We start from the raw sequence: 55901 nt of genomic DNA, 5'->3' as shown, positions 1-55901 counted from the left end.
CGTGACCGACTGCGTGCTGCCGTCGGCCCGGGTGATGACCATCGTGGCGTCGCCCTGCGGCCGGATGTCGTCGGCCAGTGTGATGTCGATGGTCTCGGTGCCCACCAGGCCCAACCCCTCCCAACTGGTGCCGGGTTTGAACTGCAGCGGCAGCACGCCCATGCCGATGAGGTTGCTGCGGTGGATGCGCTCGAAGCTGCGTGCGATGACGGCCTTGATGCCCAGCAGCTGCGTGCCCTTGGCCGCCCAGTCGCGGCTCGAGCCGGTGCCGTACTCCTCGCCCGCGAAGATGACGGTGGGCGTGCCCTCGGCGATGTAGGCCATGGCGGCCTCAAAAATGGTGGTCTGCTGGCCGTCCTTCAGCGTGAAGCCGCCCTCCACGCGGGAGCCGTCGTCGCGGAGCGGCAGCATCAGGTTCTTCACGCGCACATTGGCGAAGGTGCCGCGCATCATCACGTCGTGGTTGCCGCGGCGCGCGCCGTAGGAGTTGAAGTCGGCCTTGTGCACGCCGCGCTCGACGAGGAACCTGCCGGCCGGCGTCGTCTCCTTGAACGATCCGGCGGGGCTGATGTGGTCGGTCGTGATCGAGTCGCCGAACAGCGCCATCACGCGGGCGCCGCGCACGCCGGCCTCCAGCGCCTTGGGGCTCATCGTGAAGCCGTCGAAGAAGGGCGGGCGGGCGATGTAGGTGCTGCGCGGCCAGTTGTAGACCTGGCCCTGCACGCCCTGGATGGCGTCCCACAGCTTGCCGGGTTGGCGTGCCACCTGGTCGTAGTTGTCCTTGAAGGCCTTCGGGTCCATGGCGTACTTCATCAGCGCATGGATCTCGTCGCTCGTCGGCCAGATGTCGCCGAGATAGACGGGCTGGCCCTTCGCGCCCGTCCCCACCGGCTCGGTCATCAGGTCACGCGTGACGGTGCCGGCGATGGCATAGGCCACCACCAGCGGTGGGCTGGCCAGGAAGTTGGCTTTCAGGTTGGGGTGGATGCGCGCCTCGAAGTTGCGGTTGCCCGACAGCACGGCGGCGCAGACGAGGTCGTTGTCCTGGATGACGCGGTTCAACTCCGGCGTCAGGTCGCCGGCATTGCCGATGCAGGTCGTGCAGCCGTAGGCCGCCACGTTGAAGCCCAGCTTCTCGAGGTAGGGTAGCAGGCCGGCCTTCTGCAGGTACTCGGTGACGATGCGCGAGCCCGGTGCCAGCGAGGTCTTGATGTGCGGCGAGACCTTGAGGCCGGCCTCGACCGCCTTCTTCGCCAGCAGGCCGGCCGCCAGCAGCACGCCGGGGTTGCTGGTGTTGGTGCAGGAGGTGATGGCGGCGATCAGCACGTCGCCGTTCTTCACCGGGATGCCGGAGGTGGTCTGGAATTCCTGCGCCAGCTTGGCCGCAGGCTGGTTGAAGCCGTTCTCGGCCACCGGCTTGCTGAACAGTTCGGCGAAGCTGCGCGACAGGTGGGTGATCTCGATGCGGTCCTGCGGCCGCTTCGGCCCGGCCAGGCTGGGCACGACGGTGCCGAGGTCCAGCGTGACGACGGCGGTGTAGTCGATGTCGCCGCGCTGGGGGACGCCGAACATCGCCTGCGCGCGCCAGTAGGCCTCGAAGGCCTCGATCTCGGCCGGGCTGCGGCCGGTGCCCTTGAAGTAGTCGACCGTCTTCTCGTCAACGGGGAAGAAGCCCATCGTCGCGCCGTACTCGGGCGCCATGTTGGCGATGGTGGCGCGGTCGGGCAGGGCGAGGCTGGCCGTGCCTTCGCCGAAGAATTCGACGAACTTGCCGACCACCTTGTGCTTGCGCAGGATCTCGGTGACGGTGAGCACCAGGTCGGTGGCCGTGACGCCTTCGCGCAGCCGGCCGGTCAGCTCGAAGCCGACGACGTCAGGCGTCAGGAAGTAGACCGGCTGGCCCAGCATGCCGGCTTCGGCCTCGATGCCGCCCACACCCCAGCCCACCACGCCGATGCCGTTGATCATCGTCGTGTGGCTGTCGGTGCCGACCAGGCTGTCGGGGTAGTAGACGCTGTCAGCCGTCTTGTGCACGCCGCGGGCCAGGTACTCGAGGTTCACCTGGTGGACGATGCCGAAGCCCGGCGGCACGACGCCGAAGGTGTCGAAGGCCTGCATGCCCCACTTCATGAACTCGTAGCGCTCGCGGTTGCGCTCGAACTCCAGCTTCATGTTGAGGTCCAGTGCCTTCTTGCTGCCGTAGTGGTCGACCATGACTGAGTGGTCTACCACCAGGTCCACCGGCACCAGCGGCTCGATGGTCTTGGGGTCGTGGCCCAGGTCGGCGGCAACGTTGCGCATCGCGGCGAGGTCGGCCAGCAGCGGCACGCCGGTGAAGTCCTGCAGCACGACGCGTGCGACGACGAAGGGAATCTCGTCGACGCGGGCCGCCGTCGGCTGCCAGTTGGCGAGCTGCTCGACATGCTCGGCCGTGACCTTCTTGCCGTCGCAGTTGCGCAGCACGCTCTCCAGCACGATGCGCATCGAGATGGGCATGCGCGCGACGTTCGGGAAGCGCCGCGCCAGTTCGGGCAGCGAGTACAGCTGCCCGGACTTGCCGGAAGCTGTGCGGAATTTCGCCCGGGTGCTGGCAAATGCGTGGGCGGTCTCGGTGGCGGCGCTTTGAGGCATCGTGACTCCTATACGATTCCGCCCCATTCTGGCGAGCTTGTTGTGACTTGTGTGATTCCCGCCCCGAGGACTCGGCCATGACCGCCGTGTCCGCTCGCCCGCGCCTGTTTCCGCTAACCTGGCCACTGCTGCTGGAGCTGTTGCTGGGCATCGGCATCGGCATCATCGGCACCGCCTTGGCCGCCCGGCTGTCGGATGACAGCGGCGCGGCCTTCGGCCTGGCCAATCAGGTGTTCGCGGCCATCTTCGTGCTGTTCCGGGTTGTTGGGGCCGGCGTCAGCGTGGCCGTCACGCAGGCGCTGGGCGCCGGGCGGCGGGAGCAGGCCGACGCGGTGGCCCGCGCGACGGTGGGCGCTAGCAGCTGGCTGGGCTTCGGCGGCGCGCTGGCGGCGCTGGTGGCGGCCGGGCCGCTGCTGAGTCTCGTCAATGCCCCGCCTGAAGTCGCGCCGCTGGCCCGCGTGCTGTTGCAGGCGCTGGCGCCCGCGTTGTTCATCGACGCGCTGAACGCCACGATGTCCAGCGTCATGCGGGCGCACTTGCGCAGCCGTGAGGCGCTGCTGGTGGTCATCGTCATCCAGATCGTCACGTTGGCGGTAGCGCTGCTGGCCATGCCCCACCTGGGGCTGGTGGGTTACGCGCTGGCCTGCCTGTGCGGGCGTGGCACCGGCATGGCGCTGCACATCGTGCTGTGGCGGCACCGGCTCGGCCTGCGCCTGCGGGCGGCGGACTGGTGGCAATTGCGCCGTGCGCCGCTGGCGACCGTGCTGCACATCGGCGTGCCGGGGGCGGCCGAGAACATCTCGTGGCGCCTGGCCTTCATGACCAGCCTGGCCGCCGTCGCGCAGCTGGGCGCGCTGGCCCTGGCCACGCACGCCTACACGATGCAGTTCCTGCACGTCATCCTGATGTTCGGCCTGGCCATCGCGTTCGCCGTGGAAATCCTCGTCGGGCACATGATCGGTGCCGGTGAGCTGCACGCAGCGCACAAATTGGTGCGCAAATCGCTGGGGTTCGGCCTGGTCGTGGCGCTGGTCGTGTCGGGCTGCTTTGCGCTGGCGGGGCCCTGGCTGCTGGCCAGGTTCACCGCCGATCCTCAGATCATCCAGCTCGGCAGCACCTTGCTGTGGTGGACGGTGCTGGTGGAGCCGGGGCGCGTGTTCAACATGGTCGTCATCAACGCGCTGCGCGCGGCCGGCGATGCGCGCTACCCCGTCGTGGCGGGGGCGGCGTCCATGGCGCTGGTGCTGGCCGGCGGCAGCTGGCTGCTGGGCGTCTACATGGGCTGGGGGCTGGTTGGCGTGTGGATTGCTTATGCCGCTGACGAATGGATTCGAGGCCTCTTGATGTGGCGCCGCTGGGCGACACTGGGATGGTTACCCCATGCCCGTGAGGCCCACCGAAAGCTGCGCCGCGCCAAGGCAGGGTGAATCCGTATTTTTCAGGTCAGTAAAACTTGTGGGATGTTTTCTACAATGCCCCCCTTTCGCCTCGCCCAACGCCAGCTCATGACATTCACGCTGCCCCGACTTTCCCTGGCCCTGATGCTCGCCTGTGGTGCGGCGCAGGCTGCTCAGCAGCCCGCGGTGATCTTCGACATGGGCGGCAAGTTCGACAAGTCCTTCAACCAGGCCGGCTACCAGGGTGCCGAGCTGTGGAAGAAGGAAACCGGCAAGACCTATCTCGAGTTCGAGATCAGCAACGACACCCAGCGCGTGCAGGCCATCCGCCGCATGGCGGAGAAGGGTGCCAGCCCCATCATCAGCGTCGGCTTCGCCCAGGCTTCGGCGCTGCAGCAGGTGGCCAAGGACTTCCCCAAGACCCAGTTCGCCATCATCGACGCCAAGGTCGACCTGCCCAATGTGCAGTCCGTGCTGTTCAAGGAGCATGAGGGCAGCTATGTCGTGGGTGCCATGGCGGCGCTGGTCACCAAGACCAACAAGGTCGGCTTTGTCGGCGGCATGGACATTCCGCTGATCCGCAAGTTCCAGTGCGGCTATGAGCAGGGCGCCAAGGCGACCAACCCGAAGATCGAGGTGTTCTCGAACATGACGGGGACCACGTCGACGTCCTGGAACGACCCCACGCGCGGCGGCGAGCTGGCCAAGGCGCAGTTCACCAAGGGTTCGGACATCGTTTTCGCTGCTGCGGGCGGCACCGGCGTGGGCGTCTACCAGGCGGCCAAGGACGCTGGCAAGTTCGCCATCGGCGTCGACAGCAACCAGAACCATCTGCAGCCCGGCACCATGCTGACCTCCATGGTCAAGCGTGTGGACGTGGCCGTCTACAACGTGCTCAAGGGCTGGAAGCCCGGCGTGCAGATCATGGGCCTGAAGGAAGGTGGCGTGGATTACGCCGTCGACGAGAACAACGCCAAGCTGATCAACCCGGCGCTGAAGGCCAAGGTCGATGCCGTCAAGGCCGACATCATTGCCGGCAAGATCAAGGTGGCCGACTACATGGCCGACAACGCCTGCAAGTATTGAAGGCATCGCCGGGTCGGCCCGACGGCGCGCGCGCCGGACGCGGGCGCCAGCATTGATCACCGAGCGTTCATGCCCTGACATGCCAGAGCAAGTCCATCCAGCCGTCCGTCTGCGGGCGATCTCCAAGCGCTTCGGCGCGGTCCAGGCCAATCGCGAGGTGTCGTTCGACATCGCGGCGGGCCATGTGCACGGCCTCGTCGGCGAGAACGGTGCCGGCAAGAGCACCTTGATGGCCATCCTGTATGGCTACTACCACGCCGACGCGGGCAGCATCGAGATCGACGGCCGGGCCGTCCACATCGGCAACTCGCAGCAGGCGATCCAGCTCGGCATCGGCATGGTCCACCAGCATTTCATGCTGGTCGATACGCTGACCTGCCTGGAAAACATCATGCTGGGCGCGGAGGGCGGCTTTTTCCTGACGCCGTCCAAGGCCAAGGTGCGTGCCAAGCTGCAGGCGCTGATGGCCGAGACCGGCCTGCAGGTGCAGCTGGATGCACGCGTCGGCGACCTGCCGGTGGGCGAGCTGCAACGGCTGGAGATCCTCAAGGCGCTGTACCGCGGCGCCAAGATCCTCATCCTCGACGAGCCCACGGCGGTGCTGACGCCGCAGGAGACCGACCAGCTCTTCGTCACGCTGCGCCGGCTGCAGCAGCTGGGCACGACGCTCATCCTCATCACGCACAAGCTGCGCGAGGTGATGAGCTTGTGCAGCGCCGTGACGGTGATGCGGGCCGGGCAGGTGGTCGAGACGCGCGACATCAGCGGCTGGAGCGAGGAATCGCTGGCCGAGTCCATGGTGGGTCGCAAGGTCACGCTGGGCCGCCCCGAGGGCCTGCAGGTGAATGCCGGTGATGTGCGGCTGCAGGCCAGCGGCCTGAGCCTGAAGCACGCCAACGGCGTGCCGGCCCTGAAGGACGTGAGCCTGAGTTTGCGCGCCGGCGAGATCGTCGGCGTGGCGGGCGTGTCGGGCAACGGCCAGAGCGAGCTGCTGGAAGTGCTGTCCGGCCTGCGCGCGCCGGAGGGGGGGCGCATGGAGTTGGCCGGTCAGGCCTTCACGCCCGATGCCTGGCTGGACACGGCCCAGGCCCGGCCGCTGCGGCTGGCGCATGTGCCGGAGGACCGCCATGCGGTGGGCCTGGTCATGAATTTCCCGGCCTGGGAGTCGGCGGTGCTGGGCTACCAGAACCTGCCCAAGTACCGACGCGGGGCCGCCATGCACCACGCGGCGATGCGCGACGCCACGAAGCAGATGCAGGAGCGCTTTGACGTGCGCCCGCGCGACGAGAACCTCGGGTCGTCGAAGTTCTCGGGCGGCAACCAGCAAAAGCTCATCCTGGCGCGCGAGATCGGTGAGCAGCCGACCGTGCTGCTTGTCGGCCAGCCCACCCGCGGCGTCGACATCGGCGCCATCGAATTCATCCACCACCAGTTGCGCGCGCTGCGCGATGCCGGCTGCGCGGTGTTGCTGGTCAGCAGCGAGCTCGACGAGATCCTGGCGCTGGCCGATCGCGTCGTCGTCATGAACTGCGGTCGCATCACGGGCGAACTCGCCATCGAGGATTGCGACGAAAAACGCCTTGGCCTGTTGATGGCCGCACAAGAAGAACGAGCCGCTGCATGAGCCAGCCGATACAACTTCCCCGCTGGATCGACATCGGCCTGCTGCCGCTGTGGAACCTGGCCATTGCGCTGGTCGTGGCCGGCCTCGTCGTCATGGTCATCGGCCACAGCCCCTGGCAGGCGCTGACGGTGCTGCTGGACGGCGCGCTGGGCAGCGTGCGCGGTCTGGGCTATTCGCTGTACTACGCGACGACCTTCATCTTCACCGGCCTGGCCGTGGCGGTGGCCATCCATGCCGGCCTGTTCAACATCGGTGGCGAGGGCCAGGCCACGCTGGGCGGCGTGGGCGTTGCGCTGGTGGCGCTGTGGCTGGGCGCCAAGCTGCCGGCCATCGTCATGCTGCCGTTGCTGGTCGTCGCTGCGGCGGTCTTCGGCATGCTGTGGGCGGCGGTGCCGGCCTATCTGCAGGCCTGGCGCGGCAGCCACATCGTCATCACGACGATCATGTTCAATTTCCTGGCTGCCGGACTGAACGGCTATCTGCTCGTCAACTGGCTGCGCCCGGCCGGCAGCATGGCGGTGGAATCGGCCGAGTTCGCCGACTCGGCGCGCATGCCGGCGCTGCACCAGATCGCCGCGGCCATGGGCGTGGAGCTGCCATCGTCGCCGTTGAACCTCAGCCTGGTCATCGCGCTGCTGGCCTGTGTGGCGGTCGGCTGGTTCCTCTGGAAGAGTGCTGCCGGTTACGGCGTGCGGGCCGTCGGCAGCGCGCCGCGCGCCGCGCACTACGCCGGCATCCGGCCGCGCCTGCAGGTGTTGCTGGCCATGGCCATCTCCGGTGCGCTGGCGGGCATGGTGGGCATCAATGAGATCTCGGGCGTGCAGGGCAAGCTCACGCTGGACTTCGTCGCTGGCGCCGGCTTCACCGGCATCGCCGTGTCGCTGATGGGGCGCAACCATCCGATCGGCATCGTGCTGGCCTCGCTGCTGTTCGGCGTGCTCTACCAGGGTGGTGTGGAAGTGAGCTTCGAGCTGCAGGGCTTCAGCCGGGAGATGGTGGTCACGGCGCAAGGCCTGATCGTGTTGTTCTCCGGCGCGATGGCCACCGTCAGCGCGCCGCTGTTTGCCCGCGTCTATGCCAAGTTGAAGGGAGGCCGCTGATGGATGAAGTCCTGATCGCCTCGGTGCTGGCGTCCACGCTGCGCGTCAGTGCGCCGCTGCTGTTGTGCGCGATGGCGGGCGTGCTGTCCGAGCGCGCAGGCGTTGTCGACCTGGGCCTGGAAGGCAAGATGCTGTTGGCGGCGTTTGCTGCGGCGGCCACGGCGGCCGTCACGCACTCCACCGGCCTGGGCCTGCTGGCGGCCATCGTTGTCGCCTGCTTTGCTTCGCTGCTGCATGGCTTCGCCTGCGTCTCGAACCGGGGCGACCAGGTCGTCTCCGGCGTGGCCTTGAACATGATCGCCGCCGGCCTGACGGTCGTGCTGGGCATCGCCTGGTTCCAGCAAGGCGGGCAAACGCCGCCCATCGAGGCTGATGTACGCCTGACGGCGCTGGCGCCGGGTTTTGCGGAACCGCAGGCCGGGCAGTGGTGGGCCTCGGTGGTCGGCCACGGCCTGCTCAGCCATAACGTGCTGGTCTATGTGGCCTTCCTGATGGTCGCGGCCGTCTGGTTCTTCCTGGAGCGCACGCGCCCGGGCCTGCGCCTGCGCGCGGTGGGCGAGAACCCGGCGATGGTGGAGGCTGCCGGCATGTCCGTGCAGGGGCTGCGCTATCAGGCACTGTTGATGAACGGCGTGCTGTGCGGCCTGGCCGGCGCTTATCTGACGCTGGCGCAGAACGCCTCGTTCTCGCCCAACATGACCGCCGGCCGCGGTTTCATCGCGCTGGCCGCGATGATCTTCGGCAAGTGGAAGCCGCTGCCCACGCTGGGGGCCTGCCTGCTGTTCGGTTTCCTGGATGCCGTGGCCATCCGCATGCAGGGCGTGCAGCTGCCGGCCGCCTTGGGCGGAGGCGAAGTGCCGGTGCAACTGATCCAGGCGCTGCCCTACATCCTGACGGTGGTGCTGCTGGCGGGCTTCATCGGTTCTGCCATCGCCCCGAAGGCGCTGGGCCGGCCGTATGTCAAGGAACGGTAAGGGAGGGCTGATGGATCTGTCTCAAGACCTGTTGGATCGTCTGTTCGCCGAGGCCTTGCGAGCCCGCGCGTTCGCGCATGCGCCTTACTCCCGCTACCAGGTGGGCGTGGCCATCCTCGACGAGCAGGGCCGCATCCACATCGGCGCCAACATGGAGAACGCGGCCTACCCGCAAGGGTGGTGTGCCGAACCTTCGGCGCTGACGGCCATGATCATGGCCGGCGGCAAGCAGGCCAAGGTGGCGGTGGTCACCGGCCCGGGGCCGGACATCATCAGCCCCTGCGGCGGCTGCCGCCAGAAGCTCCGGGAGTTCTCCGTGCCCGAGGAGCTTGTCATCATTGCCGGCGATCCTGGCGGCATGCGCCAACGCTGGACCCTGGCCGAGCTGCTCCCGCACAGCTTCGGACCGTCTCACCTGAATTTCTGAGGTCTCCATGATCGATAACCAAAAGCTCGACGTCGCGATCACCGCGAGCGTCGAGAAGCTGCAATCCCTGTTCGGCGCTGCGCCGGAAGTCGCCGTCGTGCTGGGCTCCGGCTGGGCCGGTGCGGTCAGCCACGTGCAGGACGGCAAGAGCCTGTCCTATGCCGAGCTGCCGGCTTTCCCGCAGCCCAAGGTCGAGGGGCATGTCAACGAGGCCGTCGTCGGCCACATCGGCGGTCAGCGCGTGGTGTTCCTGCGTGGCCGGGCACACACGTACGAAAGCGGCGAGTGCACCGGCATGGCGGGTGCCATTCGCACACTCAAGCGCTGGGGCGTCAAGCTGCTGGTGCAGACGAACGCCTCCGGCTCGTTGCGCAGCCACATGCCGCCCGGCAGCCTGATGCTGATTGCCGACCACATCAACGCGCCCCAGCGCAGCCCGCTGGTGGGTGAACAGGGCAGCCATCGCTTCGTCGACATGGTCAATGCCTACGACGGCGAGCTGCGCAAGCACGCGCTGGCGCTGGCCAAGGCGGAGAACCTGATGCTGGGCGAGGGCGCCTATTGCTGGGCGCTGGGCCCGCAGTTCGAGACGCCGGCCGAGATCCGCATGTTCGCGGCCTGGGGCGCCGATGCCGTCGGCATGAGCACCGTGCCCGAGACCATCCTGGCCCGCCACGCCGGCCTCAAGGTGATGGGCATCGCGCTGATGACCAACATGGCCGCCGGCCTGTCCGCCGAAGCGCTCACGCATGACCTGACGCTGAAGCAGGCCCAGGCATCCGGCGAGCGTGCCGCTGGCTTCCTGGCCGCGCTGGTGGCCAGCTTCAAGGGCGTGACGCTGTGACCACGGAGCTGAAGGCGGCGGCCCGCACGGCGCTGGCCTGCCTGGACCTGACCAGCCTGAACGACAGCGACACCGCTGCCGACATCGACGCACTGTGCCGTCGCGCCCAGACGGCCCACGGCCCCGTGGCGGCGGTCTGCGTGTGGCCTCGCTTCGTGGCGCAGGCGCGTGCAGCGCTGCCGGCGGCCATCAAGGTGGCAGCCGTGGCGAACTTCCCGGCCGGTGCGCTGGACGTGCAGCGTGCGCTGGCCGATGTGGCCGAGATCGCGCAGGCCGGCGGCGACGAGGTCGACGTGGTGCTGCCCTACCGTGCGCTGCTGGCAGACCAGGTCACCGAGGTGGCCGAGTTCCTGTCCGAGGTGCGCTTCGCGTCGCGGCCGCTGACGCTGAAGGTCATCATCGAATCCGGCGAACTGGCCTCGGCCGAGCGCATCGCCCAGGCCACCCGCATGGCGCTGGTGGCTGGCGCCGATTTCGTCAAGACCAGCACCGGCAAGACGCCGGTTGGCGCCACACCCGCGGCCGCTGCCGTGATGCTGAAGGAAATCAAGGCCAGCGGCCTGTCGTCGGCCGGCTTCAAGGCGTCGGGTGGTGTGCGCTCGGTGGCGGACGCCGCCGGCTACATCGCCCAGGCCGAGGCCGCCCTCGGCGGCGCCATGCTGACCCCGCAACGCCTGCGCTTCGGCGCCAGCGGCCTGTTGACCGACATCGAGGCCGTGCTCGCCGGTGCTGCCTCCACCGCTTCCGACGCGGCTTACTGATCCGACCCCATGCTTGCCCAAGAAATCATCCGCGCCAAGCGCGACGGCCAGGCGCTCAACGCAGCGCAAATCCAGAACTTCGTCGACGGCCTGACGCACAACACCTGGAGCGAAGGCCAGGTCGCCGCGCTCGGCATGGCCGTGTTTCTGAAGGGCATGGGCCGTGACGAAGCCGTGCTGCTGACCCGCGCGATGATGAACTCCGGCCGCGTCATGCGCTGGCCCGACATGCCCGGCCCCGTGCTCGACAAGCACAGCAGTGGCGGCGTGGGCGACAAGGTCAGCCTGATGCTGGCGCCCATGGTCGCTGCCTGCGGTGGCTATGTGCCGATGATCGCCGGCCGCGGCCTCGGCCACACCGGCGGCACGGTCGACAAGCTCGAAGCCATCCCGGGCTACACGACGACGCCCGACCCGGCGAAGTTCGACCAGATCGTGCGCAGCTTGGGTTGCGCCATCATCGGGCAGACCGCCGACCTGGCGCCTGCCGACAAGCGCTTCTACGCGACGCGCGACGTGACGGCCACCGTCGAGAGCGTGCCGCTGATCACCGCCAGCATCCTGTCCAAGAAGCTGGCCGCCGGCCTCGAAGGCCTGGCCATGGACATCAAGTGTGGCAATGGCGCGTTCGCGTCCACGCCCGAGTTCGCGCAGGAACTGGCCGAGAGCATCGTTGCCGTGGCCGGCGGTGCAGGCCTGAAGACGCGTGCCTTGATCACCGACATGAACCAGATCCTGGGCACGGATGTCGGCAATGCGCTGGAGATCGTCGAGACCATTCGCTACCTGAAGGGCGAGGTGCGCGAGCCGCGCCTGCACGAAGTCACGCTGGCGCTGTGCGCCGAGATGCTGGTGCTGGGCGGCCTGGCTGCCGACACGGCCGCCGCGCGCGTGAAGCTGCAGGCCGCGCTGGATTCCGGCGCTGCGGCGGAGAAGTTCGCGAAGATGGTCGTGGCCCTGGGCGGCCCGGCCGATCTGCTGGAGCGCCACGCCGCCTATCTGCCCGTGGCTCCCGTCGTGAAGCCTGTGCCGGCACCGCGCGACGGCGTCGTCACGACGATGGCGACCCGTGACCTCGGCGTGGCCATCGTCGAACTGGGCGGCGGCCGCCGCAAGGCCGGTGACGCCATCGACATGCGCGTGGGCTTCTCCGACGTGAAGCCCATCGGCACCCGTGTCGCGGCCGGCGAGCCGCTGGCGCTGATCCACGCGGCCGACGAGGCAGCAGCCGAGCGCGCCATCGCGTCCTACCTCGCCGCCGTTTCGCTGGGCGAGGCCGATGTTGCCGCCACGCCGCTGGTCATGGCGACAATCGGGTGATGGACGAGCAGAACAACAACCCACCACAGGACGCCCCGCAGGATCCCCCCCGACGGGCCATCAAGAGCTTCGTCACGCGCGCAGGCCGCATGGGCACGGGCCAGATCAAGGCGCTGGCCGAGCTGGGCCCGAAGTTCGTGCTGCCCTACAAGGCTGAGCGCATCTCGGCCGAGCAGATCTTCGGCCGCAAGGCGCCGCTGGTGCTGGAGATCGGCTTCGGCATGGGCGGCGCGACCGCCCAGATCGCCAAGACACTGCCCGACCACGACTTCATCGGCTGCGAGGTGCACGAGCCCGGCGTCGGCGCGCTGCTCAAGCTCATCGACGAGCAGCAGATCGCCAACATCCGTATCGTCCAGCACGACGCGGTGGAAGTGCTGCGGGACATGGTCGGCCCCGATGTGCTGGCGGGCGTGCACATCTTCTTCCCCGACCCGTGGCACAAGAAGCGCCATAACAAGCGCCGGCTGATCCAGCCGGAGTTCGTCGCCAAGCTGGTGCAGCACATTGCGCCCGGCGGTTATCTGCACTGCGCGACCGACTGGCAGCCCTATGCCGAGCAGATGCTCGAAGTGCTGAGCGCCGAGCGGGCGCTTCAGAACACCGCTTCAGGCTATGCCGAGAAGCCCGCCTACCGCCCGCTGACCAAGTTCGAGAACCGTGGCATCAAGCTCGGGCACGGGGTCTGGGATCTGGTGTTCAGGAAACGCTGATGACAACGAGCTCCCTCCACGGCAAGCACATTCTGCTGGCGATGACCGGCGGCATCGCCGGCTACAAGATCGCCGAGCTGACGCGCCTTTTCGTGAAGGGAGGTGCCACCGTCCAGGTCATGATGACCGAGGGCGCTGAGGCTTTCATCACCGCGGTGACCATGCAGGCCTTGTCCGGCCGCCCCGTCTACACCAGCCAGTGGGACGCACGGCCCGACAACAACATGGCCCACATCAACCTCAGCCGCGCGGCCGATGTGATGCTGGTGGCGCCCGCCAGCGCCGACGCCATCGCGGCGCTGGCGCAGGGCAGGGCAGACGATCTCGTCAGTCTGACCGCGCTGGCGCGCCGGATCCACGAGTGCCCGCTGCTGGTCGTGCCGGCGATGAACCGCGAGATGTGGGCCCATCCGGCCACGCAGCGCAACGTGGCGCAGATCACCGCCGACGGCGCCACCGTCATCGGCCCGGCCAACGGCGACCAGGCCTGTGGCGAGATCGGTGACGGCCGCATGCTGGAGGCTCAGGAGATCTTCGACGACGTCGAGGCCTTTCTCGCGCCCAAGCTCTTGCGCGGCAAGAAGCTGCTCATCACGGCCGGCCCCACCTTCGAGCCTATCGACCCGGTGCGTGGCATCACGAACCACAGCAGCGGCAAGATGGGCTTCGCCATCGCGCGTGCCGCGGCCGAGGCGGGCGCTGACGTCACCTTGGTTGCCGGCCCGGTGCACCTGGCCACGCCGCGCGGCGTGCAGCGCATCGACGTGCAGTCGGCGCAGCAGATGTACGACGCCGTGCTGCCGCAGGCGCCGCATCACCATGCCTTCATCGCCGCCGCCGCCGTGGCCGACTGGCGGCCCGCGCAAACGCACGAGCACAAGCTGAAGAAGGTCGAGGGCGGCGCGAATTTGGCGGGTACGGCGCCGACCATCGCGATGGCGGAGAACCCCGACATCCTCGCGGCCGTCGCGAATCTGCCCCGGCCGCCTTATTGCGTCGGCTTCGCCGCCGAAAGCGAAAAGCTGGCCGAGTACGCCGAGGCCAAGCGTCGCCGCAAGGGCATCCCGCTCATCATCGCCAACCTCGGCCCGGCCACCTTCGGCCGCGACGACAACGCACTGCTGCTCATCGACGAGCACGGCCAGCGTGAGCTGCCCGAAGCGGGCGGGCGCGCCGACAAGCTCAGCCTCGCGCGTGCGCTGATCGCCGATCTCTCCAAACGTCTCTAGTCAATGCACCAGATCGACTTGCAAGTGCTCGATGCCCGCATGGCCGAGCAACTCCCCGCCTATGCCACCCCCGGCAGCGCCGGCCTGGACCTGCGCGCCTGCCTCGACGCCGCCATCACGCTGGCCCCCGGGCAGACGACGCTGATCCCCACGGGGCTTGCCATCCACATCGCTGACCCGGGGCTGGCGGCCATCATCCTGCCGCGCTCGGGCCTGGGGCACAAACACGGCATCGTGCTGGGCAACCTCGTGGGGTTGATCGACAGCGACTACCAGGGCCAACTGATGGTCAGCTGCTGGAACCGCAGTCAGGCGGAGTTCGTCATCCAGCCGATGGAGCGCATTGCACAGCTGGTCATCGTGCCGGTCGTGCAGGCGCAGTTCCGGCGGGTGGACAGCTTCGATGCCTCGTCGCGCGGCGCCGGCGGCTTCGGCTCCACCGGCAAGGCCTGACTTGAATCACTGAATCCGTTGGGGCCGAGCTCGCTTGGCTCAGCCTGGCCCACGATCAGTGAAGACTTTCGTCCGGCGGTGCGCCGGTCTGCACCATGAAGATGGGCTCGCCGACCGAGCCGGCCTGCACCTCGTCTTCAGTGGCCGGGCGCACGTCCAGCAGCGTCATGTGCATGCGCAGGCCGATGCCCGCCAGCGCGTGGTTGCCGTCCAGCACGACGTGCTCCGGGTAGACCTCGGTGACCGTGTAGACCACCTCCGTGGGCATGCCTTCCGTCGCGGCGCCTTCGGGCAGGCCTTCGAACTGCATGCCGGGCTCGACGTCCGACGGAAACAGGGCACGGGCCTCGAAGCAGACCAGGCCCGAGTCGTAGTCGCCGAACGCTTCTTCCGGCTGCAAGGCCAGTGAGGTCTGGAACCCGGCCTCCTGGCCCTCCAGCGCTTCCTCGACCTTCGCGAACAGATCGTCGCCGCCGAGCAGGAATTCCATCGGCTCCGCCAACTCGTCGATGAGTTGGCCTTGGGCATCTTCGAGTCTCCAGCGCAGGGAGACGACACAGGGGCGGGTCGCTTGCATGGGATCAATTTTCCCACACGGGCTCGGCACAATGCCCGCATGCATATCGATCTCCCGACTCCCATCTTCGCTGGCCTGAGCCCGGCGCAATTCATGCGCAAGCACTGGCAGAAGAAGCCCTTGCTGGTGCGCCAGGCTTTTGCCGGCATCCAGCCGCCTGCGTCGCTCAAGGAGCTGGCCGCGCTGGCGGCGCGGGATGACGTCGAATCCCGCGTCGTCAGTGCCTTCGATGGCGACTGGCAGCTCAAGCATGGGCCTGTTGCGCGGTTGCCCGCGATGAGCAAGCCGGGCTGGACGCTGCTCGTGCAGGGGCTGGACCAGCATGTGCCCGCAGCCCGTGCGCTGCTCGACCAGTTCCGCTTCGCACCCGATGCGCGCCTGGACGACCTGATGGTCTCCGTCGCCAGCGATGGCGGCGGCGTCGGCCCGCATTTCGATTCCTACGACGTGTTCCTCATCCAGCTGGCCGGTAAGCGCCGCTGGCGCATCGGTGCGCAGCGCGACGCCGTGCTGCGTGATGACGTGCCGCTGAAGATCATCTCGAACTTCAAGCCCGAACAAGAGTTCGAGCTGGAACCGGGTGACATGCTCTATCTCCCGCCTGGCTGGGCGCACGATGGCGTGGCCGTGGGCCCGGGCTGCATGACGGGCTCGGTGGGCTTTCGGGCCTCGACCGGGGAGGGCCTCGCGGCCGAATTGCTGCCGCGCCTGTTCGACGATGTCGACACGGCGGGCAAGTTGTACTCAGACCCTCGCCAGGAGGCGACGAGCGAGCCGGCCCGCGTGCCGGTGGCTTTGCTGGAGTTCGCCCGCCGCGCCGTCGAGGCTGCCGTGCATCGTCCGCAGGCGCTTGAGCGGGCGCTCGGCGAGGCGCTGACCGAACCCAAGCCCCAGGTCTGGTTCGAGCCCGGCGACGTGCTACCCGAGGGGCAGGGCGCCGCGCTCGATCGACGCAGCCGCATGCTCTACGACACGGCGCATGTGTTCCTCAACGGTGAGAGCTTCCGCGCCGGTGGTCGCGATGCCACGCTGATGCATCGGCTGGCGGATCGCCGTGTGCTGACCGCTGCCGAAGTGGCGCGACTGTCGCCCGAGGCGCGCGAACTGCTAGACCAGTGGACCGAGGATGGCTGGGTGCAGCCGCTCGACGCATGAATGCGCAGGCCTTCGGGGGGCGCGCCGAGTTTCAGCGACTCATCGTGCAGGCCTGGGTCTGGGCCGCCGAGCAGGGGTGCCGGGAGCTGCATGCCTGGGATGCCAGTTTCTCGGATTGGCCGTTGTCGGATGCGGAGCTGCTGACTGCGCTGACAGGCTGGGCGCGCCAGGGGCGGCGGTTACATCTGCTCGCGCAGCAGTATGACGAGGTGCTGCGCCGACACCCTCGTTTCGTGCGCTGGCGCCGGGACTTCGGTCATTGCATAACGGCGCATGCGGTGGAGCCGGACGTGCCACTCGATACGTCCCCCCAGAGTTTGTTGTTGGCAGTCGGCGCGGACGGTATGGCGCTGAGCCTGCGGCTGTTTGATCGGCATCGCTGGCGTGGCGAAGTCAGCCGGGATGCCGGCGAGCGCATGCGCGCACTTGAGTGGTTTGATGCCCTGGCGCAACGTTCAAGCGAATCATTTGCGTCGACAACGTTGGGCCTATGACATGTTGTGACAAGCGAAGCCCTATAATCGGCGGCTGAGGCGAGGGAAGCGCTCGAGGTTTTCCGCGTCTTCTTCTGAGGGGTCGGCGGATGGTTATTTGACTGCCGCGCGGCCCCAAAAATTTGGTGTGCACCGTCGTTAAACGTTTGAGGACAAGTATGACTAAGTCGATCCTGTTGGCTTCCCTGCTGGCTGCTGCTGCGCTGACCGCTTGCGGCAAGAAGCCGGAAGAGCCCAAGGTTGAAGCTCCTGTGGCCGCTCCTGTGGCCGCTCCTGTGGCTGCCCCGGCCGCTTCGGAAGCCGCTTCGGCTGCCGCTAGCGCTGTTGACGCTGGCGCTTCGGCTGTTGCCGACGCTGCCGCTTCGGCCGCCTCGAAGTAATCACTTCGTCCCAGCAAAAAGCCGCCGCTGCGCAAGCAGGGGCGGCTTTTTCTATTCCGCTGTGCTGGCGCCGTTATTCAGTGGGGCGTCGCCAAATACAAAACTTTTCGCTGGCGTTTTAGAGAGCTCAGTCCAGTTCGACCCAGCCGAAACCCAATGCCGGATCGGCGACGCGAATATCGGCAACGGCGCAATTCAGCACCGGTGCGAGCGCGGCTCTGGCCAGGTCTGGTGAGTTGTTTTTCTCGCTGAGGTGTGCGGCGACGACGGCGCCAAGTGCGGGGTGCAGGCAGCGCCCCAGCAACTCGGCGGCGGCGACATTGGACAGGTGGCCATGGCTGCCCAGGATGCGGCGTTGTAGTGCCGGCGGATACGGCCCGGCGCGAAGCATGGCCTCGTCGTGGTTGCATTCCAGCAGCAGGCCCCTGCAGCCCGCCAGTGCGTTGGCGACGGCCTGTGGGGCGCTGCCCAGGTCCGTGACGATGCCCAGGCGCACGGCGCCATCGCTGACGCACAGTTGCAGCGGCTCCAGGGCGTCGTGTGGCACGGCGAAGGGTTGCAGTTCGAGATCGCCCAGCGCGATGGTTTCGCCGCTGCGGGCGAGGCGCAGCAAGCTGGCGTCGAAGTCGTCGCAACCCATGGCACGCCAGGTGCCGCGGCTGGTGATCAGCGGGATGCGGTGGCGGCGTGCGAATGCCAACGAGCGGCCGACATGATCGCCGTGCTCGTGCGTGATGAAGATGGCGTCGATGTCTGCGGCGCCGTGCCCGGCGATTGCCAGCCGGCGCAGCAGTTCGCGCTCGCTGAAGCCTGCATCGACGAGGATGCGGGTGGTCGTGATGCCCTGGCTGGCCTCCACCAGCGTGGCATTGCCACCGCTGCCGCTGCCCAGATTGCGAAAGCGCATGGGCTCAGTCAGCTGCTGGCCCTGGCCGGGCGCCTCAGCACGGGTCCGGCAAGTGGCGCTGTGCGCCAAGGCGGGGGCTGAGGCGCCTGATGTTCACTTCAGATCGTCCATCAGCAGTCCGAGGATGCGCTTGGCGTTGTCATCGGTGATGGCCTGGCCGCGTTCGTCGAGCACGCGCACGACGCTCTTGTCGCCCTCGGTCTTGACCGACACGCGGTAGCGCACCGGTGCAGTAGTCTTCGCGCCGAACAGGCGCTGGAAGAAGTTGGGTTCTTCCTCGCCGGCCTTCTCGGGGTCTGCATAGCGCAGGAAGAACAGGCCGGCAGCGCGGTCGCGGTCTTCGATGGTGAAGCCATGGCGATCCAGCGACAGGCCGACGCGGCGCCAGGCGCGGTCGAAGCCGTCGGCCACGGTCAGGCTGCTCGGGATTTCGCTCAGCGGGCGGCGTGCGCGGGGCGCTTCGCCACCGGTGGCGGCCGGCGAGGGCTGGGCGCCAGGTGCCGATGCCTGGGCCACGACGGCCTTGGCTGCGGCTTCCTGGCCGCCGAGTTTGAGCATCAGGCGCGACAGCATTTCGGCTTCCAGCGTCGGGTCGCTGGGGCGGTTCTGCCACGTCGTCGAGTCCTTGGCGGAGGTGGTGTAGACCTCCTGCATGCCGCGGTGGCTGATGAAGATGTCGGTGCCGTTGGTGCCGCGCTCCACGCGGGTGCGGTACATGTCGCGCTCGCCGGTGGACCAGAAGCTGTCGAACACCTTGCCGATGGTGGCGCGGACGATGTCGTTAGGCAGCTTGGCGCGGTTCTCGGCCCAGTTGGTCTCCATGATGCCGACTTCGGGTTGCTCCTTCGTCAGCTCCAGGCCGCGCTCCTGCCAGAACGCGCGCAGCTGGGGCCAGACCTGCTCCGGCGTGGCGGAGGTGTGCAGCCAACGGTCGGTGCCGCTGCGTTCCAGACGAATCTCGCCGGCGCTGTTGGGGGCGACGGAGTTGGCCGCGGCCACCGAGCTGTTGTTGGCCGGGCGTGCCGCCGACAGCGCGGAGGCGGTGATCGAGCCACCTTGCACCTGGGCGCGGTTGTCCTTGGCGAGCTGGGTCAGGTCGGGCGGGACGTCCAGGCCCTGCGTCTGCTTCGCCGCAGTCTTGTAGTCGACCTTCTCGGACGAGAACATGCCGTCGAGGGTGCTGCAGCCTGCGAGAGACAGGACAAAGGCCGTGCAGGCCAGGCGGGTCGCCGTGGGGCGATGCGAGGAAAGGGACGTCACGCTGGAAATCTCCGAGGGAACAGGTTGCCCAGCCAGGGGCAGCGGCGCATTAGACCAGAGGACTCAGAGCAGTCCGGCTTCGATCAGCGCCTGCCCGACGCTGGCCTGACCGGCTGCTGTCAGCGGCGTGATGGGCAGCCGCAGCGCGGCGCCGCAGCGGCCCAGGCGTGACAGTGCCCACTTCGTCGGGCAGGGGCTGGGTTCGCAGAAGAGTTGCTTGTGCAGGCCCAGCAGCTTCAGGTGGATCTTGCGGGCCTCGATGGCATTGCCTTCGATGGCCAGGCGGCACATCTCGGCCATCTGGCGCGGCGCGACGTTGGCCGTCACGCTGACGTTGCCGTGGCCGCCCAGCAGCATGAGGGCGACGGCCGTGCCGTCGTCGCCGGAGTAGACGTGAAAGCCCTCGGGCGCATGCTTGATCAGGAACGCGGCGCGCTCGATGTTGCCGGTGGCTTCCTTGATGCCGAACACGCCGGGCAGCGTGGCACAGCGCAGCGTCGTCTCGGGCGCCATGTCTGCCATCGTGCGACCGGGCACGTTGTAGAGCATCATGGGGATGTCTACGGCCTCGGCGACGGCCTTGAAGTGCTGGTAGATGCCTTCCTGCGACGGCTTGTTGTAGTAGGGCACCACGGACAGCGTGCAGTCAGCGCCAACCTGCTTGGCGTAACGGCTCAGCTCGATGGCCTCGGCGGTGGAGTTGGCGCCGGTGCCGGCCAGCACGGGGATGCGGCCCTTGGCGTGCTCGACGGCCACGCGGATGATTTCGCGGTTCTCCTCCATGCTCACCGTGGGCGACTCGCCGGTGGTGCCGACGACGCCGATGCAGGCGGTGCCTTCCTCGACATGCCAGTCGATGAGGCGGCGCAGGGCGAGGTAGTCGATGCTGCCGTCCTCGTTCATGGGCGTGACGAGGGCGACGATGCTGCCGAGGATGGGCTTCATGGTGGAAATGTCAGAAGGAATCGGGGGATTTTAGGCTGCGGCAACCATGGGCGTGGCCGGCCGAATGGCCGCAACGCGCTGCACGAAGCGCGGGTTGACGCCGCCTTCGAACACGTCTTCGTACGCGACGATGCGCCAACCCTCGCAGACGCGCAGCAGCTCGCCCCGCTGCAGCAGGAAATCGGGCCGCGCGGGGCGGCCGATGGTTTGCTGGCCGTCGGCAAAGGTTTCCCAGATGAGCCAGCCGCCCGGCTTGACGGCGGACTTGATGTCGTCGATCAGCGGGCGCCACAGGTAGTTGCAGACGACGACGAGATCGAAGGCCTGCGGTGCGATGGGCCACGGGGCGTTCTCGATGTCGGCGTCGACGATCTTTGCAAGGCTTTGCAATGGGGCCGTGGCGGCGGTGTCACGGTCCACGCCCGTCACCTGCCAGCCGGCCTCGGCCAGCCATCGCAGGTTGCGGCCCGAGCCGCAAGCGACGTCCAGCGCGCGCGCCGGTGGTTGGGGCGCGAAGCGTTGCAGCCAGGCGGAGGGGGAGGTGTTCATCCGAAGCAGGCCCAGATTTGTTCGCTCAGTTGGATCATGACTGCCGGATGGCGGTAGGCCAGGATCGTCAACGCCAGCACGGTGACGGCCAGCGATGGCAGGACCCACCGGCGCGGCTTCATGCGGGCAGGGCGCGCGCAGACCGGTCGATCGGCGTCTCGCGCACGGGCAGGTTGGCCAGCATGGCGACGATGCCCAGCGCAATCGCCAGCATCCAGACGATGTCGTAGCTGCCGGTGGCGTCGTACAGCTTGCCGCCCAGCCAGACGCCCAGGAAGCTGCCGATCTGGTGGCTGAAGAAGACGAAGCCGCCGAGCATGGACAGGTGCTGCGCGCCGAAGATCTGCGCGACGACGGCATTGGTCGGCGGCACGGTGGACAGCCACAGGAAGCCGATGACCGCCGCGAAGACGTAGACGCTCAGTGGCGTGAGCGGCACGCTGAGGAAGATGACGATGGCCACCGCGCGCAGGCCGTAGATGGCCGCCAGCAGGTGGCGCTTCGGGAAACGCTGGCCCAGCGAGCCGGCGGTGTAGGTGCCGAAGACGTTGAACAGCCCGATCAGCATCAGCGCGCCGGTGGAGACCTCCAGCCCCAGGCCGTGGTCCTTCAGATAACTGGGCAGGTGCACGCCAATGAACACGACCTGGAAGCCGCAGACGAAATAACCCAGCATCAGCAACTGAAAGCTGCGGTAGCCGAAGGCTTCGCGCAGCGCCTGGCCGACGCTCTGGTGGCCCGCCGCGCCACTCGCCGCCTGGCGTTCGCGCAGGCCCAGCGCCAGCGGCAGGATCAGCAGCGCGGCGGTGGCCAGCAGGAACAGGGCGGTCTGCCAGCCGGCGTGGCTGATGAGCCAGGTTTCCAGCGGGATCATCGCGAACTGGCCGAACGAGCCGGCGGCGGCGGCCACGCCGAAGGCCCAGGAGCGCTTCTCGGGCGAGACGGTGCGGCCCAGCACGCCGTAGATGATGGCGTAGGTCGAGCCCGATTGGGCGACGCCGATGAGCACGCCGGCCCCCAGCGTGAAGCTCAGCGGGTGGCTGGTGATCGCCATCATGACCAGGCCCAGCGCATAGGCCAGTCCGCCGCCGATGAGCACCTTCCAGCTGCCGAAACGGTCGGCCAGCATGCCGGCGATGGGGCCGGCAGCGCCCCACGACAGGTTCTGCACCGCCATGGCGAAGGAGAAGGTCTCGCGCGTCCAGCCGCGCTCCGTGATGATGGGTTGCAGCCAGAAGCCGAAGCCATGGCGTATGCCCATCGACAGCGTGACGATGAGCGCGCCGCACAGCAGCACCTGCTGGACGGTTAGCCCGGGAGCGGGAGGGCGGGGCGTGTTCATCGCGCGACTGTAATCAGCGCGGCTTGGCCTTGCTGGACGTCTTGGCTTTGGCGGGCGCAGCGGGCGATTTGTTCGACGATTTGGTGGCCGGCTTGGCCTTGCCGCCCTTCTTCTTGGCGGCGGTTTTGGGGGCGTCGGCCGTCGAGGCGCTGGCCTGGGAGCTGGACGCGGCGACGTCGGCCAGCCGGGTCAACAGCCGCCCCTGCTTGACGCGCAGCATGGGCACGTCAAGCACGCCGAGGTCGGCGATCGGGTCGCCGCTGAGCAGCAGGAAGCTGGCCTCGCACCCGGGCTCGAAACAGCCGATCTTGCGACCAGGGAAGAGCGCGCGCGGTGTGTCGATGGTGGCCAGCCGCAGCAGTGTGGCGCGGTCCATGCCGAGTTCGTCGAGCGCATGCAGCTCGGTACGCGCCGTGCCGATGAAGACGTCCGAGCCCACCAGCAGAGGCACGCCGGCGGCCTGCAACCGGGCGAGGTTGGTGCGCTGGATCTCGCGCAAGGCGGCCGCCGGGCCGTCGTCCAGGCGGAACAGCGCGGTGGCGGCCGTGGTCGTGATGACCGCGGTGTGCTGCTGCGCGGCGCGCGCGGCCGACGCCTCGGCAATGAGGAACTGCTCCGGCGGTTCATCCAGCAGGTTGGCGTAGCCAGGCACATGGGCGATGGTGTCCACGCCGGCGGCCAGCGCGGCATCGAAGTCGGCGGCGGTCTCGACGTGGGCGACGACGTGCAGCCCGTCGGCATGGGCCAGCCGGGTCAGCTCGGCGGCGGTCTCGGGCGTCAGGCCCAGGCGGCCGAAATGCTCGGTCTGCTGGCGCAGCTCCGGCCGTTCGCTGTGCGCCAGCACCAGGCGCAGCCACTGGCTGCCGCGTGCGCGGATGGCGGTCCATTGCTCGATGGCCTGCTCCGGGCTGTCGACGATGACGATCTTGTGCTGCGCCGCCGCGGCCTCGGGCGTCGGTTCGGGCAGCACGGCCGCCAGCGGGTAGCCGTTGCTGGACGTGATGCAGGCGGTGACGAAGCTCACGTCCGGCGCCGCGCGCGAGTCGGTCAGCGGGCGGACCTCGGCAACGCCTTCAGGGTCGCCACACAGCATGGCGGCGTAGAAGACGCCTTCATCGATGTACTTGTCCGCGAACTGGCCCCATCCCCAGGCGGTCTGCAGGTTGTGGTTGTGGGCCTCGGCCAGCGGTGGGATGAGCACCTGGCCGTGCATGTCCATCTTGCGGTTGACCTTGGGCGGCCTCCTGCCGACGAACTGGCCGTTCTCCACATAGAGGTTGCCGCGCTGGATGGCGTGGCCGTCGAACCAGCGGGCATTTTTCAGCTCCCAGGTCAGCGGGGCGCTGGCCTGGTAGGGCTGTTGCGGAGATGAAGGGGTCTGGGCCTGTGAAAAACTACAGGTCAGCAACAAGCAGGCGATCAGGAATCTCAAGCGTCGGCACTCGGTCTTCGGGAGCCGCGAATCCTAGCCCGAGCCTCTTCTTAGAATCCCGCCCCTATGTCGAGTCGTCCGTCTTCCCCCTCTGCCGCCAAACCCGCCGAGTACGGCGAAGCCTCCATCCGCGTCCTGAAGGGGCTGGAGCCCGTCAAGCAGCGGCCGGGCATGTACACCCGCACCGAGAACCCGCTGCACTGCATCCAGGAGGTCATCGACAACGCGGCCGACGAGGCGCTGGCCGGCCACGGCAAGCGCATCGACATGACGCTGCATGCCGATGGCTCCGTGTCGGTGGCCGACGACGGCCGCGGCATTCCGTTCGGCCTGCACCCGGAAGAAGGCGTGCCGGTCATCGAGATCGTCTACACGCGGCTGCACGCCGGCGGCAAGTTCGACAAGGGCTCGGGCGGCGCCTACAGCTTCTCGGGCGGCCTGCACGGCGTCGGTGTGTCGGTGACGAACGCGCTGGCCAAGCGGCTGGAGGTGGCCGTCTGGCGCGAGAAGCAGGTGGCTGGCATCGCCTTCGAGCATGGCGATGTGGTGCAGCAGGTCGTCACGCGGCCGGCCGCCAGCGGCGACCGCAAGCAGGGCACGACGGTGCGCGTCTGGCCCGACCCCAAGTATTTCGAGAGCGCCGAGCTGCCCCGCCATGAGCTGGTGCACCTGCTGCGCTCCAAGGCCGTGCTGATGCCGGGCGTGACGGTCACGCTGAAGATCGAGAAGACCGGCGAGACCACGACCTGGCTCTACAAGGCGGGCCTGCGCGACTACCTGGCGCAGTCGCTGAACGGCGACCCGCTGATCCCGCTGTTCGAGGGCGAGGGCTTCGCCTCCGCCGGCGAGAGCGAGAACTTCGCCGAAGGCGAGGGCGCGGCCTGGTGCGTGGCCTTCACGGAAGACGGCGCACCGCTGCGCGAGAGCTACGTGAACCTGATCCCGACCGTGGCCGGCGGCACGCACGAATCGGGCCTGAAGGACGGCTTGTTCGGCGCGGTCAAGGGTTTCATCGAGATGCACTCGCTGCTGCCCAAGGGCGTGAAGCTGATGCCCGACGACGTGTTCTCGCGGGCCAGCTTCGTGCTGAGCGCCAAGGTGCTGGACCCGCAGTTCCAGGGCCAGACCAAGGAGCGGCTGAACTCTCGCGACGCGCTGCGGCTGGTTGCGGCCTATGTGAAGCCGACGTTCGAGCTGTGGCTCAACCAGCATGTCGAGCACGGCAAGAAGCTGGCCGAGCTGGTCATCAAGCAGGCACAAACGCGGCAACGCGCCAGCCAGAAGGTCGAGAAGCGCAAGGGCTCCGGCGTGGCCGTGCTGCCGGGCAAGCTGACCGACTGCGAAAGCCGCGACCTGACGCTCAACGAGGTCTTCCTCGTCGAGGGCGACTCCGCCGGCGGCAGCGCCAAGATGGGCCGCGACAAGGAGACCCAGGCCATCCTGCCGCTGCGCGGCAAGGTGCTGAACGCCTGGGAGGTCGAGCGCGACCTGCTGTTCAAGAACAACGAGATCCACGACATCTCGGTGGCGCTGGGCGTGGACCCGCACGGCCCCAACGACACGCCGGACCTCTCCGGCCTGCGCTACGGCAAGGTCTGCATCCTGTCCGACGCCGACGTGGACGGCTCGCACATCCAGGTGCTGCTGCTCACGCTCTTCTTCCGCCACTTCCCCAAGCTGGTCGAGACCGGCCACGTCTACGTGGCGCGGCCGCCGCTCTATCGCATCGACGCCCCGGCGCGCGGCAAGAAGCCCATGGCCAAGCTCTACGCGCTGGACGACGGTGAGCTGACCGCCGCACTGGACAAGTTGCGCAAGGAAGGTGCCCGCGAGGGATCATGGAGCATCAGCCGCTTCAAGGGTCTGGGCGAGATGAACGCCGAACAGTTGTGGGACACGACGCTGAACCCCGAGACGCGGCGGCTGTCGCGCGTGGCCTACGGGCAGTTCGACTTCGCCGCCACCGTGGACGCGTTCAACAAGCTCATGGGCAAGGGCGAGGCGGCGTCGCGCCGCGAGCTCATGGAACTCCACGGTGACGCCGTGGAAATCGACATCTGACCCCGCGGCCCGTCTCGGCATGACCCTGCGCCTGCGCCCCACGATGCTGTCCGACCTGGACTGGGTCGTCTCGGTCGAGCGCGACGGCGCCAACCTGCCGTTCATCACGCCGTGGGAGCGCACGCAGCACGAGGGGGCCATCCGTTTCCCGGACTCGCGCCACTTCATCCTCGAAGAGGGCGACGGGCTCGACCGCGTGGGCTTCGTCATCCTGCAGGGCTGCCGCAACCCGAATGGCTCCATCGAGCTGAAACGCCTGGTGCTGCAGGCCAAGGGGCGCGGCCTGGGGCGGGCGGCCGTGCGGCTCCTCAAGGCCATGGCGTTCACGCAGCTGAAGGCGCACCGCTTCTGGCTGGACGTGAAGGCGCTGAACACGCGGGCACTCAACCTCTATGCCGACGAAGGCTTCGTCGAGGAGGGGCGGCTGCGCGAAAGCGTGCGCGTGACCGTGGGCGGCGCCGATGGCTATGACTCGCTGGTGGTCATGTCGCTGCTGGACCGCGAATATCAGGCCCGGGTGGCCCTGGGTCTGGAGGCCGCATGAAGGCGTGGCCGCTCCTGTCGCTGGTGCTGGCACTGCCGGCCCGGGCCGAGCTGTGGGGTTTTGTCGATGCGACGGGGGTGGCGCATTTCGCGCCAACCCAGCTCGATCGGCGCTACACACGTGTGCTCGACGGCGTGACCATGCAGCGCGTGCCGGGCAAGACGGACGGGGGCGTGGCGCTGCTGAACTGGCTGGACATCGCGCCGGAAGTGAAGGCCGTGCAGCCCTGGGTGCGCGAGGCGGCCACGTTGTACGGGGTGGATGCCGACCTGCTCAAGGCCATCATCGCCGTCGAGTCGGGCTACCAGCGCAACGCGATGTCTCCGCGCGGCGCCGTGGGGCTGATGCAGATCACGCCCGAGACGGCCCTTCGCTATGCGACACCGGCCGACGCCGCGCGCCTCATCGAGCCGCGCATCAACATTCACACGGGCGCGCGCATGCTGGCCGACCTGATGCGCCGCTTCCGGTCCATCGACGCGGCGCTGGCCGCCTGGAACGCCGGTGAAGGCGCCGTGCGCCGGGCCGGCAACCGCGTGCCCAACATCGAAGAAACCCAGGCCCATGTGCAGCTCGTCCTGGAGCTGTACTGGGCCCTGCTGCAGCAGGGCCAGCCGGCTCGCGCGCAGCGCTTGACCTTGCATCCATGAGTTCCGAACAGACCACGATCGACTTCAACGGCCCCACCGACGGTGGCGACGACGCCAGCGCGCTGACGCTGGCGGCCTACGCGCAGCAGGCCTATCTCGAATACGCGCTGAGCGTCGTCAAGGGGCGTGCGCTGCCGTCCTACTCCGACGGCCAGAAGCCCGTGCAGCGGCGCATCCTCTATTCCATGCATCGCCTGGGGTTGGGCTGGAGCGGCGCCTCGGGCGCCAAGCCGGTCAAGGGCGCCAAGGTCGTTGGCGACGTGCTGGGCAGCTTTCACCCACACGGCGACCAATCCGTCTACGACGCGCTGGTGCGCATGGCGCAGGACTTCTCGCTGCGCTACCCGCTGATCGACGGCCATGGCAACTTCGGCAGCCGCGACGGTGACGGCGCTGCGGCGATGCGTTACACGGAAGCGCGCCTGGCGCCCATCGCCCGCCTCGTGCTCGACGAGATCGACGAAGGCACGGTGGATTTCCGCCCCAACTACGACGGCACGACGCAGGAGCCCACCGAGCTGCCGGCGCGCCTGCCCTTCGTGCTGCTGAATGGCGCCAGCGGCATCGCCGTGGGCCTGGCGACCGAGATCCCCAGCCACAACCTGCGCGAAGTCGCGGCGGCTGCTGTCGCGCTGCTGAAGGATGACCAGCTCGGCGACGACGCGCTGTTCGACCTGCTGCCCGGCCCGGATTTCCCCGGCGGCGGCCAGCTCATCAGCGCGCCGGAGGAAATCCGCGCGGCCTACACGTCCGGTCGCGGCAGCCTCAAGGTGCGCGCGCGCTGGAAGATCGAGGACCTGGCGCGTGGCCAGTGGCAGCTGGTCGTCACCGAGCTGCCGCATGGCACCAGCGCGCAGAAGGTGCTGGAAGAGATCGAGGAGCTGTCCAACCCCAAGGTCAAGGCCGGCAAGAAGACGCTGACGCCCGAGCAGCTGCAGCTCAAGGCCGGTTTGCTGGCCGTGCTGGACGGCGTGCGCGACGAGTCCAGCAAGGACGCCGCGGTGCGCATCGTCTTCGAGCCCAAGAGCCGCACGGTCGAGCAGCAAGACCTCATCAACACGCTGCTGGCCCACACCAGCCTGGAGAGCAGCGCGCCGGTCAACCTGACGATGATCGGCGACGACGGCCGGCCGACGCAGAAGAGCCTGCGCCAGATCCTGACCGAGTGGGTGGGCTTCCGCCAGGCGACGGTGCGCCGCCGCACCGAGCATCGCCTGGCCAAGGTCAACGAGCGCATCCATGTGCTCGAAGGCCGGCAGCTGGTGCTGCTGAACATCGACGAGGTCATCCGCATCATCCGCGAGTCGGACGAGCCCAAGGAAGCGCTGATCGCGCGCTTCAACCTGAGTGATCGCCAGGCCGAGGACATCCTCGAAATCCGCCTGCGCCAGCTGGCGCGGCTGGAGGCCATCAAGATCGAGCAGGACCTGGCCAAGCTGCGCGACGAGCGCGCCAAGCTGGAGGACATCCTGGGCAGCGCCAGCGCGCTGCGCCGCACGGTCATCAAGGAGATCGAGGCCGATGCCAAGCAGTACGGCGATGACCGCCGCACGCTGATCCAGGCCGAGAAGCGCGTCGTTGCCGAGGTGAAGATCGTCGACGAGCCGGTCACCGTCATCGTCAGCCAGAAGGGCTGGGTGCGGGCGCTGAAGGGCCACGAGGTGGATGTCGCGGTGCAGACCTTCAAGGCGGGCGACAGTTTGTGGGGTGCGTTCCGCTGCCGCAGCGTCGATCCGCTGATCGTCGTCGGCAGCAACGGGCGCGTCTATTCCGTGCCGGTGTCGGTCCTGCCGGGCGGGCGGGGCGACGGCCAGCCCATCACGACGCTGATCGAGCTGGAAAGCGGCACGCAGATCGCCCATTACTTGGCCGCCGCGCCCGCGCAGCGCCTGGTGTTGGCCGGGGCGAGCGGCTATGGCCTGCTGGCCCAGGTCGGCGACCTCGTCGGCCGCCAGAAGGCCGGCAAGACTTTCCTTGCGCTGGACGAGGGCGAAGCGCCGCTGCTGGCGCTGGTGCCGGCCGACGTTGTCGCGCTGCAACTCGGCGTGCTGAGCACGCAGGGCCGGCTGCTGACCTTCCCGCTGGATGAGCTCAAGCACCAGCCCAAGGGCGGCAAGGGCCTGATGCTGATGGATCTCGAGGGGCCGGATCGCCTGCTGGCGGTGGCCTGCTTCGCGACCCAGCTGAAGGTGCTGGGCAGCGGCCGCGGCGGCAAGCCGCGCGAGGAGTTGCTGCGCAATCAATCCCTGGCGGGCTATGTCGGCAAGCGGGCCCGTAAAGGCCGGGCGGTCGATGGCCTGCAAAAGGTTTCGGGCCTTGCACCGGATTGAGTCGCCCGTTTGCAATTGGTGACTTCTGCCTTTTGCTGGTGCATTTGTGATGAGTTATGTGCAGCAACTTACAAATTGCCACAAGTCTTTAGGCTGCTCACCCCTAGCACGAAGGGGTGACCGGAACTTTTTCTCGCTTCGCTGCACTGCACAATGAATTTCGACGGTTGTGCTTGACCGTCGTAAGTCAGGAGCAACGCAAATGAAACTGAAATCCCTCGCCGCCGCCTCGCTGGTGGCATTGGCCGCGACGGGCGCGCAGGCCGCCTCGATCACAACCTTCGCTGGCGGTCAGCATGCTGACGTCGAGATCGGCGCGGAAACTGGTCTGTCCGGCGCCTTTTTCAAGGAATACGACTTCACGCTGAGCGGCACGTTCGACCTGACGGCCACTTTCCTCTCGAGCGGTGTTGTCGGTTCGTTCGGCATCTATAACGCGGATGACACGCCCGTCACCGGCCTGAGCTGGGCGTTCGGCGGCAAGCCGTTCACGACCACCACGTCGTTCACGCTGGATGCCGGCAGCTACTACTACGCCGTGCAGGGCGGCAAGTCGGGCAGCTTCTCGCTGAGTTCGGCTGCCGTGGCTGCGGTGCCGGAACCCGAAACCTATGCCCTGCTGGGCGCTGGCCTGGGCATCGTCGGCTTCGTCGCCTCGCGCCGTCGTCGTCAAGACTGATCGGAGAGTGAGCCTGCGGGGTTGAACAGGCCCGGCGGGTGACAGTCTCTCGCCCCGGTGCCGCAAGGTGCCGGGGCTTTTTTATGCGTGTCAGTGGTCTATGCCCGGGAGGCGGCGGCTGGGCAGGATGATCCTCTGCTGCGCAACAAGTCTCCGGCCAGCGATGTCGGCAGGTGGGCCCGCAAGGGCAGGGCCGTCGACGGCTTGCAAAAGGTCGCCGCGCTCGCGCCGCATCGAGTCGCCCGATTGCAGTTGGTGACTTCTGATTTTTATTGGCGCATTTGTGCTTATTTCTGTGCCATCGCTTACGAATAGCGACAAATCATCCGTCTCTTTACCCCTAGCACGAAGGGGTGGCTGGAACTTTTTCTCGTTTGGTTGCACTGCACAATGAATCTCGGCGGTTGTGCTTGACCGTCAGAAAGTCAGGAGCTACGCAATGAAGTTGAAAATGATCGTCGCCGCGGTTGCGGCACTTACCGCCATCAGCAGCCACGCTGCCGCTGATTCCTGGGGCACCCACTCGGCGCTGGAACTGGACGTCACCGTCCTGCCGACCGGCTCGTTCTTCGACACCTACTCGTTCTCGCTCGACACCAAGTCGATCGTGACCGGTGGTGTCGAGAGCTTCGGCGCTCTGGTCGGTGGCTTCAGCGTGTGGGGCACGGGCAGCGATGGCCTCATCGGCACTTCCGATGACTACGGCATCGCTGGCGCCGCCTTCGGTGGCCAGACCAGCGTGACGCTGGGCTCCGGCAGCTACTACTACGCCGTCGCTGGCTATGGCTTCACGGCGGGTGGTTACGCCATCGCGTCGTCGGCTGTGGCTGCACCGGTGCCGGAACCCGAAACCTACGCCCTGCTGGGCGCTGGCCTGGGTATTGTCGGCTTCGTCGCCTCGCGCCGTCGTCGCCAAGACTGATCACTGAGCATTTCCGCGGGATCGGACCCGATCCCGCCGGTATGCGCCTCCTCGCCCTGGTGCCCAAAGCATCGGGGCGTTTTTGTTTGTCCGCCTCAGTCGTCCATGCCGGGAAAGCGCCGGCTGGGAAAGACCATGCTCTGCGAGGTGCGCAGCACCCGGCCGTCCTTGAAATGGACGTTGAAGCGCAGGCCGTAGCCGATCTGGTCGGGCTCGATGGTCCAGTCCCACACGTCCTCACCGCTGAGCCGGAAGAAGACCCGGCTGCGCTCGCCGCCCAGGATGTGGCTGACCTGCTCGGGCGTCATGCCCGGCTCGATGCGGGCGCGGCTGGCGGGCGACAGGCCGTCCGTCACCCCCAAGAGTCTGCCGGCGGCGTCGAACCGGATCATGTAGCAGTGCCGGCCGATCGGCTGGCTGGAATATTCCAGCGTGCGGCCGCCGTCCGCTTCGGGCCAGACCCGCCGCGGCTGGCCGTGCCAGGCGATGACGTCCTCGCCGCGGCTGATGCCGGGCTGCAACCGGCCGTCGCGGTCCGGCGCGGTGGCGCAACCGGCCAGCAGCAGGCTGCTCAGGGCGATGGCAGCGAGGCGCACGAGCCGGTCCGTCAGCGGCGGGCGAGAGCTCGGGCGCACTCGGTGACGAGCGCCGGTCCCTTGTAGATGAGGCCGGTGTAGACCTGAACGAGGTCGGCGCCGGCCTCGATCTTGGCGCGGGCGTCGGCGCCGCTCATCACGCCACCGGCGCCGATGATGGGGTAGCCGGCCGGCAGCGCGGCGCGCAGCAGCCGGATGACGCGGTTGCTCGCTTCGAACACCGGGGTGCCGGACAGGCCGCCCGTCTCACCCGCGTGGGCCAGGCCCTGGACCTTGTCGCGTGCGATGGTGGTGTTGGTGGCGATGACGCCGTCGATGCCGTTGGCCGTGAGCGTACGCGCGATGACGCCGACCTGGTCTTCCTCCAGGTCCGGCGCGATCTTGACGAACATCGGCACCTTGCGGCTGCTCTGGCTCTGCAGTTGCAGCTTGGCGCTTTGCAGGCGCGACAGCAGCGCGTCCAGCGCCTCGTCGCTCTGCAGCGCGCGCAGGTTCTTGGTGTTGGGGCTGGAGATGTTGACGGTGATGTAGTCGGCGTGCGGGAACACGCCGTGCAGCCCCAGCAGATAGTCGTCAGCCGCGCTCTCGATGGGCGTGGCGGCGTTCTTGCCGATGTTCAGCCCCAGGATGCCCCCGGCCTGGCGGAAGCTGCGCGCGCGCTGCACGTTGGCGACAAAGCTCGCCAGGCCCTCGTTGTTGAAGCCCAGGCGGTTGATCAGCGCCTGCGCTTCGGGCAGGCGGAACATGCGGGGCTTGTCGTTGCCGGGCTGGCCCTTGGGGGTGACGGTGCCCACCTCGATGAAGCCGAAGCCCATCGCCCCGAGGCCGTCGATGCAGCGGCCGTTCTTGTCCAGGCCGGCGGCCAGGCCGATGCGGTTGGGGAAGCGCAGCCCGGCGAGGGTCACCGGGTCGGCGACTCTGGCGCCGCTCCACAGGCATTGCAGCGGTGTGTTCTGCAGCTTGGCGATGGCGTCCAGCGTCAGCTCGTGGGCGTGCTCGGGGTCCAGGCCGAACAGGAAGGGGCGGGTGAGGGCGTAGGGAACGAGGGGCATGGCGCGGATTGTCGCTAATGCCCGGGTGTCACCTGCAGCGCCTGCGCGATCCAGCCGTCGAACAGCGCCTGGTGCGCGCGTATCCAGCCGTCGGTGTGGCGTTCGATGTCGCGTTGCGAGTTCTGGCCCTGGCTCATGCGCAGGTTTTGCGCATTGATGTCCGTGATGGGCAGGCGCATCACGTCGAACAGCCGGGCCGCAGCGGGGTTGCGCTCGGCGAAGGCGCGGTTGGCCACGATCTGCTGCCGGTCGGGCTGAAAGCCGTAGTTGCGGCCGTTGGGCAGTTGCGTGTCGGGCGCGGCCTCGGAGGACAGCTGCAGCCAGACCACGTCCGTGCCGGGCCTGAGCACGGCGCTGACCCAGTACGGCGTCCAGGTGTAGTACAGCACCGGCTGGCCCTGCCGGAACCGCGCGATGGCGTCGGCCATCAGCGCGGCGTAGCTGCCCTGGCGGTGCGTCACCTGCTCGCGCAGGCCCTGGGCGTCCAGGTGGTGCTCGATCGCCAGCTCGCAGCCCCAGCCCGGGTTGCAGCCGGTCAGGTCGGCGCGGCCGTCACCGTCGCTGTCGAACAGCCGGGCGATGTCCGGGTTCTTCAGCTGGTCGAGGTGGGTGATGCCGTACTGCTCAGCGGTCTTGCGGTCGATCAGGAAACCCTGCACGGCGCCCTCGGCGTAGGCGCCAGCGGCGCGGTAGAGCTTGGCGTCGCCGCCGCTGTGGCGGTAGAAGTCCGCATGCAGCCGCTGCCAGTGGCTGGCCGTGAACGTGGCGTCGCCGTTGGCGATCGCCAGGTGCTCGGTGGCGGGCTCCAGGTCCTTCATCGGCAGCACGGTGTAGCCGAGCCTCGTCAGCGCCCGTGACACCAGCAGCGTCTGGAACGCCTCCTCGGCCAGCGAGCTCTTGAGCGGCTGCACCGTGATGCCCTGGCCTGGCAGCGGCTCGGCGCCAGCGCCCAGGCCCATGGCCAGCAGGCCGACCAGGGCGATGCGGTGGATCCAGGTCTTCGTCATGCCTGCACTCCTTGCTTGGCCGGGGAGGGGGCGGCGGGGCGCAGCAGGCGCTGCAGACCGCGCAGCAGCAGCCCGGCCGGGCCGGTGTGCCACCACCGGCCGCCGGCGCGGCGGCGCGAGCGGCCCAGCGCCTGCGTCAGCCGGTCCAGCGTGATGGCCAGCAGCACGATGCCCAGGCCGCCGACGCTGGCCAGGCCCATGTCCAGCCGGCCGATGCCGCGCAGCACCATCTGCCCCAGGCCGCCGACGGCGATCATCGACGCGATGACCACCATGGACAGCGACAGCATCAGCGCCTGGTTGATGCCGGCCATGATGGACGGCATCGCCAACGGCAGCTTCACCTTGAGGAGCATCTGCCACGGCGAGGCGCCGTAGGCCCGCGCGGCCTCGATGAGATCGGGCCGCACCTGGCGCAGGCCGAGGTTGGTCAGCCGCGCCAGCGGCGCCAGCGCGAACACGATGGTGACGATGACGCCCGGCACGTTGCCGATGCCGAACAGCATCACCACCGGCACGAGGTAGACGAAGGCGGGCGTGGTCTGCATCGCGTCGAGCACGGGCCGCATCAGCCGCTGTGCGCGGTCGCTGCTGGCCAGCAGCACGCCCAGGGGCAGGCCCAACAGCAGGCAGAACAGCAGCGAGGTCAGCACCAGCGACAGCGTCACCATGGCCTCGGGCCACAGGCCCAGGGCCGCCACGACCGCCAGAGAAGCCGTGCTGCCCAACGCGATCTTGCGGCCCGCAAACTGCCAGGCCAGCAGGCCGACCAGGGCGATCATGGCCGTGGCAGGCAGGCTGCCGAGCGCCCCTTGGACGGCGTTCAAGGTGGCGTCGATGGGCAGGCGCAGCTGCTGGAAGAAGGGCCGGCCCTGCTCGACGACCCAGCCCAGGCCATGGTTGATCCAGGTGCTGACGGGCAGTGTGCCGTCCAGCAGCTGCTGCCAGGCGCTGTCCGGCGCGACGGCGACGGCCGCGGGCGCGTCCAGCCAGGCATGGGCGTCGGCGGCATCGCCAGCGGTCGACAGCGCCTGCCAGGGGTCGACATCGGTCGTGGGCACGGCGTCAGGCACGGCGTCAGGCACGGGGGCAGGCACGGGGGCGGCACTGGCGCTGGCCGCGAGGTCGGCGATCGGGGCGCTGTCGAAGAGGGGGGCGGTGTTCTCGTTCATGCGGGCTCCGGGTCAGGCGGGGAGGGCGGCGGCGGCGCTCTCGATGGGCGGCGTGTCGCGGTCGAGGAACTTCAGCAGCGTCGTCTTGCTGATGGCGCCGCAGAAGCGGCCATCCGCGGCCACCACGGGCAGGGCGCAGGGCGCTTGCGCGACCTGGCCGAACAGGCCGGCAACCGGCGCGTCGGCGGCCAGCGTCGGCACCGCGGGGAGGAAGGCGTGCTGCAGCCCCAGCGGGCCGTCGTGGCCGTCCAGCGCCGCGCGCAGGCGGTCGGCCGACACGGTGCCCAGGTAGTGCCGCGCGGGGTTCGTGACGTAGGCGAAATCGCGATCCTGGTCTTCCAGCAGCTTCAGCGCCGCGCGAGCGCCCCGGTCGCTGTGTTCGGCCACGAGGGTCAACGGCTGGCGCGCGATGTCGGCGGCCTTGAACACGGCGGCGGCGTCGACGCCGCGCACGAAGCTGCGCACGAAGTCGTCGGCCGGGTGGCGAAGGATCTCGTCGGGCGTGCCGACCTGCACCACGTGGCCATCTTTCATGATGGCGATGCGGTCGCCGATGCGCATGGCCTCGTCGAGGTCGTGCGAGATGAAGACGATGGTGCGCCGGCGCACCTGCTGCAGCCGCAGCAGCTCCGACTGCATCTCGGTGCGGATGATGGGGTCCAGCGCCGAGAAGGCCTCGTCCATCAGCAGGATGGACGGGTCTGCCGCCAGCGCACGCGCCAGGCCCACGCGCTGCTGCATGCCGCCGGAGAGCTCGTCCGGGTAGCTGTCGCCCCAACCGGCCAGGCCCACCTGGGCCAGCGCGTCGTCGGCGGCGGCAAGCCGCTGCGCCTTGGGCGTGCCGGCGAGTTCGAGGCCGAAGGCGGTGTTGTCGCGCACGGTCATGTGCGGCATCAGCGCGAAAGACTGGAACACCATGCTGATGTCCTTGCGGCGCAGCGCGCGCAGCTGCGCGTCGCTGTGGCCGTTGATGTCCTCGCCATCGATGACGATGCGACCGGCGCTGGGCTCGATGAGCCGGTTCAGCAGCCGAACCAGCGTCGACTTGCCCGAGCCCGACAGGCCCATGATGACGAAGATCTCGCCGGCCTGGATCTCGAAGCTGGCGTCGAACACGCCGATGGACTGGCCGGTGCGGGCCAGGATCTGCTGCTTGGACAGCCCCTCGCGCACCAGCGCCAGCGCCTGCTGGGGCTGGTCGCCGAAGACCTTGAAGACGTGGTCGATGTGGATGGCCTTGGCCATAGACATGCTCCTTTCGTGCGGCACTGCGGCCGGTGAACAGGTCGCCGGCACCGCGGGCGGCGCCGGCCGTCGTGCCATCAGCGCCAGGAGGAGACGGGCGCGCGCAGTCGCCGCGTCAGCCTCACAGGGCTGCCGGCGGGCACTGAGAACGACATGGAGCGCAAGCAATACCCGCCGCAACTCCTGGCGCCTGCAGCGGGCCTGGTCGAGGGGCGCTGCGGGCGTGGAGCCTGGCTGGTCGGTGGCGGGGCGGGCCCCGCCGCTTGCCGGGCAGGGCCCGGACCCGTGGTGCGATGGGGCCGAGGCTGGCCCGCAAGTACCACGACTCAATCAAAATGACTTATCAATCGAGTTTCTTGGTTTGATTATAACTTGGTGGAATTTTGCGGCGATGGGGCTCCGCGTTTCCGGGGCTCAGGCCGCGGCGAGCGGCTTGTCTGCCGGTTCAACCATGGCCCGGCAGTCGCGGATCATCAGCTGGACGAGCAGGTCGGCCTGGCTGGCCTGCATCCACTGGGCGCTGCGCAGCAGCAGGCCCAGGCGCTCGCCGCCGGTGCCAGCCTCGGACAGCAGGTGCACCTCGAAAACGCGCGTCACCTTGTCGAAGCTGATGCCGACATGCTGGCCGGGCCTGAGCACATGCTCGAAACGGTCGGCCGGTGCGTCGCCGCCGCTGCGCGTGACGCGCAGCCTGCAGTCGCCGTCCAGCGCGAAGCGGCTGCGCTCCGGGCGGTTGGCCTTGGCGCCGATGGCCTGCAACGCCTGCAGCCGCTCGGCGTTGCTGAGGTCGAAGGGGTTGGCGGGCGCGGCGTCTTCGCTGGGGTAGCCGGTGCAGGCCGTGAGCAGCAGCGCGGCGATGGCGGCAACGGCTGCGCGGTGGGTGGCGGGGCGCATGCGTCAGCCTCCCTGCGCCAGGCTGTCCTGCGGCGGCTGCGGCAGCCGCGTGGCCAGCACCTTGTCGATGGTCTTGCCGTCCATGTCGACGATCTCGAAGCGCCAGGACTCCCAGTCGACGGCTTCGGCGACGCGTGGCAGGCGGCCGGTCAGCAGCATCATCATGCCGCTGAGCGTGTGGTAGCGGCCGCGCTCCTCTTCGGGAACGGCCGCCAGTTCCAGCCGGTCCTTCAGTTCGGGCACGGGGATGTGCCCGTCCAGCAGCCAGGAACCGTCATCACGCTGCACGGCCCAGGCGAGCGCCGGGTCGCGGGGCTGGAACTCGCCGGTGATGGCCTCCACCAGGTCTTGCAGCGTGACCAGGCCCTTGATCTCGCCGTACTCGTCGATGACGAAGGCCATGTGCACATTGCTGCCGCGGAAGTTCTCCAGCAACTCCATGCCCGTCAGCGTCTCGGGCACGTAGAGCGGGGGGGCCATGCCGGTCTCGGTGAGCGGCGCCGCGCCGCGCAGCTGCCGCGTCAGGATCTCGCGCGCGCTGGCCACGCCGACGATGTCGTCGAGGCTGCCGCGCACGACCGGGAAGCGCTCGTGGTGCGAGCCGGTCAGCACGGCCAGCGTCTGCTCGGCGCTGTGCTGGAGGTCGAGGCAGACGATGTCGGCGCGCGGCACCATCAGCGAGCCGATCTGGCGGTCGTCGAGGCGGAACACGTTGCGCACCATCGTGTGTTCGTGCGATTCGATGACGCCGGCGCTGGTGCCTTCGGCGAGCAGCGCATGGATCTCCTCCTCGGTGACGGCGGCCGCGCCCTGGTCGCGCACGCCCAGCAGCCGCAGCAGCGCGTTCGTCGAGCCGGCCAGCAGCGCGACGAAGGGCTTGGTGGCCAGGGCCAGCGCCGAGATGGGCCGTGCCACCAGCCGGGCGACGAGCTCCGGGTGCGACTGGCCCAGCCGCTTGGGCACCAGCTCGCCCAGCACGATGGAGAAATAGGTGATCACGAGCACCACCAGGCCGGTCGCCAGACCGCTGGCGTAGGCGGAGGGGACGCCAAGGTCGAGCAGCCACTCGGCCAGCGGCCCGGCGAGCGCGGCTTCGCCGACGATGCCGTTGAGCACGCCGATCGAGGTGATGCCGATCTGGATGGTGGAGAGAAAGCGTGTGGGGTCGGCGCCGAGCTTCAGCGCCACGGCGGCGGCAAGGTCGCCGTCGTCGATGAGGCGCTGCAGCCGGGCCTTGCGGGCGGTGACGAGGCCGATCTCCGACATCGCGAAGACGCCGTTGATCAGGATGAGGGCGAGCAGGAGGGCAATTTCCATGGAAGACAGATGTGGGGCGCCACGCCCGTTGCGGGCGTCGGCGAGGCGCGCCGTCGCGGACGGGGCGCAGTCAGGTGCGGAGGGAGCGGGCGCTGCGAACGGCGTCGCAGCGGCGTCAGCAGCCGGTGGCCTGGCGAGGCGGGCGCAGGATGCGCGTGAGCGGCGCATCGACGGCCAGGCGTCGCCCCAGGCTGGCCGGCGCGGCCGGCGTCAGTGCCGTGGGGAAGGTGGCCGTGTAAGGCAGGCAGTGGTCGGACATGTCGTCCGTCGTGTCGCCGAGCTCGTCGACGAGGGCGGCGACGTCGCCATCCGGTGTTTCGGTGTCGGCCAGCGCGCAGGCCGCGCTGGCGGCCCCGGGGCCGGGCGGCGTGCCGATGGCTGCCAGGGCATAGGCCGGCAGCAGCAGGGCGATGACCAGGAGTCGGAACCAGCGGAGCACGGGCAGCATTTTAAGCGCCCGCCCAGCGCGGGCCTCGTGCGCGGGTGGCCGGCTGCCTGCAGGGCTCTTGCCGAAAGGCGACAATCCGCCGCTTGCCTGGAGCCTAGTCATGAAACCTTTGGACAACCCCCACCACGACCGCGAAGCGGGCTCCCGCGATGAGACCCGCGACACGACCCGCACCGACGACACCCGCATCGGCGCCGTGCGCGCGCTGATCAGCCCGGCGCTGCTGCTGGAGGAGCTGCCCATCCCCGACGGCACGCTGGAACTCGTCGAGCAGGCGCGCCAGCAGATCAGCGATGTGCTGCACGGCCGCGACGACCGGCTGCTGGTCATCGTGGGCCCTTGCTCCATCCACGACCATGACCAGGCGATGCAGTACGCCCACCTGCTCAAGGCGGCGCGCGACGAGCTCAGCCGCGACCTGCTGGTGGTCATGCGCGTGTATTTCGAGAAGCCGCGCACGACGGTGGGCTGGAAGGGCTACATCAACGACCCGCGGCTGGACGGCAGCTTCCACATGAACGAAGGCCTGCGCCTGGCGCGCCGGCTGCTGCTGGACGTGAACGGCCTGGGCCTGCCCGCGGGCACGGAATTCCTGGACCTGCTGTCGCCGCAGTACATCTCCGACCTGATCGCCTGGGGCGCCATCGGCGCGCGCACGACCGAGAGCCAGAGCCATCGCCAGCTGGCCTCGGGCCTGAGCTGTCCGGTCGGCTTCAAGAACGGCACCGACGGCGGCATCAAGGTCGCCAGCGACGCCGTGCTGGCCGCCGCCAGCGCACATGCCTTCATGGGCATGACCAAGATGGGCACGGCCGCGATCTTCGAGACGCGCGGCAATGCCGACTGCCACGTCATCCTGCGTGGCGGCAAGGCGCCCAACTACGACGCCGCCTCGGTGAACGCGGCCTGCGATGCGCTGAAGGCGTCGGGCCTGCGCGAGCAGGTCATGATCGACTTCTCGCACGCCAACAGCAGCAAGAAGTACGAGCGTCAGGTGGATGTGGGGCAGGACGTGGCAGGCCAGATCGCCGGCGGCGACCATCGCATCACGGGCGTGATGATCGAAAGCCACCTGCAGCCGGGCCGCCAGGACCTGCTGCCGGGGCAGACCCGCGCGGACTTGAAGGCCGGCGTCTCGATCACCGATGCCTGCCTGGGCTGGGCCCAGACCGAGCCGCTGTTGCGCGAGCTGGCCGCAGCGGTCCGCAAGCGCCGCGGCTGAGCCGCTGTTCACGCCGCGGGCTGACCGTTCACGCCCGCGGCGCGCGATCCGTCGCAGCGCCCTCGTGCGCCGGCCTGCCGATTCCTAGAGTGCAGCTATCCCTACTGCACGACCGAGGAGTCGACGATGACGAACGCCAAGCCCCGCCCCATCCTGCTGGCCGCGTGCCTGCTGGCCCCCTTGCTCGCGCAGGCCGGCGAGCGCCAACTGGACGTGCAGGGCCTGGACGCCAGCCGTGTTGCCGGCGCCACGCTGATGGTGGCGGCCTACCGTGCCACCGACCCCTGGCTGGGCAAGCCGAGCTGGGCCCAGCGGTTTGCGCTGGCCGAGCTGAAGATCGAACGCCACGCCGACGGCGATCGCGTCAGCCTGACCTTGTCCGGGCTGCCCGACGCGCTGCTGTCCCAGCCGCTGGCGCTGACCGTCGTTCAGGACGCCAATGCCAATGGCCGGCTTGATCGCAACGCCTTTGGCATGCCCACCGAGCCCTACGGCTTCTCCAACGACGCCACGGGCAGCTTCGGCCCGCCCAGCTTCGAGGCCGCACGCTTTGAGTGGGCGGCGGGTCAGGTCGTGCGCCTCAAGCTGAATTGAGGTGGCGCCCATGACGCAAGCCATGTTGTCGCGGCGTCAGTGGCTCACGGGCCTGGTCGCCGCTGGCGTGAGCCCGGGTGCGTTCGCCTGGGGGCACGACGAATTCCGCTCAGCCGCGGCCGAGTTGCAGCCGTTTCGGGGCCTGGACGGACGAGACCTGCAGGCGGACTCGCTGGTCGTGGAGGGCCGCTGGCCTGCCGGCCTCGTCGGGCGCTACTTCCGCAACGGCCCAGGTCTGCTGCAGCGCGGTGACCGGCGTTACGAGCATTGGTTTGACGGTGACGGGCTGCTGCAGTGCTGGACGCTGGCGCCGGGCGGGCGCATCAGCCACCAGGCCCGCTTCGTGCAGACCGAGAAGTTCCGCGCCGAACAGGGCGCCGGGCGCTTTCTGCTGCCGGCCTTCGGCACCGCGGTGCCGGCGCAGCGGCCGGTGCGCCATGCCGACAGCGTCAACGTCGCCAACACCAGCGTGCTGCTGCAGGGCGATCAACTCTATGCGCTGTGGGAGGGCGGCAGTGCCTACGAACTGGACCCGGCCACGCTGCAAACGCGCGGCGTGAAGGTCTGGTCCGAGGCCTTGCGCGGCATGCCGTTCTCGGCCCATCCCAAGGTGGAGGCCGACGGCACCGTCTGGAACTTCGGCACCGCCGGGGGCCGGCTGGCGCTCTATCAGCTGTCCGCGCAAGGCCAGGTCTTGCGTCATGCCGTGCTGGACGTGCAGGCGCCGCCGATGCTGCACGACTTCGCGGTGTCGCAGCGCCATCTCGTGTTCCTGATGGCGCCCATCACGCTGGACCGCCATGCGCTGCAGGCGGGCGCTGCCATGCTGGCGGCGATGCGCTGGCAAGCCGAGCAGCCCACCCGGGTGTTGGTGGTGGACAAGGCGGACGTCAGCCGTTGGAAGCTGTTCGAGATGCCGGCGGCCCATGTCTTTCACTTCGGCAATGCCTGGGACGAGGGCGGCCACCTGCGCGTGGACTATGTGCAGGGCGTGCCGCTGCCCGAGTTCAACGCCGCGATCGGCCAGCTGATGCAGGGCCGTCGTGCCGAGCGCGACGTGTCGACCGCGCGGGTGCTGGACATCGACCTCGCCACCGGCCGGCTGACGCTGGCGGCGCGCGACGAGGCGGTGGAGTTCCCGGTGGTGGACCCGCGCGTGGTGGCGCAGCGCCATCGCCTGGTTTGGTACCCCACCGCGGTGGACACCAGCGCGCGCTGGGGCTTCAACGGCCTGATGCGGCTGGACATCGAGAGCAGTGCGCGCGAACGGTTCAGCTACGGTGACGACGTCGTCGTGGAGGAGCACGTGATGGTGCCGCGCCCGGGCAGCCGCGGTGAAGGCGCGGGCTGGCTGCTGGGCATGGGCTACGACATCCGCCGCGAACGCAGCTTCCTGGACGTGTTCGACGCCCAGGCGCTGGGCGCCGGCCCGATCGCGCGCGCCTGGCTGCCTTACGCCGTGCCCTACGGATTCCACGGGCGCTTCTATGCGGGCTGAGCGCAGCGCGCGAGTCGGCGCGGCGACAATTGCGGCATGAACCAAGATCAGCTCAAGCAACTGGTGGGCCGCGCCGCCCTGGACTACGTCACCCCCGGCCAGATCGTCGGCGTGGGCACGGGCTCGACGGTGGACTGCTTCATCGACGCGCTGGCCGCCAGCGGCATCCAGGTGGCGGGTGCGGTGTCCAGCTCGGAGCGCTCCACGCAGCGACTGCAAAAGCACGGCATCCCGGTGCTGGACGCCGCTGCGGTGACGGGCCTGACCGTCTACATCGACGGTGCCGACGAGATCGACGGCCAGGGTTTCATGGTCAAGGGCGGTGGCGCGGCGCTGACGCGCGAGAAGATCGTGGCCGACCTGGCCGACAAGTTCGTCTGCATCGCCGATGCGTCCAAGCTCGTGGCCACGCTGGGCAAGTTCCCGCTGCCGGTCGAGATCATCCCGATGGCTGCGGCGCAGCTCACGCGACGCTTCGCCAAGCTCGGCGGTACCGCCACGCTGCGCGCCGGTGTCGTCACCGACAACGGCGGCCACATCCTCGACGTGACGGGCCTGTCCATCTCCGACCCGCTGGCGTTCGAGGCCGAGATCAACCAGTGGCCCGGCGTCGTCACGGTGGGCGTGTTCGCTCGCCACAAGGCGCAGGTCTGCCTGCTCGGCGGCGCCGAGGGCGTGAAGACATTGACGTTCTGATCGCGCTGCGTGTCGCGCGCGCCCTTCGGTTTCGACGCGGCCTCGCATGAGCGCCACCACTGGTGGCGCAGCGCGCTGTTCAAGCTGACGTTGTGCGGCGCGTTCGCGGCACTGGCGTGGTGGTTGGTCGGTGGCATGGCGGGGCTGGCGCTGGGGGGCCTGATCGCCATCCGGTCGCTCGGCCAGGCGCTGGCGCCAGACATCGTGGCGCTCGGGGCCGCCATCTGGCGATCGCTGCGTGCACTGGCCTTCAAGCCCGTGCAGGGCCGGTTCTACCAGTTCAAGGGTCATCGCATCCGCGTGGAGGATGACGAGCTGCTGCGCCAACGTTGGCTGGCCCTGGATGACCTCGCCACTGCGCTGGGCTCGTCTATGCCTGCGGTCTCGTTGCGTCGCCGCTGGCCCGAGGGTGTGCGTCAGCAGCGCGACGGTGTCTATGTGCTCGATGACGTTGTGCTCGCCTGGCTGGGCGAGCAGCGCGAGGACCGCGCGGGCCGATTGCGGCTGTGGGTGGAGCGTGATGTCTGGTACCCGGCGCGGGGTCGCAAGGCGAGCTACACGCAAAAAGGGGCGCCCCAGGGCGCCCCTACTCAGGACTGAAGGTCCGGCCTCAGTTGCGGCCGACGGCGCTCCAGGCGGCCGCCACGGCGGTCGCTTCGGCGCTGCCGCTGCCGTAGAGCTCATTGGCGGCCGCGATGGTGCCGGTGCGAGCGCCGGCATAGGTCGTGGACGACGTGAACTTGGTGGTCAGCGCCCGGTACCAGATCTTGGCGGCCTTGTCCCGGCCGATGCCGGTCAGCGTGCCCGAGCCGCTGGCGACGCGGGTGTTGCCGCTCACGCAGGTCGGGCTCTTGCCGTAGCTGCTGTTGGTGCCTTCGGCCAGCAGGAAGAAGAAGTGGTTGGCCACGCCCGAGCTGTAGTGCACGTCCAGGTTGCCGACGCCGGAGTACCAGCAGTCCGAAGAGGAGCCATCGCTGCTGGGCTTGATCATGCTGCGCAGCGAGCCGCCGTTGACGCGGATCTTCTCGCCGATCAGGTAGTCGCCCGCATCGTTGCTGTTGGCCGCATAGAACTCGACCATCGTGCCGAAGATGTCGGACGTGGCTTCGTTCAGGCCGCCCGACTCACCGGAGTAGGTGAGCTTGGCCGTGCGGCTGGTGACGCCGTGCGACATCTCGTGGCCCGCGACATCCAGTGACACCAGCGGCTTGAACGTCGTGCCGTTGCCGTCACCGTAGGTCATGCAGAAGCAGGAGTCCGACCAGAAGGCGTTGGCGTAGTTGGAGCTGTAGTGCACGCGGTTGTAGGCGCCTGTGCCGTTGTTGGCGATGCCGCTGCGGCCATGCACGTTCTTGTAGTAATCCCACGTCACGGCGGTGCCGTACTGCGCGTCGGCGGCGGCGCTCTGGGTGCTGCTGGTGGCGTTGTTGCCCCAGACGTTGTCGGCATCGGTCACGATGCTGCCACCGCTGGTCTTGTTCGCCAGGTTGATGGTGTAGGTGTTGCCGCGGCTGGGGTCGCGCAGCTCGTAGCCACCGCTGATGCTGTTGGTCGTCAGCGTGACGTTGCCGCTGTAGAGCGTCTTGCCGGTGCCGCTGGCGGCGGCGGTGTGGATGTCGTCCCAGGCGTCGAGTTGGCGGCCGGTCGTCGCGTCGATGATGAGATGCTTCTCGGAGGGCGTGCCGTCAGCCTGCATGCCGGAGACGGGCACGTCCCAGGCCAGCGCGGGCACCTGGTCGCGGGCGTAGACGACGAGTTCGGGCTTGCCGGTGGTGCCGCCCTCGGTGCGCAGCACGTTCAGCGTGGCGCGCGTGGCGGCGAGTGCCGGCTTGGTGCCGACGTCGACGCCCCAACGCAGGTTGTGATGCATGGTGCGCAGGTTGCCGTAGCTGTCGTTCTGCACGATGAGGTCACCGCCGATGACGCGCAGGCCACCGACCGTGCGGTCCATGCGCACGTGGCTGCTGCCGTCGTCGTCGACGACGACATCGCGCACCTGGTAGGCATGGTTGCTGCCGTTCATGCTCAGGCCCGGGAACTGGCGCACATGGGTCTCGGCACGGCTTCGCGCGACGTCGGCGCGTTGGGCCCGGACCTGGGTGTCGGTCTGGGCCTGGGCCAGGGTTGCCGAAAGTGCCACGCCCAGCAATGTGAGGCGAAGGAAGTTGGAGGGCATTGAAATCTCCGTCTTGTTGGCGTGCGGCGGGTCTGCCGCGGAGCTGCGCCGGTGCGGCGCGGGCATGACTTTGAGCACTTGGCCAGCCGGTTGCCTACGGGGCATCCCGAGGTGGCGTGGTGCAGCAACAGCTGCACGCGGCCGCGAATGCCAACCAAACGGCGCCGTTCAGAGGAGAGTGACGGGGGTGTGCAGGCCGTGTCCCGGAATCAGTGACAGGCAGGCCCGGATTCCCAGCGCAACGTGTGCGGCGGACTAGGCAGCCGCCAGCCGCAAGGGGCTAGCGCTGCCGGGGCGCTCAGAAGGTTTCCCAGTTGCCGTCGTCCGTGGCGGCCGGGGTGGGGGCCTTCGCCGCGCTGGCCGTTGGCGCCTTGGCGGCCAGGCGGGGGGCTGCCTTGGCGGCGGGTGGCGCCGTCAATGCCTTCGCCGGCCTGGGAGCGGCGGCTGGGCGCGGGGCAGGTGTTGCCGGCGGCCGCCGCACGGCGGGCGGCGCAGCACGAGTGGCCAGAGCCCCGCTGAGCTTGAACACGCCGATGGCCTCGGCCAGGCGGCTCGACTGCTCGCGCAGGCTCTCGGCCGCGGCGGCGGACTGCTCGACGAGGGCGGCGTTCTGCTGCGTCATCTGGTCGAGCTGCACGACGGAGGCGTTGACGGAGGCGATGCCCTCGCTCTGCTCGCTTGCTGCGGCACTGATCTCGCCAATGATGTCCGTCACGCGCTGCACGCTGGCGACGATCTCGGTCATCGTGGCGCCGGCGGCCTGAACCTGCTCGGTGCCGGAGTCCACGCGCTCGACGCTGGCGCTGATGAGGGTCTTGATCTCCTTGGCGGCCTCGGCGCTGCGCTGGGCCAGCAGCCGCACCTCGCCGGCCACGACGGCGAAGCCGCGCCCCTGCTCACCGGCGCGGGCGGCCTCGACGGCGGCGTTCAGCGCGAGGATGTTGGTCTGGAAGGCGATGCCGTCGATGGTGCCGATGATCTCGTTGATCTTGCGCGAGCTCTGGCTGATCTGCTCCATGGTCGCGACGACCTGCGAGACGGCCTCGCCACCGCGCTGGGCGACGGAGGCGGCGGAGCTGGCGAGCTGGTTGGCGGTCATCGCAGAGTCGGCGGTCTGCTTGACGGTGCCGGTGAGCTCGGCCATGGAGGAGGCGGCGTTCTGCAGGTTGCTGGCCGTCTGCTCGGTGCGCTGGCTGAGGTCGAGGTTGCCGGTGGCGATCTCGGCGCTGGCGGTGCCGATGCTGTCGGCCGCACCGCGGACTTCGCCGATGAGCTTCTGCAGCGAGGATTGCATGTCGTGCAGTGCCTGCAGCAGCCGCCCGACTTCGTCCTGCGTCTGCGGGCGGATGTCATGCGTCAAGTCGAAATGCGCGATGGCCGTTGCTGCATCGGCCGCTTGGAGCAAAGGGCGTGTGATGGAGCGTGTGAGCCACAGCGACAACGCCGCACCGACGGCCAGCGCGCCCAAACCGAAGGCGACCAGCGCAGCCCGCGCCGTGCTGTTGGCCTTGGCGCTGCGCTCCTGGGCTGCGTCCATCAGGTCGCGCTGCATCTGCACCAACGCCCGCATGGATTCCTGCAACTGCGCGGCGGCCGGCTGGAACTGAGATTCGAAGACCTTCTGGGCACTCTCGGCGTCACCAGCCTTCTTCGCGGCGAACACCGCGTCGCGGGTGCTGAGGTAGGCCTTGCGCGCGTCGCTCAGCTTGGTGAACAGCGCCTTTTCCTCATCGGTGGTCATCAGCGGTTCCAACTGCTTTTGCAGCTCGCCTGACTTCTTGCTGCTCTCTGCCGTGATCTGCGCGAAGAACTGCGCCAGTGTCATGTCCTTGCTGGCGGCCACGGCGATCGTCCGGTTCACGCCGCCGACGAGGTTGCGGTCCCAGTCCGAAGCGAGCCGCTCCTTCTTGAGCGACAACTCGTACATGTCGGTGCTTTCAGTCGCCAAACGCATGAGCGCCCAGTAGCCGATCCCCGAGCCGAGGAAGGAGGTGAGCAGCACCGCGCTCAACACGAGGGCCATGCGCCGGCCGATGGATGGGATGGACAGTGGGGTGAACATCGGATCTCCTCGTTTTTTGCTGGGGCCACCCAGCCTTGGGGGACTGGCGCCTTGGCGCCGCCTGGGAATGTTCAACGCATCCGCCGGGACCGATCTCGACAGCAATGGCGGAATACGCCAACTTTGAGGCGCTTTGGCGGGCGCCATGCGGCATTTGAAATGAAAAAGGGCGCCATGGGGCGCCCTACGACGAGGCGGTGGCCTGGCGGCCGCAGCGTCACGGTGTCAGAAAGTCTCCCAGTTGCCGTCGTCCGTGGCGGCGGGCGCTGCCGGGCTGGCTGTGGGCGCCTTGGTGGCCGGCCGGGCTGGCGCCCTGGCAGCCGCTGTCGCCGTCAACGCCTTCGCTGGCTTGGGCGCTGCCGCTGGGCGAGGCGCAGGTGTTGCCGGCGGGCGCCGCACGGCGGGCGGCGCAGCACGGGTGGCCAGAGCCCCGCTGAGCTTGAACACGCCGATGGCCTCGGCCAGGCGGCTCGACTGCTCGCGCAGGCTTTCGGCCGCGGCGGCGGATTCCTCGACGAGGGCGGCGTTTTGCTGCGTCATCTGGTCGAGCTGCACGACGGAGGCGTTGACGGAGGCGATGCCCTCGCTCTGCTCGCTTGCTGCGGCACTGATCTCGCCAATGATGTCCGTCACGCGCTGCACGCTGGCGACGATCTCGGTCATCGTGGCACCGGCGGCCTGGACCTGCTCGGTGCCGGAGTCCACGCGCTCGACGCTGGCGCTGATGAGGGTCTTGATCTCCTTGGCGGCCTCGGCGCTGCGCTGGGCCAGCAGCCGCACCTCGCCGGCCACGACGGCAAAGCCGCGGCCCTGCTCACCGGCGCGGGCGGCTTCGACGGCGGCGTTCAGCGCCAGGATGTTGGTCTGGAAGGCGATGCCGTCGATGGTGCCGATGATCTCGTTGATCTTGCGCGAGCTCTGGCTGATCTGCTCCATGGTCGAGACGACCTGCGAGACGGCCTCGCCGCCGCGCTGGGCGACGGAGGCGGCGGAGCTGGCGAGCTGGTTGGCGGTCATCGCAGAGTCGGCGGTCTGCTTGACGGTGCCGGTGAGCTCGGCCATGGAGGAGGCGGCGTTCTGCAGGTTGCTGGCGGTCTGCTCGGTGCGCTGGCTGAGGTCGAGGTTGCCGGTGGCGATCTCGGCGCTGGCGGTGCTGATGCTGTCGGTCGAGCCGCGCACCTCGCTGATGAGTTTCAGCAACGCCGTCTGCATCGTGCCCAGCGACTGCAGCAGCCGGCCGGTTTCGTCGTTGCTGTGCGATTGGATGTCGTGTGTGAGATCGAAGCGGGCGATTTCGTCCGCGACCCGGGCGGCCTGGCGCAGGGGGCTCGTGATCGAGCGCGTCAGCGCCCAGGCCAGCGCTCCGCCTGCTGCGAGGCTCACAAGCGCGAATGTCAGCAGGCCGATGCGGGCTCGGTTGTTGGCCGCCTGCAGGCGCTGCATCGCGCCGTCGAGCTGGTCGCGCTGCTGTTGCGCGACGTTCTTGATGCCGTCCAGGTAGGCGACGGAGGTCGGCGTGAACTGCTGGTCGAAGATCTCCTTGGCGCGATCCGTGTCGCCGGCCTTCTTGGCAGCCGTGAGGCTGTCGCGGGCCGCGATGTACGCGGTGCGCAGGCCGGCGATCTTCTCGAACAGCGCGCGCTCATCGCGCGTTTCCAGCAGCTTGTCCAGTCGTTGCTGCAGCTCGGTCGAGATGCGCGTGGCCTCGGCGGCCTGGGGCGCGAAGAACGTCGCCAGCGCCGGGTCTGAACTGACGGCGATGGCCGTCGTGCGCGTCGTGCCGTTGAAGACGTTGCGGTACCAGTCCGCAGCCACGCGCTCCGTGACCAGCGCGCTGTTGTAGAGCTGGTCCGTCTCGGACGCCACGCGTTGCAGGCCCCAGTAGCCCATGCCGGAGCCCAGCAGGGCGATCAGCAGGACCAGCGATTGCCCCAGGCCCAGTCGTTGGCCGATCGAGCGTTGAGAGAAGAGTGCGGCGAACATGGTTTCTTGCCCCCGGTTGTTGTCAGGGCATGCTCGCACAGCGGCTGTCGACGTGACAGGGGGAGAAGCGTCAGGCTGCCCCTGCAGATTGTCTTGAAGCTGTTCGCGCCCGTGCTGACCGGGGCGCGGGTTTTGCGGTCAGAAGGTTTCCCAGTCGCCGTCATCCGCTGGCGCCGGTGCCGGGCTTGGCGCGGCAGCGGGCGCCGTGGCGACGGCAGGCTGCGCGGGCTTGGGGCGCTTCTTGGTTGCGGACGGCCCGGTGGCTGCGGCCGCCAGCTTGGTGGTCGATGGGGTGGTCGGTGGCTTGGCCGCAGCGGCCTTGGGAATCGGGGATGTGGCCCTGACGGCCGGCGCCTTGCTGACGGGTGCCGTGGCGCGATGCGAGCCACCGGGCAGCCGGAACACGCTGATCGCTTCGGCCATGCGGCCCGACTGCTCGCGCAGGCTTTCGGCCGCGGCGGCGGATTCCTCGACGAGGGCGGCGTTCTGCTGCGTCATCTGGTCGAGCTGCACGACCCCGGTGTGCATGGAGGCGATGCCCTCGCTCTGCTCGCGGGCCGCGGCACTGATCTCGCCAATGATGTCGGTCACGCGCTGCACGCTGGCGACGATCTCGGTCATCGTCGCGCCGGCGGCCTGGACCTGCTCGGTGCCGGAGTCCACACGCTCGACGCTGGCGCTGATGAGGCTCTTGATCTCCTTGGCGGCTTCGGCGCTGCGCTGGGCCAGCGTGCGCACCTCGCCGGCCACGACGGCAAAGCCGCGGCCCTGCTCACCGGCGCGGGCGGCCTCGACGGCGGCGTTCAGTGCCAGGATGTTGGTCTGGAACGCGATGCCGTCGATGGTGCCGATGATGTCGCTGATCTTGCGCGAGCTCTGGCTGATCTGGTCCATGGTTGAGACGACCTGCGAGACGGCTTCGCCGCCGCGCTGGGCGACGGAGGCGGCGGAGCTGGCGAGCTGGTTGGCGGTCATCGCAGAGTCGGCGGTCTGCTTGACGGTGCCGGTGAGCTCGGCCATGGAGGAGGCGGCGTTCTGCAGGTTGCTGGCCGTCTGCTCGGTGCGCTGGCTGAGGTCGAGATTGCCGGTGGCGATCTCGGCGCTGGCGGTGCCGATGCTGTCGGACGCGCCACGCACGTCGCCGATGAGCTTCTGCAGCGCGCGCTGGGTGCCGTCGAGCGCGGTCAGCAGGCGCCCCACGTCATCGCTGCCACCGTTGGGGATGGGGTGCGTCAGGTCGAAGCGCGCCAGCGCTTCGGCGGCCTCGGTCGCCGCGTGGAGCCTGGAGCCCGGGCCGCCGCCACCGGTCACGAAGGCGAACACGCTGACCAGCCAGGTGATGACGAGGCTGCCGACGAGCCAGGGCTTGGCGGCGGCGCTGTCGCCCAGGCTGCTGAGGGCCATCCCCACGCCCACCGTGACCACGCCGAGCACCAGGCCCAGTGCCACCTTCAGCCGTTGCGAACCTCCGCCAGTACCGAACATGCCTTCTTCTCCATGTCAAACAAAAACGCCGGTCGAAGCCGGCAGGAAGGCACAGTGTGCTGCCTCGCTTTCTGCAGCCAGGGTGATGAGGCCGGCAAAGCGGCAATAGTTGCGCGAATTCGCGCTCAGCCGGCTGGCTTGCGTTGACGGCGCAAGGCGAAGCGCAGCGGGTCCACGGCGTCGAGCAGTTCGGCTTCGAGCGGTCGCGGCAGGCCCAGGGCCTGCGCGGCAACCAGTTGGCCCGCAAGCGCGGCCCAGGTGATGCCGCGCGACCCGAAGGCCGTGCAGACGATGAGCCCGGGGCGCCGCGGCTGCAGCCGCAGCTGCGGTGCCAGCGGGCCCGGCGCAGCCAGCCCGCCGATCAGCGGCAGGCGGTCGGGGGCGACGAGGCGCCAGCCCACGCGACCCGCCAGCGGCGCCTGCGGCACCGCGGACAGGCCGGCCAGGCGGGCGTAACGCGTCAGGTTCTCGGCCTGGTCGGCCTCGCGCAGGGCTGGGTCGGTGTCGCCGTCCTGGGCGGTGGCGCCACACCAGGCGCCGCCCCGGCCATCCGCGATCGCGTAGCCGTCGCCGGCCACCGGCAGTTGCGGCTGCCACGGCGCGTCGGGCAGATGGCTCAGCTGGCCGCGCTGCAGGGTCAGGTCGCCAGCGAGATCGCCGAGCAGCGCGCGATGGCCATGCCCCCCGGCCAGCACCAGCAGCGGCGTGGTGTCGATGACCTGGCCATCGGCGGCCAGCAACTGCCATCCGCCGTCCACCTCGCGCCAGGCGGCGACGGGTGTATTTAGCCGCAACTGCGCGCCGCTGGCGGCCAGCATGGCGCGGGCGTAGGCCGCTGGGTCGATGGCGCCGCCGCCTGGGTACAGCCAGGCGGGGTGGGCCAGTGGCGTGCCGGCACGCGCCGAGGCCGTGTCTGCCGGCAGCGGTTGCACATAGCCGGGCACGGCCGGCATCGCGTCGGCGGCGAGCCGCGTTTCGAGCCGCAGCAGGCCACGCTGATGCGGCAACCCCAACTCGGCCAGCAAGGCCTGCGTGGCCAGCGCCGCCGCGCGGTTGAAGCGGGCGTGCGTGCCGTCATCGGGATTGAGCGTGCCGTGGAACAGCCCGGCCGGGTTGCCGGAGCTGGCCTGTGCCGGCCCGGGCAGCGCGTCGAAGACCGTGCAGTCCATACCGGCGCGCGCCAGCGCCAGCGCGCAGCCCGCACCGGCCAGCCCCGCGCCGATGACGACGGCGCGCCGCGCCCGCGCCGCCAGCGGCTCGCGCCCGGCCGGCCGCTGCGGCGTGTGGTGCGGCGCATGGCGGGCGACGGTCATCTCCGGCTTGCTGGCAAAACCTGGCGCCAGCTGGACGTCGAAGCCGTTGGCGGCCAGCGCGCGTCGCATCGGCCGGTTGATGCTCCAGGTGGCCACCGTCGTGCCGGGCGAGGCGTGCCGCGCCAGCGACTTGAGCAGCCATTCATCCCACATGTCCGGGTTGCGGTTGGGGGCGAAGCCATCGAGGTAGATCGCGTCGGCCGGCAGCACCAGCTCGCGCAGCAGCTCACGCGCATCGCCCAGGCCCAGCAGCAAGGTGACGCGCCCGCCTTCGAAGGCCAGCGTGTGCAGGCCGGCGGTCAACGGCGGCCAGCGTTCCACCAATTGAGCGGCCAGGTCCGGCAGCGGGCTGGCCGCGTGGGCGCGTGCCAGGTCATCGCGGCGCAGCGGATGCTTCTCGACGCTGACGAAGTGCAGGTGCTCGCAGCGTGCCGGGTCTTGCCGCCACGCGTCCCAGGTGGCGAGGAAGTTGTTGCCGAGGCCGAAGCCGGTTTCCAGCACGACGAAATGGGTGTGCCCCTGCCAGCGCTGGGGCAGGCCGTTGCCGGCGATGAACACATGCCGGGCCTGCGCCAGTGCGCCGGCACGGGCGTGGTAGACGTCGCCGAAGCTGGGCGAGGCGGGGGCGGCAGGGTCGGAGAAATCGACCTCGGCCGGCAGGATGCAGGGAGACTTCAACGGGGGCCTGTGAATTCGCAGCGTCGGCAGGATTGGAGCACCGCGGCCGTCGCGATCCGACGGCGCGCGGCCAGCACCTCGGCGCTCAGACCCCGAGGCCGCCGTGCAGCAGCGCCGCCAGCCCCGTGCCCAGCAGCAGGGGCAGCGCGAGCGCCGGGATGACGAAGCGGGCGAACCGCCAGCCTCCCGCCGCCACGGCGGTGACGCTGCGCGTGAGGCTGTTGCACGCGAAGGCCAACAGCAGGCCCAGCAGCGCCTGGCGCACGTCGATGCTGCCGGCGGCCTGCAGGCCCGCCAGCGAGGCGATGGGCGCGTGCACGTCGGCCAGCGCGGTCAGCGCGACGGCACCGTACAGGCCCGAGGCGCCGAACTCATCGCGCGCCCAGCTCACGGCCACGGCCACGGCGCTCAGCAGCAACGACAGCACCAGCGCCTCGCGCAGCCGCAGCGGGCCGCGGCGGCTGGCGACCTGGGCCGAGACCTGGCCGTCTTTCTCGAGCTGATGCGAGCGCAGCATCAGCAGGTGGCCCAGGCCACCGCACACCGCCATGCCCAGCAGTGCGATGGGCAGCACGGCCAGCGCGGCCTGCGGGGCCATGGCGAACAGCATGGCCTGGGCCTGCAGCCAGGTGGCGCAGGTCGACATCACCGCGCCCGCCGCACAGGCCAGCCGCAAGCTCGGCTCCGCGCGCGACTTGCTGCCCATGGCGGCGATGGTGGCCGTGCTGGACACCAGGCCCGACAGCAGCCCCGATAGCGCCAGCCCGGCCTGCGGACCGGCCAGCCGCAGCGCGATGTGGCCGGCCGCCTGCAGCGCGAGCAGCAGCAGCATCAGCCCCATCAGCGAATGCGCCTTCATGCCGGCCAGCCAGGGCAGCGGCTGCTGCGGCATCAGCGGCAGCACGACCAGTGCCAGCGCGCCCAGCAGCAGGCCGTCGTGCAGCTCTTCGTCGCGCAGCACCTGCGTTGCGAAGCGATGCAGCCGGGTGCGTGCGGCCAGCAGCGCGGTCAGCACGACGGCGGTGGGCGTGCCCAGCAGCGGCGCGGTGACGCACAGCGCGCCGATCAGGCAGGTCACCAGCAGCGCGAGTGCGCGGGTCAGGCTGGGGTCGCGGCCGCGCGCGTAGGCGATGGCGGCCAGCGCCGTGACGGCAGCGGCCGTCAGCGCCACCAGCCCGGGCAGCGCCAGCGCCTGCGCCAGGGCGCCGGCCATGCTGGCCAGCGTGAACGTGCGCAGCCCCGCCGGCTCGCCGCGCGCGCCGCGTGGCTTGTGGCGCTCGCGCTCCAGCCCGATCAGCAGGCCGCTGCCCAGCGCCGCCGCCAGGCCCGTGATCATCTCGGTGGAGACGCCGAAAGCTGCGCCGTCCATCACCATTCGACGGTCTCCCCGTGTTGCGGCACGCGCACGGCCCAGCCCAGTTCGTCCTGGATGCGGCCGCGCAGCGCATCGGCGGCGGCGGGCTCGCCATGAACCACGTACACCTGCTCGGGCGGCCGTGCGGATGCCGGGTAGGTGGCGCGCAGCCACTGCAGCAGACCGTCGGCGTCGGCATGGCCGGAGAAGCCGTCGAGGTGGCTGATCTCGGCATTCACCGGCACCCAGCGCCCGCGGATCTTGACCTCGCGTTCGCCCGCCACGATGCGTGCGCCGCGCGTGCCGCCGGCCTGAAAGCCGGGGAAGGCGATGTGGTGCTGAGGCTGAGGCGCCAGCGTCTCCAGGTAGTTCAGTACGCGGCCGCCGGTGGCCATGCCGCTGGCGGAGATGACGATCGCGGGCTTGGCGCGCGGCGCGGCCAGGCTGGCGGCGAGCTTCAGGCTCTGGGCCTGCTTGGTGACGTAGTGCACGCGATCGGTCAGGCTGCGCGCCTCGCTGGCGGAGATGCGCAGCAGCTTGGCGTGTTGGATGGTTAGTTCGGTGGCCTGCTCGGCCATGGGGCTGTCCAGCCAGATGGGCACGTCCAGCGGCAACTCGCCGGCACTGCGCAGGCGCTGCAACACCAGCAGCAAGGCCTGCGCGCGGCCGATGGCGAAGCTGGGCAGCAGCAGCGAGCCACCGCGCTTGAGCGTCGTGCGCAGGATCTGGGCGAGCCGGGCCTGCGCATCCTCGGGCGCGTGCAGGCGGTTGCCGTAGGTCGACTCGATCATCACGATGTCCGCCGCCGGCGGCACCTGCGGCGTGGGCATCAGCAGGTCGCCCGCGCGGCCCACGTCGCCCGAGAACAGCAACGAGCGGCCGCCATGCCGCACGTGGATGGACGTGGCGCCCAGCAGATGGCCGCCCGGCGTGAAGCGCACCTCGGTGCCGCCCAGCATGACGCGTCCGTCGCGCGGCACGGCGACGAACTGCTTCATCGTCGCCTCGGCCTCGCGCACGCTGTAGAGCGGCTGTGCCTTTTCATGGCGGCTGGAGCCGTCCCGGTTGGCGCGGCGGGCGTCTTCTTCCTGCAGGTGGGCGCTGTCGCGTAGTAGCACATCGCAGAGGTCGCGCGTGGCGGCGGTGGCGTAGATGGGGCCCTTGAAGCCCTGACGGCGCAGTGCGGGCAGGTAGCCGCAATGGTCCAGGTGGGCGTGGGACAGGAGTACGGCGTCGAGCTCGGTGGTCGGTCCACCCAACGGCCTCCAGTTGCGTTCGCGCAGGGCTTTGAAGCCTTGGAACAGGCCGGCGTCCAGCAGCAGGCGCTGGTCGCCCAGCGTCAGCAGGTGGCGCGAACCGGTGACGGTGTCGGCCGCGCCAAGGAAGGTCAGTTTCATGGAGACCCGAGGGAATGCAGGTCGCCGGATTCGAGCACCTGCACGGCCGGGCCGGGCTGATCCAGCGCAAGCCGTAGCGCACGGGCGACGCGCTCGGGTGCGATGGGGCGCCACGGTTTCGGGATCAGGCCGGCCACGGGGCGCACGAGGCGCAGCATCCAGGCCTCGCCGGCGCGGCGCGGCTGGTCCAGCGCGTCGCGGTGGCCGTCCAGCAGCGACGGCCTGGCGATGACCAGGCGCGCGAAGCCCAGCGCGATCAGCGCATCCTCGGCCTCGCCCTTGACGCGGTTGTAGAAGACGCCGGAGCGCGCATTGGCGCCCAGCGCCGACACCAGCCCGCAGTGCGTGGCGCCGCGCTCGCGGGCGGCACGGGCGACGGCGACGACGGCGTCGAAGTCCGCCGCGCGAAACGCCGCCTGCGAACCGGCCTGCGCCATCGTCGTGCCGAGCGCAATGAAGACCCGCTGCGGCGCGGGCAGGGCGCCGAACGACGCCGGGCGGGTGTAGTCCACCACCATCGCGCCCGGCAGGGGCCGGCGGGCCAGCGCGATGGCCTCGGGCAGTTCGGCCTGCAGCGCGCGGCCGACGAGGCCGGTTGCGCCGGCGATCCAGGTTTTGGTATCGCACTGCATGCGTTTATTGCCGAAGGTGCAAAGGACTACAGCGCATGCCGATTTTTCGACCGCAGTTCTGCGATGCGAGCCGTCAACTGGTTTCGCGCGTTCCGGAATCTTTCGGCGTTATGGGGATATTCATCAAGCATGAAGAAACGGTCAAAAAATTTGCCATCGAGGTCTTGGCGGTGTGTTTGGACGAGGAGGCGCTTCAGCTCCGCCATGGACAGCCTGAGACCCTCGCGCTGGCCTTGCTGGAATAGGGCGAGTGTCCGGCGTTTCACCGCCTTGGGAGTGCATTCGTTCTCGATG

General features: G+C 69.1%; 51 protein-coding genes (2 of these 51 only partly in view). 25 read left to right on the top strand and 26 right to left on the bottom strand.

Translation table 11 applies throughout. The features are described 5' to 3' along the window. Positions 1-2631 carry the 5' portion of an aconitate hydratase AcnA gene (acnA, locus tag ACG00X_RS13275; RefSeq protein ID WP_394488661.1) on the bottom strand. Its footprint begins 93 nt before the window's first position, so only the first 2631 of its 2724 coding nucleotides appear in the window; the start codon lies at positions 2629-2631; its stop codon lies beyond the left edge, outside the window. A gap of 77 nt (positions 2632-2708) precedes the next feature. On the opposite strand from acnA, the gene ACG00X_RS13270 reads away from it, so the two are divergent. From ACG00X_RS13270 to dut, 12 genes are all read left to right on the top strand, one after another. Continuing rightward, positions 2709-4058 (top strand): MATE family efflux transporter, encoded by a 1350-nt coding sequence (locus ACG00X_RS13270; protein ID WP_394488660.1) that lies wholly within the window; start codon positions 2709-2711, stop codon positions 4056-4058. Positions 4059-4136: 78 nt separating this feature from the next. Further along, entirely contained in the window at positions 4137-5114 is a 978-nt protein-coding gene (locus ACG00X_RS13265) for a BMP family lipoprotein (RefSeq protein WP_394488659.1), read from the top strand. Between the two features lie 79 nt (positions 5115-5193). Continuing rightward, positions 5194-6738: an ABC transporter ATP-binding protein gene (locus ACG00X_RS13260; protein ID WP_394488658.1), complete on the top strand. Its 1545-nt coding sequence runs from the start codon at positions 5194-5196 to the stop codon at positions 6736-6738. After that, positions 6735-7838 carry an ABC transporter permease gene (locus ACG00X_RS13255; protein ID WP_394488657.1) on the top strand — a complete coding sequence of 368 codons (1104 nt, stop codon included), beginning with the start codon at positions 6735-6737 and terminating at the stop codon, positions 7836-7838. The genes ACG00X_RS13260 and ACG00X_RS13255 overlap by 4 nt, the downstream gene beginning before the upstream one ends. Then, complete coding sequence (locus tag ACG00X_RS13250) at positions 7838-8812, top strand: ABC transporter permease (RefSeq protein WP_394488656.1); 975 nt, start codon at positions 7838-7840, stop codon at positions 8810-8812. The genes ACG00X_RS13255 and ACG00X_RS13250 overlap by 1 nt, the downstream gene beginning before the upstream one ends. A 10-nt stretch (positions 8813-8822) precedes the next feature. Next, on the top strand, positions 8823-9239 hold the full coding sequence (cdd, locus tag ACG00X_RS13245) for a cytidine deaminase (RefSeq protein ID WP_394488655.1): 417 nt from the start codon (positions 8823-8825) through the stop codon (positions 9237-9239). A gap of 7 nt (positions 9240-9246) precedes the next feature. Then, complete coding sequence (locus ACG00X_RS13240) at positions 9247-10083, top strand: purine-nucleoside phosphorylase (RefSeq protein WP_394488654.1); 837 nt, start codon at positions 9247-9249, stop codon at positions 10081-10083. Then, a complete protein-coding gene (deoC, locus tag ACG00X_RS13235) occupies positions 10080-10844 on the top strand; it encodes a deoxyribose-phosphate aldolase (RefSeq protein ID WP_394488653.1) in 765 nt (254 codons plus the stop codon). The genes ACG00X_RS13240 and deoC overlap by 4 nt, the downstream gene beginning before the upstream one ends. A gap of 9 nt (positions 10845-10853) precedes the next feature. Next, positions 10854-12164: a thymidine phosphorylase gene (gene deoA, locus ACG00X_RS13230; RefSeq protein ID WP_394488652.1), complete on the top strand. Its 1311-nt coding sequence runs from the start codon at positions 10854-10856 to the stop codon at positions 12162-12164. After that, complete coding sequence (gene trmB, locus ACG00X_RS13225; RefSeq protein ID WP_394488651.1) at positions 12164-12877, top strand: tRNA (guanosine(46)-N7)-methyltransferase TrmB; 714 nt, start codon at positions 12164-12166, stop codon at positions 12875-12877. Before deoA ends, trmB begins: the two co-directional genes overlap by 1 nt. Beyond that, entirely contained in the window at positions 12877-14106 is a 1230-nt protein-coding gene (coaBC, locus tag ACG00X_RS13220) for a bifunctional phosphopantothenoylcysteine decarboxylase/phosphopantothenate--cysteine ligase CoaBC (protein ID WP_394488650.1), read from the top strand. Before trmB ends, coaBC begins: the two co-directional genes overlap by 1 nt. Positions 14107-14109: 3 nt before the next feature. Then, entirely contained in the window at positions 14110-14559 is a 450-nt protein-coding gene (gene dut, locus ACG00X_RS13215) for a dUTP diphosphatase (protein ID WP_394488649.1), read from the top strand. Positions 14560-14614: 55 nt separating this feature from the next. Here dut and ACG00X_RS13210 read toward each other — a convergent pair whose 3' ends face one another. Then, entirely contained in the window at positions 14615-15136 is a 522-nt protein-coding gene (locus tag ACG00X_RS13210) for an FKBP-type peptidyl-prolyl cis-trans isomerase (RefSeq protein WP_394488648.1), read from the bottom strand. A 39-nt stretch (positions 15137-15175) separates the two neighbouring features. On the opposite strand from ACG00X_RS13210, the gene ACG00X_RS13205 reads away from it, so the two are divergent. Together ACG00X_RS13205 and ACG00X_RS13200 are read left to right on the top strand one after the other, a co-directional pair. Then, positions 15176-16291 (top strand): JmjC domain-containing protein, encoded by a 1116-nt coding sequence (locus ACG00X_RS13205; protein ID WP_394488647.1) that lies wholly within the window; start codon positions 15176-15178, stop codon positions 16289-16291. After that, on the top strand, positions 16288-16785 hold the full coding sequence (locus ACG00X_RS13200) for a hypothetical protein (protein WP_394488646.1): 498 nt from the start codon (positions 16288-16290) through the stop codon (positions 16783-16785). The genes ACG00X_RS13205 and ACG00X_RS13200 overlap by 4 nt, the downstream gene beginning before the upstream one ends. Before the next feature lie 507 nt (positions 16786-17292). Here ACG00X_RS13200 and ACG00X_RS13195 read toward each other — a convergent pair. The 7 genes from ACG00X_RS13195 to ACG00X_RS13165 form a co-directional block, all read right to left on the bottom strand. Next, positions 17293-18072, bottom strand: coding sequence for an MBL fold metallo-hydrolase (locus ACG00X_RS13195; RefSeq protein WP_394488645.1), 780 nt, complete (start codon positions 18070-18072; stop codon positions 17293-17295). 93 nt (positions 18073-18165) lie between these two features. Beyond that, the gene (gene bamC, locus ACG00X_RS13190) at positions 18166-19332 is read right to left on the bottom strand and encodes an outer membrane protein assembly factor BamC (RefSeq protein ID WP_394488644.1); all 1167 of its coding nucleotides are present in this window, start codon (positions 19330-19332) and stop codon (positions 18166-18168) included. A 63-nt stretch (positions 19333-19395) separates the two neighbouring features. After that, positions 19396-20277 (bottom strand): 4-hydroxy-tetrahydrodipicolinate synthase, encoded by an 882-nt coding sequence (dapA, locus tag ACG00X_RS13185; protein ID WP_394488643.1) that lies wholly within the window; start codon positions 20275-20277, stop codon positions 19396-19398. 30 nt (positions 20278-20307) lie between these two features. Next, entirely contained in the window at positions 20308-20826 is a 519-nt protein-coding gene (locus ACG00X_RS13180) for a class I SAM-dependent methyltransferase (RefSeq protein ID WP_394488642.1), read from the bottom strand. Continuing rightward, a complete protein-coding gene (locus ACG00X_RS13175; protein WP_394488641.1) occupies positions 20823-20948 on the bottom strand; it encodes a hypothetical protein in 126 nt (41 codons plus the stop codon). The genes ACG00X_RS13180 and ACG00X_RS13175 overlap by 4 nt, the downstream gene beginning before the upstream one ends. Continuing rightward, complete coding sequence (locus tag ACG00X_RS13170) at positions 20945-22168, bottom strand: MFS transporter (protein WP_394488640.1); 1224 nt, start codon at positions 22166-22168, stop codon at positions 20945-20947. The genes ACG00X_RS13175 and ACG00X_RS13170 overlap by 4 nt, the downstream gene beginning before the upstream one ends. Positions 22169-22181: 13 nt before the next feature. Next, on the bottom strand, positions 22182-23600 hold the full coding sequence (locus tag ACG00X_RS13165; RefSeq protein WP_394488639.1) for an amidohydrolase family protein: 1419 nt from the start codon (positions 23598-23600) through the stop codon (positions 22182-22184). Positions 23601-23666: 66 nt separating this feature from the next. Between ACG00X_RS13165 and ACG00X_RS13160 the strand changes: the two genes are divergently transcribed. From ACG00X_RS13160 to ACG00X_RS13135, 6 genes are all read left to right on the top strand, one after another. Then, positions 23667-25661: a DNA topoisomerase IV subunit B gene (locus ACG00X_RS13160; protein WP_394488638.1), complete on the top strand. Its 1995-nt coding sequence runs from the start codon at positions 23667-23669 to the stop codon at positions 25659-25661. 19 nt (positions 25662-25680) lie between these two features. Further along, a complete protein-coding gene (locus ACG00X_RS13155) occupies positions 25681-26205 on the top strand; it encodes a GNAT family N-acetyltransferase (RefSeq protein ID WP_394488637.1) in 525 nt (174 codons plus the stop codon). Further along, positions 26202-26855, top strand: a complete 654-nt coding sequence (locus tag ACG00X_RS13150; protein WP_394488636.1) for a lytic transglycosylase domain-containing protein — start codon at positions 26202-26204, stop codon at positions 26853-26855. The genes ACG00X_RS13155 and ACG00X_RS13150 overlap by 4 nt, the downstream gene beginning before the upstream one ends. Next, positions 26852-29185: a DNA topoisomerase IV subunit A gene (gene parC, locus ACG00X_RS13145; protein WP_394488635.1), complete on the top strand. Its 2334-nt coding sequence runs from the start codon at positions 26852-26854 to the stop codon at positions 29183-29185. The genes ACG00X_RS13150 and parC overlap by 4 nt, the downstream gene beginning before the upstream one ends. Positions 29186-29387: 202 nt before the next feature. After that, entirely contained in the window at positions 29388-29864 is a 477-nt protein-coding gene (locus ACG00X_RS13140; protein ID WP_394488634.1) for an FxDxF family PEP-CTERM protein, read from the top strand. Positions 29865-30303: 439 nt separating this feature from the next. Further along, positions 30304-30786 carry an FxDxF family PEP-CTERM protein gene (locus tag ACG00X_RS13135; protein WP_394488633.1) on the top strand — a complete coding sequence of 161 codons (483 nt, stop codon included), beginning with the start codon at positions 30304-30306 and terminating at the stop codon, positions 30784-30786. A gap of 95 nt (positions 30787-30881) precedes the next feature. Here ACG00X_RS13135 and ACG00X_RS13130 read toward each other — a convergent pair whose 3' ends face one another. From ACG00X_RS13130 to ACG00X_RS13095, 8 genes are all read right to left on the bottom strand, one after another. Beyond that, entirely contained in the window at positions 30882-31382 is a 501-nt protein-coding gene (locus tag ACG00X_RS13130; RefSeq protein WP_394488632.1) for an outer membrane protein assembly factor BamE, read from the bottom strand. Positions 31383-31393: 11 nt separating this feature from the next. Beyond that, positions 31394-32434 (bottom strand): quinone-dependent dihydroorotate dehydrogenase, encoded by a 1041-nt coding sequence (locus tag ACG00X_RS13125; protein ID WP_394488631.1) that lies wholly within the window; start codon positions 32432-32434, stop codon positions 31394-31396. 14 nt (positions 32435-32448) lie between these two features. Beyond that, entirely contained in the window at positions 32449-33441 is a 993-nt protein-coding gene (gene proX, locus ACG00X_RS13120) for a glycine betaine/L-proline ABC transporter substrate-binding protein ProX (protein ID WP_394488630.1), read from the bottom strand. Beyond that, positions 33438-34613 (bottom strand): glycine betaine/L-proline ABC transporter permease ProW, encoded by a 1176-nt coding sequence (gene proW / locus ACG00X_RS13115; RefSeq protein ID WP_394488629.1) that lies wholly within the window; start codon positions 34611-34613, stop codon positions 33438-33440. The genes proX and proW overlap by 4 nt, the downstream gene beginning before the upstream one ends. A 12-nt stretch (positions 34614-34625) precedes the next feature. Next, entirely contained in the window at positions 34626-35858 is a 1233-nt protein-coding gene (gene proV / locus ACG00X_RS13110) for a glycine betaine/L-proline ABC transporter ATP-binding protein ProV (protein WP_394488779.1), read from the bottom strand. Positions 35859-36272: 414 nt separating this feature from the next. Beyond that, positions 36273-36752: a hypothetical protein gene (locus ACG00X_RS13105; protein WP_394488628.1), complete on the bottom strand. Its 480-nt coding sequence runs from the start codon at positions 36750-36752 to the stop codon at positions 36273-36275. A 3-nt stretch (positions 36753-36755) separates the two neighbouring features. After that, positions 36756-38069 carry a hemolysin family protein gene (locus ACG00X_RS13100; protein WP_394488627.1) on the bottom strand — a complete coding sequence of 438 codons (1314 nt, stop codon included), beginning with the start codon at positions 38067-38069 and terminating at the stop codon, positions 36756-36758. Positions 38070-38184: 115 nt separating this feature from the next. Next, a complete protein-coding gene (locus tag ACG00X_RS13095) occupies positions 38185-38517 on the bottom strand; it encodes a hypothetical protein (RefSeq protein WP_394488626.1) in 333 nt (110 codons plus the stop codon). Between the two features lie 100 nt (positions 38518-38617). Between ACG00X_RS13095 and ACG00X_RS13090 the strand changes: the two genes are divergently transcribed. The 5 genes from ACG00X_RS13090 to ACG00X_RS13070 all read left to right on the top strand — a co-directional run bounded on the left by ACG00X_RS13090 (position 38618) and on the right by ACG00X_RS13070 (position 43127). Further along, positions 38618-39739 carry a 3-deoxy-7-phosphoheptulonate synthase gene (locus ACG00X_RS13090; RefSeq protein WP_394488625.1) on the top strand — a complete coding sequence of 374 codons (1122 nt, stop codon included), beginning with the start codon at positions 38618-38620 and terminating at the stop codon, positions 39737-39739. Positions 39740-39865: 126 nt separating this feature from the next. Next, positions 39866-40333 (top strand): DUF2141 domain-containing protein, encoded by a 468-nt coding sequence (locus ACG00X_RS13085; protein WP_394488624.1) that lies wholly within the window; start codon positions 39866-39868, stop codon positions 40331-40333. Between the two features lie 10 nt (positions 40334-40343). Further along, positions 40344-41831, top strand: coding sequence for a carotenoid oxygenase family protein (locus ACG00X_RS13080; RefSeq protein ID WP_394488623.1), 1488 nt, complete (start codon positions 40344-40346; stop codon positions 41829-41831). Between the two features lie 36 nt (positions 41832-41867). Then, positions 41868-42527 carry a ribose-5-phosphate isomerase RpiA gene (gene rpiA, locus ACG00X_RS13075; protein ID WP_394488622.1) on the top strand — a complete coding sequence of 220 codons (660 nt, stop codon included), beginning with the start codon at positions 41868-41870 and terminating at the stop codon, positions 42525-42527. A gap of 9 nt (positions 42528-42536) precedes the next feature. Next, positions 42537-43127: a hypothetical protein gene (locus tag ACG00X_RS13070; protein ID WP_394488621.1), complete on the top strand. Its 591-nt coding sequence runs from the start codon at positions 42537-42539 to the stop codon at positions 43125-43127. 10 nt (positions 43128-43137) lie between these two features. Here ACG00X_RS13070 and ACG00X_RS13065 read toward each other — a convergent pair whose 3' ends face one another. The 9 genes from ACG00X_RS13065 to ACG00X_RS13025 all read right to left on the bottom strand — a co-directional run. Next, complete coding sequence (locus ACG00X_RS13065) at positions 43138-44703, bottom strand: M4 family metallopeptidase (protein ID WP_394488620.1); 1566 nt, start codon at positions 44701-44703, stop codon at positions 43138-43140. Positions 44704-45001: 298 nt separating this feature from the next. Beyond that, positions 45002-46765: a methyl-accepting chemotaxis protein gene (locus ACG00X_RS13060; protein ID WP_394488619.1), complete on the bottom strand. Its 1764-nt coding sequence runs from the start codon at positions 46763-46765 to the stop codon at positions 45002-45004. Between the two features lie 225 nt (positions 46766-46990). Then, on the bottom strand, positions 46991-48748 hold the full coding sequence (locus ACG00X_RS13055; RefSeq protein WP_394488618.1) for a methyl-accepting chemotaxis protein: 1758 nt from the start codon (positions 48746-48748) through the stop codon (positions 46991-46993). 138 nt (positions 48749-48886) lie between these two features. Continuing rightward, entirely contained in the window at positions 48887-50233 is a 1347-nt protein-coding gene (locus tag ACG00X_RS13050; RefSeq protein WP_394488617.1) for a methyl-accepting chemotaxis protein, read from the bottom strand. A 125-nt stretch (positions 50234-50358) separates the two neighbouring features. Next, complete coding sequence (gene mnmC / locus ACG00X_RS13045; protein WP_394488616.1) at positions 50359-52224, bottom strand: bifunctional tRNA (5-methylaminomethyl-2-thiouridine)(34)-methyltransferase MnmC2/FAD-dependent 5-carboxymethylaminomethyl-2-thiouridine(34) oxidoreductase MnmC1; 1866 nt, start codon at positions 52222-52224, stop codon at positions 50359-50361. Between the two features lie 85 nt (positions 52225-52309). After that, the gene (locus ACG00X_RS13040; protein WP_394488615.1) at positions 52310-53593 is read right to left on the bottom strand and encodes a DUF4010 domain-containing protein; all 1284 of its coding nucleotides are present in this window, start codon (positions 53591-53593) and stop codon (positions 52310-52312) included. Next, a complete protein-coding gene (locus ACG00X_RS13035; RefSeq protein ID WP_394488614.1) occupies positions 53593-54975 on the bottom strand; it encodes an MBL fold metallo-hydrolase RNA specificity domain-containing protein in 1383 nt (460 codons plus the stop codon). The genes ACG00X_RS13040 and ACG00X_RS13035 overlap by 1 nt, the downstream gene beginning before the upstream one ends. Then, positions 54972-55607 carry a Rossmann-fold NAD(P)-binding domain-containing protein gene (locus ACG00X_RS13030; protein ID WP_394488613.1) on the bottom strand — a complete coding sequence of 212 codons (636 nt, stop codon included), beginning with the start codon at positions 55605-55607 and terminating at the stop codon, positions 54972-54974. Before ACG00X_RS13030 ends, ACG00X_RS13035 begins: the two co-directional genes overlap by 4 nt. Before the next feature lie 26 nt (positions 55608-55633). Continuing rightward, positions 55634-55901: the 3' portion of a hypothetical protein gene (locus ACG00X_RS13025; protein ID WP_394488612.1), read on the bottom strand. 617 nt of this gene lie beyond the right edge of the window; the window shows 268 of its 885 coding nt (coding positions 618-885); its start codon lies off the right edge, out of view; it ends in the stop codon at positions 55634-55636.

Source organism: Pelomonas nitida, from assembly GCF_043555975.1.
Lineage (GTDB): Bacteria > Pseudomonadota > Gammaproteobacteria > Burkholderiales > Burkholderiaceae_C > Pelomonas > Pelomonas nitida.
This window is presented reverse-complemented; position numbering and strand designations above follow the sequence as displayed.

Excerpts from the sequence above, each read along its gene's own strand:
- ACG00X_RS13270 (WP_394488660.1), top strand. The coding sequence starts at position 2,709 with ATGACCGCCGTGTCCGCTCGCCCGCGCCTGTTTCCGCTAACCTGGCCA.
- ACG00X_RS13265 (WP_394488659.1), top strand. The coding sequence starts at position 4,137 with ATGACATTCACGCTGCCCCGACTTTCCCTGGCCCTGATGCTCGCCTGT.
- ACG00X_RS13260 (WP_394488658.1), top strand. The coding sequence starts at position 5,194 with ATGCCAGAGCAAGTCCATCCAGCCGTCCGTCTGCGGGCGATCTCCAAG.
- ACG00X_RS13255 (WP_394488657.1), top strand. The coding sequence starts at position 6,735 with ATGAGCCAGCCGATACAACTTCCCCGCTGGATCGACATCGGCCTGCTG.
- ACG00X_RS13250 (WP_394488656.1), top strand. The coding sequence starts at position 7,838 with ATGGATGAAGTCCTGATCGCCTCGGTGCTGGCGTCCACGCTGCGCGTC.
- cdd (WP_394488655.1), top strand. The coding sequence starts at position 8,823 with ATGGATCTGTCTCAAGACCTGTTGGATCGTCTGTTCGCCGAGGCCTTG.
- ACG00X_RS13240 (WP_394488654.1), top strand. The coding sequence starts at position 9,247 with ATGATCGATAACCAAAAGCTCGACGTCGCGATCACCGCGAGCGTCGAG.
- deoA (WP_394488652.1), top strand. The coding sequence starts at position 10,854 with ATGCTTGCCCAAGAAATCATCCGCGCCAAGCGCGACGGCCAGGCGCTC.
- trmB (WP_394488651.1), top strand. The coding sequence starts at position 12,164 with ATGGACGAGCAGAACAACAACCCACCACAGGACGCCCCGCAGGATCCC.
- coaBC (WP_394488650.1), top strand. The coding sequence starts at position 12,877 with ATGACAACGAGCTCCCTCCACGGCAAGCACATTCTGCTGGCGATGACC.
- dut (WP_394488649.1), top strand. The coding sequence starts at position 14,110 with ATGCACCAGATCGACTTGCAAGTGCTCGATGCCCGCATGGCCGAGCAA.
- ACG00X_RS13210 (WP_394488648.1), bottom strand. The coding sequence starts at position 15,136 with ATGCAAGCGACCCGCCCCTGTGTCGTCTCCCTGCGCTGGAGACTCGAA.
- ACG00X_RS13205 (WP_394488647.1), top strand. The coding sequence starts at position 15,176 with ATGCATATCGATCTCCCGACTCCCATCTTCGCTGGCCTGAGCCCGGCG.
- ACG00X_RS13200 (WP_394488646.1), top strand. The coding sequence starts at position 16,288 with ATGAATGCGCAGGCCTTCGGGGGGCGCGCCGAGTTTCAGCGACTCATC.
- ACG00X_RS13195 (WP_394488645.1), bottom strand. The coding sequence starts at position 18,072 with ATGCGCTTTCGCAATCTGGGCAGCGGCAGCGGTGGCAATGCCACGCTG.
- dapA (WP_394488643.1), bottom strand. The coding sequence starts at position 20,277 with ATGAAGCCCATCCTCGGCAGCATCGTCGCCCTCGTCACGCCCATGAAC.
- ACG00X_RS13180 (WP_394488642.1), bottom strand. The coding sequence starts at position 20,826 with ATGAACACCTCCCCCTCCGCCTGGCTGCAACGCTTCGCGCCCCAACCA.
- ACG00X_RS13175 (WP_394488641.1), bottom strand. The coding sequence starts at position 20,948 with ATGAAGCCGCGCCGGTGGGTCCTGCCATCGCTGGCCGTCACCGTGCTG.
- ACG00X_RS13170 (WP_394488640.1), bottom strand. The coding sequence starts at position 22,168 with ATGAACACGCCCCGCCCTCCCGCTCCCGGGCTAACCGTCCAGCAGGTG.
- ACG00X_RS13160 (WP_394488638.1), top strand. The coding sequence starts at position 23,667 with ATGTCGAGTCGTCCGTCTTCCCCCTCTGCCGCCAAACCCGCCGAGTAC.
- ACG00X_RS13155 (WP_394488637.1), top strand. The coding sequence starts at position 25,681 with ATGACCCTGCGCCTGCGCCCCACGATGCTGTCCGACCTGGACTGGGTC.
- ACG00X_RS13150 (WP_394488636.1), top strand. The coding sequence starts at position 26,202 with ATGAAGGCGTGGCCGCTCCTGTCGCTGGTGCTGGCACTGCCGGCCCGG.
- parC (WP_394488635.1), top strand. The coding sequence starts at position 26,852 with ATGAGTTCCGAACAGACCACGATCGACTTCAACGGCCCCACCGACGGT.
- ACG00X_RS13140 (WP_394488634.1), top strand. The coding sequence starts at position 29,388 with ATGAAACTGAAATCCCTCGCCGCCGCCTCGCTGGTGGCATTGGCCGCG.
- ACG00X_RS13135 (WP_394488633.1), top strand. The coding sequence starts at position 30,304 with ATGAAGTTGAAAATGATCGTCGCCGCGGTTGCGGCACTTACCGCCATC.
- ACG00X_RS13125 (WP_394488631.1), bottom strand. The coding sequence starts at position 32,434 with ATGCCCCTCGTTCCCTACGCCCTCACCCGCCCCTTCCTGTTCGGCCTG.
- proX (WP_394488630.1), bottom strand. The coding sequence starts at position 33,441 with ATGACGAAGACCTGGATCCACCGCATCGCCCTGGTCGGCCTGCTGGCC.
- proW (WP_394488629.1), bottom strand. The coding sequence starts at position 34,613 with ATGAACGAGAACACCGCCCCCCTCTTCGACAGCGCCCCGATCGCCGAC.
- proV (WP_394488779.1), bottom strand. The coding sequence starts at position 35,858 with ATGGCCAAGGCCATCCACATCGACCACGTCTTCAAGGTCTTCGGCGAC.
- ACG00X_RS13105 (WP_394488628.1), bottom strand. The coding sequence starts at position 36,752 with ATGCGCCCCGCCACCCACCGCGCAGCCGTTGCCGCCATCGCCGCGCTG.
- ACG00X_RS13100 (WP_394488627.1), bottom strand. The coding sequence starts at position 38,069 with ATGGAAATTGCCCTCCTGCTCGCCCTCATCCTGATCAACGGCGTCTTC.
- ACG00X_RS13095 (WP_394488626.1), bottom strand. The coding sequence starts at position 38,517 with ATGCTGCCCGTGCTCCGCTGGTTCCGACTCCTGGTCATCGCCCTGCTG.
- ACG00X_RS13090 (WP_394488625.1), top strand. The coding sequence starts at position 38,618 with ATGAAACCTTTGGACAACCCCCACCACGACCGCGAAGCGGGCTCCCGC.
- ACG00X_RS13085 (WP_394488624.1), top strand. The coding sequence starts at position 39,866 with ATGACGAACGCCAAGCCCCGCCCCATCCTGCTGGCCGCGTGCCTGCTG.
- ACG00X_RS13080 (WP_394488623.1), top strand. The coding sequence starts at position 40,344 with ATGACGCAAGCCATGTTGTCGCGGCGTCAGTGGCTCACGGGCCTGGTC.
- rpiA (WP_394488622.1), top strand. The coding sequence starts at position 41,868 with ATGAACCAAGATCAGCTCAAGCAACTGGTGGGCCGCGCCGCCCTGGAC.
- ACG00X_RS13065 (WP_394488620.1), bottom strand. The coding sequence starts at position 44,703 with ATGCCCTCCAACTTCCTTCGCCTCACATTGCTGGGCGTGGCACTTTCG.
- ACG00X_RS13060 (WP_394488619.1), bottom strand. The coding sequence starts at position 46,765 with ATGTTCACCCCACTGTCCATCCCATCCATCGGCCGGCGCATGGCCCTC.
- ACG00X_RS13055 (WP_394488618.1), bottom strand. The coding sequence starts at position 48,748 with ATGTTCGCCGCACTCTTCTCTCAACGCTCGATCGGCCAACGACTGGGC.
- ACG00X_RS13050 (WP_394488617.1), bottom strand. The coding sequence starts at position 50,233 with ATGTTCGGTACTGGCGGAGGTTCGCAACGGCTGAAGGTGGCACTGGGC.
- ACG00X_RS13040 (WP_394488615.1), bottom strand. The coding sequence starts at position 53,593 with ATGGACGGCGCAGCTTTCGGCGTCTCCACCGAGATGATCACGGGCCTG.
- ACG00X_RS13035 (WP_394488614.1), bottom strand. The coding sequence starts at position 54,975 with ATGAAACTGACCTTCCTTGGCGCGGCCGACACCGTCACCGGTTCGCGC.
- ACG00X_RS13030 (WP_394488613.1), bottom strand. The coding sequence starts at position 55,607 with ATGCAGTGCGATACCAAAACCTGGATCGCCGGCGCAACCGGCCTCGTC.